At 63.9% G+C, this 57185-nt stretch carries 49 protein-coding genes and 1 tRNA gene (1 of these 50 running past the window's edge); 26 read left to right on the forward strand and 24 right to left on the reverse strand.

Translation table 11 applies throughout. The annotated features are described in order from the left end of the window. Positions 1-93 precede the first annotated feature (93 nt). From I6F09_RS33625 to I6F09_RS33645, 5 genes are all read left to right on the forward strand, one after another. The gene (locus I6F09_RS33625) at positions 94-1350 is read left to right on the forward strand and encodes an aspartate kinase (RefSeq protein WP_036014718.1); all 1257 of its coding nucleotides are present in this window, start codon (positions 94-96) and stop codon (positions 1348-1350) included. A gap of 336 nt (positions 1351-1686) precedes the next feature. After that, positions 1687-3954, forward strand: coding sequence for a phosphoenolpyruvate--protein phosphotransferase (gene ptsP / locus I6F09_RS33630; RefSeq protein ID WP_036014720.1), 2268 nt, complete (start codon positions 1687-1689; stop codon positions 3952-3954). Positions 3955-4013: 59 nt separating this feature from the next. Next, the gene (prfA, locus tag I6F09_RS33635) at positions 4014-5099 is read left to right on the forward strand and encodes a peptide chain release factor 1 (protein ID WP_225113766.1); all 1086 of its coding nucleotides are present in this window, start codon (positions 4014-4016) and stop codon (positions 5097-5099) included. 3 nt (positions 5100-5102) lie between these two features. After that, positions 5103-5984 (forward strand): peptide chain release factor N(5)-glutamine methyltransferase, encoded by an 882-nt coding sequence (prmC, locus tag I6F09_RS33640; protein ID WP_225137158.1) that lies wholly within the window; start codon positions 5103-5105, stop codon positions 5982-5984. A gap of 461 nt (positions 5985-6445) precedes the next feature. Then, a complete protein-coding gene (locus I6F09_RS33645; protein ID WP_036042629.1) occupies positions 6446-7204 on the forward strand; it encodes a DUF4167 domain-containing protein in 759 nt (252 codons plus the stop codon). Between the two features lie 110 nt (positions 7205-7314). Here I6F09_RS33645 and I6F09_RS33650 read toward each other — a convergent pair whose 3' ends face one another. Then, a complete protein-coding gene (locus I6F09_RS33650; protein WP_036014737.1) occupies positions 7315-8061 on the reverse strand; it encodes a methyltransferase domain-containing protein in 747 nt (248 codons plus the stop codon). 108 nt (positions 8062-8169) lie between these two features. Here I6F09_RS33650 and gloB point away from each other — a divergent pair, with 108 nt between their 5' ends. Beyond that, a complete protein-coding gene (gloB, locus tag I6F09_RS33655) occupies positions 8170-8937 on the forward strand; it encodes a hydroxyacylglutathione hydrolase (protein ID WP_225189934.1) in 768 nt (255 codons plus the stop codon). A gap of 36 nt (positions 8938-8973) precedes the next feature. Beyond that, positions 8974-9396 carry a cupin domain-containing protein gene (locus I6F09_RS33660; RefSeq protein WP_225129837.1) on the forward strand — a complete coding sequence of 141 codons (423 nt, stop codon included), beginning with the start codon at positions 8974-8976 and terminating at the stop codon, positions 9394-9396. 11 nt (positions 9397-9407) lie between these two features. Here the strand turns inward: I6F09_RS33660 and I6F09_RS33665 are convergent, their stop codons facing one another. From I6F09_RS33665 to I6F09_RS33675, 3 genes are all read right to left on the reverse strand, one after another. Further along, the gene (locus tag I6F09_RS33665; RefSeq protein WP_225189935.1) at positions 9408-10277 is read right to left on the reverse strand and encodes an EamA family transporter; all 870 of its coding nucleotides are present in this window, start codon (positions 10275-10277) and stop codon (positions 9408-9410) included. Between the two features lie 142 nt (positions 10278-10419). Beyond that, positions 10420-11145 carry an acetoacetyl-CoA reductase gene (gene phbB / locus I6F09_RS33670; RefSeq protein WP_036014745.1) on the reverse strand — a complete coding sequence of 242 codons (726 nt, stop codon included), beginning with the start codon at positions 11143-11145 and terminating at the stop codon, positions 10420-10422. 243 nt (positions 11146-11388) lie between these two features. Beyond that, positions 11389-12567, reverse strand: coding sequence for an acetyl-CoA C-acetyltransferase (locus I6F09_RS33675; protein ID WP_036026194.1), 1179 nt, complete (start codon positions 12565-12567; stop codon positions 11389-11391). Between the two features lie 312 nt (positions 12568-12879). Here I6F09_RS33675 and phaR point away from each other — a divergent pair, with 312 nt between their 5' ends. Beyond that, the gene (gene phaR, locus I6F09_RS33680; RefSeq protein WP_036014750.1) at positions 12880-13470 is read left to right on the forward strand and encodes a polyhydroxyalkanoate synthesis repressor PhaR; all 591 of its coding nucleotides are present in this window, start codon (positions 12880-12882) and stop codon (positions 13468-13470) included. A 137-nt stretch (positions 13471-13607) separates the two neighbouring features. After that, entirely contained in the window at positions 13608-14129 is a 522-nt protein-coding gene (locus tag I6F09_RS33685; RefSeq protein WP_225189936.1) for a class I SAM-dependent methyltransferase, read from the forward strand. Positions 14130-14233: 104 nt separating this feature from the next. Here I6F09_RS33685 and I6F09_RS33690 read toward each other — a convergent pair whose 3' ends face one another. Further along, positions 14234-15121 (reverse strand): branched-chain amino acid aminotransferase, encoded by an 888-nt coding sequence (locus I6F09_RS33690; protein ID WP_225137170.1) that lies wholly within the window; start codon positions 15119-15121, stop codon positions 14234-14236. Between the two features lie 220 nt (positions 15122-15341). Between I6F09_RS33690 and I6F09_RS33695 the strand changes: the two genes are divergently transcribed. After that, positions 15342-16277 carry an alpha/beta hydrolase gene (locus tag I6F09_RS33695; RefSeq protein ID WP_225189937.1) on the forward strand — a complete coding sequence of 312 codons (936 nt, stop codon included), beginning with the start codon at positions 15342-15344 and terminating at the stop codon, positions 16275-16277. 9 nt (positions 16278-16286) lie between these two features. Here I6F09_RS33695 and I6F09_RS33700 read toward each other — a convergent pair whose 3' ends face one another. After that, a complete protein-coding gene (locus I6F09_RS33700) occupies positions 16287-16535 on the reverse strand; it encodes a hypothetical protein (RefSeq protein ID WP_036014770.1) in 249 nt (82 codons plus the stop codon). Between the two features lie 210 nt (positions 16536-16745). On the opposite strand from I6F09_RS33700, the gene I6F09_RS33705 reads away from it, so the two are divergent. Beyond that, the gene (locus I6F09_RS33705; RefSeq protein WP_225189970.1) at positions 16746-17609 is read left to right on the forward strand and encodes a hypothetical protein; all 864 of its coding nucleotides are present in this window, start codon (positions 16746-16748) and stop codon (positions 17607-17609) included. On the opposite strand, the gene I6F09_RS33710 is transcribed toward I6F09_RS33705, so the two are convergent. From I6F09_RS33710 to I6F09_RS33720, 3 genes are all read right to left on the reverse strand, one after another. Continuing rightward, positions 17606-18166 (reverse strand): carboxymuconolactone decarboxylase family protein, encoded by a 561-nt coding sequence (locus I6F09_RS33710; protein ID WP_036014759.1) that lies wholly within the window; start codon positions 18164-18166, stop codon positions 17606-17608. The two genes, I6F09_RS33705 and I6F09_RS33710, sit on opposite strands and share 4 nt — an antisense overlap. Positions 18167-18274: 108 nt before the next feature. Then, positions 18275-19438, reverse strand: a complete 1164-nt coding sequence (locus I6F09_RS33715; protein ID WP_109141754.1) for a PLP-dependent cysteine synthase family protein — start codon at positions 19436-19438, stop codon at positions 18275-18277. Positions 19439-19482: 44 nt separating this feature from the next. After that, a complete protein-coding gene (locus tag I6F09_RS33720; protein ID WP_036014765.1) occupies positions 19483-19947 on the reverse strand; it encodes an Lrp/AsnC family transcriptional regulator in 465 nt (154 codons plus the stop codon). Between the two features lie 158 nt (positions 19948-20105). On the opposite strand from I6F09_RS33720, the gene I6F09_RS33725 reads away from it, so the two are divergent. Continuing rightward, positions 20106-21122 (forward strand): 1-aminocyclopropane-1-carboxylate deaminase, encoded by a 1017-nt coding sequence (locus I6F09_RS33725; protein ID WP_225189938.1) that lies wholly within the window; start codon positions 20106-20108, stop codon positions 21120-21122. Positions 21123-21261: 139 nt separating this feature from the next. On the opposite strand, the gene recQ is transcribed toward I6F09_RS33725, so the two are convergent. From recQ to I6F09_RS33760, 7 genes are all read right to left on the reverse strand, one after another. Then, positions 21262-23127, reverse strand: a complete 1866-nt coding sequence (gene recQ, locus I6F09_RS33730) for a DNA helicase RecQ (protein WP_225189939.1) — start codon at positions 23125-23127, stop codon at positions 21262-21264. Positions 23128-23368: 241 nt separating this feature from the next. Continuing rightward, on the reverse strand, positions 23369-24112 hold the full coding sequence (locus I6F09_RS33735) for a polysaccharide deacetylase family protein (protein ID WP_346730136.1): 744 nt from the start codon (positions 24110-24112) through the stop codon (positions 23369-23371). 106 nt (positions 24113-24218) lie between these two features. Then, positions 24219-25217, reverse strand: coding sequence for a homoserine O-succinyltransferase (locus I6F09_RS33740; RefSeq protein ID WP_225189941.1), 999 nt, complete (start codon positions 25215-25217; stop codon positions 24219-24221). A gap of 12 nt (positions 25218-25229) precedes the next feature. Further along, entirely contained in the window at positions 25230-26531 is a 1302-nt protein-coding gene (locus I6F09_RS33745; protein WP_225189942.1) for an O-acetylhomoserine aminocarboxypropyltransferase/cysteine synthase family protein, read from the reverse strand. Between the two features lie 353 nt (positions 26532-26884). Beyond that, positions 26885-28444: an amidase family protein gene (locus tag I6F09_RS33750; protein ID WP_225189943.1), complete on the reverse strand. Its 1560-nt coding sequence runs from the start codon at positions 28442-28444 to the stop codon at positions 26885-26887. A gap of 123 nt (positions 28445-28567) precedes the next feature. Continuing rightward, positions 28568-29602, reverse strand: a complete 1035-nt coding sequence (locus I6F09_RS33755) for an aldo/keto reductase (RefSeq protein WP_225189944.1) — start codon at positions 29600-29602, stop codon at positions 28568-28570. A gap of 10 nt (positions 29603-29612) precedes the next feature. Next, a complete protein-coding gene (locus tag I6F09_RS33760) occupies positions 29613-30794 on the reverse strand; it encodes an MFS transporter (RefSeq protein WP_225129859.1) in 1182 nt (393 codons plus the stop codon). Between the two features lie 98 nt (positions 30795-30892). Between I6F09_RS33760 and I6F09_RS33765 the strand changes: the two genes are divergently transcribed. The 9 genes from I6F09_RS33765 to I6F09_RS33805 all read left to right on the forward strand — a co-directional run bounded on the left by I6F09_RS33765 (position 30893) and on the right by I6F09_RS33805 (position 41595). Further along, positions 30893-31846, forward strand: coding sequence for a LysR family transcriptional regulator (locus I6F09_RS33765; RefSeq protein ID WP_225189945.1), 954 nt, complete (start codon positions 30893-30895; stop codon positions 31844-31846). 158 nt (positions 31847-32004) lie between these two features. Next, entirely contained in the window at positions 32005-35208 is a 3204-nt protein-coding gene (locus I6F09_RS33770; RefSeq protein ID WP_225189946.1) for a hypothetical protein, read from the forward strand. Next, entirely contained in the window at positions 35189-36124 is a 936-nt protein-coding gene (locus tag I6F09_RS33775) for a hypothetical protein (protein WP_225189947.1), read from the forward strand. Before I6F09_RS33770 ends, I6F09_RS33775 begins: the two co-directional genes overlap by 20 nt. Further along, positions 36121-36504 (forward strand): hypothetical protein, encoded by a 384-nt coding sequence (locus I6F09_RS33780; RefSeq protein WP_225189948.1) that lies wholly within the window; start codon positions 36121-36123, stop codon positions 36502-36504. Before I6F09_RS33775 ends, I6F09_RS33780 begins: the two co-directional genes overlap by 4 nt. 502 nt (positions 36505-37006) lie before the next feature. After that, on the forward strand, positions 37007-37966 hold the full coding sequence (locus tag I6F09_RS33785) for a fatty acid desaturase (RefSeq protein WP_225189949.1): 960 nt from the start codon (positions 37007-37009) through the stop codon (positions 37964-37966). A 203-nt stretch (positions 37967-38169) separates the two neighbouring features. After that, entirely contained in the window at positions 38170-39168 is a 999-nt protein-coding gene (locus I6F09_RS33790; protein WP_225189950.1) for an NrtA/SsuA/CpmA family ABC transporter substrate-binding protein, read from the forward strand. Further along, entirely contained in the window at positions 39165-39938 is a 774-nt protein-coding gene (locus I6F09_RS33795) for an ABC transporter permease (RefSeq protein ID WP_225189951.1), read from the forward strand. Before I6F09_RS33790 ends, I6F09_RS33795 begins: the two co-directional genes overlap by 4 nt. Beyond that, positions 39935-40801 (forward strand): ABC transporter ATP-binding protein, encoded by an 867-nt coding sequence (locus I6F09_RS33800; RefSeq protein WP_109145524.1) that lies wholly within the window; start codon positions 39935-39937, stop codon positions 40799-40801. The genes I6F09_RS33795 and I6F09_RS33800 overlap by 4 nt, the downstream gene beginning before the upstream one ends. Positions 40802-40905: 104 nt before the next feature. Beyond that, positions 40906-41595: a Crp/Fnr family transcriptional regulator gene (locus I6F09_RS33805; RefSeq protein ID WP_225189952.1), complete on the forward strand. Its 690-nt coding sequence runs from the start codon at positions 40906-40908 to the stop codon at positions 41593-41595. Here the strand turns inward: I6F09_RS33805 and atzF are convergent. Next, positions 41592-42974, reverse strand: a complete 1383-nt coding sequence (gene atzF, locus I6F09_RS33810; RefSeq protein ID WP_225189953.1) for an allophanate hydrolase — start codon at positions 42972-42974, stop codon at positions 41592-41594. The genes I6F09_RS33805 and atzF overlap by 4 nt on opposite strands. Positions 42975-43219: 245 nt before the next feature. Between atzF and I6F09_RS33815 the strand changes: the two genes are divergently transcribed. Continuing rightward, positions 43220-44266 (forward strand): SMI1/KNR4 family protein, encoded by a 1047-nt coding sequence (locus I6F09_RS33815; protein ID WP_051057219.1) that lies wholly within the window; start codon positions 43220-43222, stop codon positions 44264-44266. A 24-nt stretch (positions 44267-44290) separates the two neighbouring features. Here the strand turns inward: I6F09_RS33815 and I6F09_RS33820 are convergent. After that, positions 44291-44380, reverse strand: a tRNA-Ser gene (locus tag I6F09_RS33820). 194 nt (positions 44381-44574) lie between these two features. On the opposite strand from I6F09_RS33820, the gene I6F09_RS33825 reads away from it, so the two are divergent. Then, on the forward strand, positions 44575-44916 hold the full coding sequence (locus I6F09_RS33825; RefSeq protein ID WP_036016053.1) for a hypothetical protein: 342 nt from the start codon (positions 44575-44577) through the stop codon (positions 44914-44916). Between the two features lie 238 nt (positions 44917-45154). Here I6F09_RS33825 and I6F09_RS33830 read toward each other — a convergent pair whose 3' ends face one another. From I6F09_RS33830 to I6F09_RS33840, 3 genes are all read right to left on the reverse strand, one after another. Then, complete coding sequence (locus tag I6F09_RS33830; protein ID WP_225189954.1) at positions 45155-46618, reverse strand: trehalose-6-phosphate synthase; 1464 nt, start codon at positions 46616-46618, stop codon at positions 45155-45157. A 242-nt stretch (positions 46619-46860) separates the two neighbouring features. Further along, positions 46861-47682, reverse strand: a complete 822-nt coding sequence (gene otsB / locus I6F09_RS33835; RefSeq protein ID WP_036016048.1) for a trehalose-phosphatase — start codon at positions 47680-47682, stop codon at positions 46861-46863. 4 nt (positions 47683-47686) lie between these two features. Further along, positions 47687-49174, reverse strand: a complete 1488-nt coding sequence (locus tag I6F09_RS33840) for an MFS transporter (protein WP_225189955.1) — start codon at positions 49172-49174, stop codon at positions 47687-47689. 182 nt (positions 49175-49356) lie between these two features. On the opposite strand from I6F09_RS33840, the gene I6F09_RS33845 reads away from it, so the two are divergent. After that, positions 49357-49737, forward strand: coding sequence for a DUF3175 domain-containing protein (locus I6F09_RS33845; RefSeq protein ID WP_128265462.1), 381 nt, complete (start codon positions 49357-49359; stop codon positions 49735-49737). Between the two features lie 83 nt (positions 49738-49820). Here the strand turns inward: I6F09_RS33845 and I6F09_RS33850 are convergent, their stop codons facing one another. Further along, on the reverse strand, positions 49821-51869 hold the full coding sequence (locus tag I6F09_RS33850; RefSeq protein WP_225143303.1) for a HAMP domain-containing methyl-accepting chemotaxis protein: 2049 nt from the start codon (positions 51867-51869) through the stop codon (positions 49821-49823). A 158-nt stretch (positions 51870-52027) separates the two neighbouring features. Next, on the reverse strand, positions 52028-54067 hold the full coding sequence (locus I6F09_RS33855; protein ID WP_225189956.1) for a HAMP domain-containing methyl-accepting chemotaxis protein: 2040 nt from the start codon (positions 54065-54067) through the stop codon (positions 52028-52030). A 205-nt stretch (positions 54068-54272) separates the two neighbouring features. On the opposite strand from I6F09_RS33855, the gene I6F09_RS33860 reads away from it, so the two are divergent. Both I6F09_RS33860 and I6F09_RS33865 read left to right on the forward strand, forming a co-directional pair. Further along, the gene (locus I6F09_RS33860; protein WP_225189957.1) at positions 54273-55439 is read left to right on the forward strand and encodes an FIST N-terminal domain-containing protein; all 1167 of its coding nucleotides are present in this window, start codon (positions 54273-54275) and stop codon (positions 55437-55439) included. 5 nt (positions 55440-55444) lie between these two features. Continuing rightward, positions 55445-56800, forward strand: a complete 1356-nt coding sequence (locus I6F09_RS33865; protein ID WP_225137244.1) for a hybrid sensor histidine kinase/response regulator — start codon at positions 55445-55447, stop codon at positions 56798-56800. Positions 56801-56902: 102 nt separating this feature from the next. On the opposite strand, the gene I6F09_RS33870 is transcribed toward I6F09_RS33865, so the two are convergent. Next, positions 56903-57185 carry the 3' portion of a MarR family transcriptional regulator gene (locus tag I6F09_RS33870; RefSeq protein WP_036016140.1) on the reverse strand. The gene runs 233 nt beyond the window's last position, so only the last 283 of its 516 coding nucleotides appear in the window; its start codon lies off the right edge, out of view — the gene reads right to left on this strand; it ends in the stop codon at positions 56903-56905.

Raw genomic sequence — 57185 nt, forward strand, 5'->3', positions numbered from 1 at the left:
CCGCCGCTCTGTATACGCGCGGTCGGTGTCCCCGAGGCACCCGTCCAGTGCGGGCCACCATACTGATCCTTATGAAGGAATGCACGCGTCGTCATGAGCCGCCTCGTGATGAAATTCGGCGGCACGTCCGTCGCCAACATCGAACGTATCCGCAACGTCGCACGCCATGTGAAGCGTGAGGTCGATGCCGGCCACGAAGTGGCCGTGGTCGTCTCGGCGATGGCCGGCAAGACCAACGAGCTGGTCGCCTGGTGCACCGAGGCCTCGCCGATGCACGACGCGCGCGAATATGACGCCGTGGTCGCCTCGGGCGAACAGGTGACGTCCGGCCTTCTTGCCATCGTGCTCCAGGGCATGGGCATCCAAGCCCGCTCGTGGCAGGGCTGGCAGATCCCGATCAAGACCAGCGACGCCCATGCCTCGGCCCGGATCGAGGACATCGACGGCAGCGAGATCATCAAGCGCTTCAAGGACCGAAAGGAGGTCGCGGTCATCGCCGGCTTCCAGGGCATCAACCCCGAGACGGGTCGCATCACCACGCTCGGCCGTGGCGGCTCCGACACCTCGGCCGTGGCGATCGCCGCCGCCGTCAAGGCCGACCGCTGCGACATCTACACCGACGTCGACGGCGTCTACACCACCGACCCGCGAATCGTGCCGAAGGCCAAGAGGCTCGACAAGATCGCATTCGAAGACATGCTGGAACTGGCCTCGCAGGGCGCCAAGGTGCTCCAGGTCCGCTCGGTGGAACTCGGCATGGTCCACAACATGCCGATCTTCGTCCGCTCGAGCTTCGATAAGCCCGAGGATATCGACCCGCATGCCAACCAGCCGCCCGGCACGCTGATCTGCAGCGAGGAGGAGATCATGGAAAGCCACGTCGTCACCGGTATCGCCTTCTCCAAGGACGAGGCTCAGATCTCGGTGCGCCAGATCGAGGACAAGCCCGGCGTTGCGGCCTCGATCTTCGGCCCGCTGGCTGATGCCAATATCAACGTCGACATGATCGTGCAGAATGTGTCCGAGGACGGCAAGACCACCGACCTCACCTTCACCGTGCCGGCCGCCGACTTCACCCGCGCCAAGGATACGATTACCGCAGCCAAGGCCAAGATCGGCTATGCGCGGCTCGATACCGCCACCGATGTCGCCAAGATCTCGGTGATCGGCAGCGGCATGCGCAGCCATGCCGGCGTCGCCGCCCAGGCGTTCTCGGCGCTCGCCGGGCGGAACATCAACATTCGGGCCATTACAACCTCCGAGATCAAATTTTCGGTCTTGATCGATACCGCCTATACCGAGCTTGCGGTGCGCACCTTGCATACGCTCTACGGTCTCGATCAGACCTGACGGTCTTTCCGGAAAACCGCTTCGCACTTTTCCGGACAGTGCCAAAAGGCTAATTTTCTCTTAGCGGTCGCAGCAAACGCGAAGGTGTACACACCTTCGCGTTTGGCAGGCGTTTTGCTTGGCAAAACAAGCCTCAATTCGCTATACGGCGGACAGGGTGGGCTGCCGCAGACTGTGTCCCAGTTCAGGCGGCGCTGATTCGGTACGAGCACTCAATCTCCCGTGGATTTGGGCTTGTGCCTGCGCCGGACAAACAATTTGATTGTTTTTCTGGAATTTTGGTCCAGCCGCCGGCCGATATCGCCGGGCCCGGCCGATGGAGGAGATTGACGGTTCATGCGGAGCGCGTCGGGAGGTCCCCGCGTCTTGTTGAGACGGCTCCGCGAGACCATGGCGGAGCAGGTCTCGGCCCAGGAGCGGCTGGACAAGATCGTGGTGCTGATCGCCGCCAACATGGTGGCCGAGGTGTGCTCGGTCTATGTGCTGCGCATCGACAATACGCTCGAGCTCTACGCCACCGAAGGTCTCAACCGCGAGGCGGTGCACCACACCGTGCTCAGCGCCCATGAGGGCCTGGTCGGCCTCGTCGCCAGCGAGGCGACGCCGCTCAATTTGAGCGACGCGCAGAGCCACCCGGCGTTCTCGTTCCGGCCCGAGACCGGCGAAGAAATCTACCATTCCTTCCTCGGCGTGCCGATCCTGCGCGCCGGCAACACGCTCGGCGTGCTGGTGGTGCAGAATCGCGCCAAGCGCAATTATGTCGAGGAGGAGCTCGAGGCGCTCCAGACCACCGCGATGGTGCTGGCCGAGCTGATCGCCTCCGGCGAACTCTCCGCGCTGGCGCAGCCGGGCCAGGAGCCGGCGGCGCGCCATTCGGCGCAGAAAGTCGGTGCCATCCTGTCGGAGGGCATCGCGCTCGGCCATGTCGTGCTGCACGAGCCGCGCGTCGTCATCAAGGACTACATCGCCGAAGACCTGCCGAAGGAGATCAAGCGGCTCGATACTGCGCTCGCCAAGCTGCGTGCCGATCTCGACCGCATGCTGGAGCGCGGCGACGTCGCCGAAGGCGGCGAGCACCGTGAGGTGCTTGAAGCCTATCGCATGTTCGCCAACGACCAGGGCTGGTCGCACAAGCTGCACGAGGCGGTCGCGACCGGCCTCACCGCGGAAGCCGCGGTCGAGCGCGTCCAGTCGGACACCCGCGCGCGCATGCTGCGCTCGACCGACCCCTATTTGCGCGACCGGCTGCACGATCTGGAAGACCTCGGCTACCGCCTGATGCGGCAGCTGGTCGGCCAGGATCATGCGCCCTCGCGCGAGCAGCTGCCCGACAACGCCATCGTCATCGCCCGCGCGATGGGCCCGGCGGCGCTGCTCGACTACGACCGCAAGCGCCTGCGCGGCATCGTGCTGGAGGAAGGCACCGCGAACTCGCACGTCTCGATCGTGGCGCGGGCGCTGGGCATCCCTGCGGTCGGCGAGGTGCCGAACGCGCCTGGAATCGCCGATCCCGGCGACGCCATCATCGTCGACGGCACCTCGGGCTCGATCTATGTGCGCCCGTCGCAGGAGATCGAGGCGGCCTTCGCCGAGCGCGTGCGCTTCCGCGCCCGCCGCCAGGCGCAGTACCTGGCGCTGCGCGACCGGCCCTGCGTCACCAGGGACGGCCAGAAGGTCGAGCTGATGATCAACGCAGGTCTTGCGATCGACCTGCCGCATATCGAGGACACCGGCAGTGCCGGCATCGGCCTGTTCCGCACCGAGCTGCAATTCATGGTCGGTCAGAGCCTGCCGCGCACCAGCGACCAGCTCGCGCTCTATCGCACCGTGCTCGATGCCGCCGGACCTAAGCCCGTCACCTTCCGCACGCTCGATATCGGCGGCGACAAGGCGCTGCCCTATATGGAAGCGGTGATCGAGGAAAACCCCGCGCTCGGCTGGCGCGCGATCCGGCTCGGGCTCGATCGTCCCGGCCTGTTGCGCGGCCAAATCCGCGCGCTGCTGCGCGCCGGCGGCGGCCGCGCGCTGCGCATCATGTTCCCGATGATCTCGGAGGTCGCCGAATTCGACTCGGCCAAGGCGCTGGTCGAGCGCGAGCTCACATACCTCCGCCAGCACGGCCACACGCTGCCTGAACGAATCGACATCGGCACCATGGTCGAGGTGCCCGCCCTGCTCTACCAGCTCGACGAGCTATTGAAGAAGGTCGATTTCATCTCGGTCGGCTCCAACGATCTGTTCCAGTTCCTGTTCGCGGTCGACCGCGGCAACGCCAAGGTCTCCGAGCGCTTCGACACCATGTCGGCGCCGATCATGCGCGCCTTGCGTGACATCGCGCGCAAGGCGCACGCGGCGCAGAAGTCGCTCTCGCTGTGCGGCGAGATGGCCTCCAAGCCGATCGGCGCACTGGCGCTGATTGCGCTGGGCTACCGCTCGCTCTCGCTCTCGGCGACCGCGCTCGGCCCGGTCAAGGCGATGGTGCTCGACCTCGACGCCAAGAAGGCCGAAGCGATGCTGGGCCCTCTGCTGGATGCGCCTGCGGGCAGCGTCTCGATCCGGCAGAAGCTGACGGAATTTGCCGAGGCCGAGGGCCTTGCGTTGTAGCGGGCCTGTCGCCAGCTTCCCGCCGCCCTCGCCTCCTTCCGCACTTTGAGACAGAACCGATGTCGTCACTTCCCGAAGCCAAACTGGACGTCCTGCTCGCGCATCACGCTTCGCTCGAGGCCGAGTCGCTCGGACAGCTCGCCTCCGAGCGTTACGTGCAGATCACGCGCGAGCTCGCCGAGCTCACGCCCCTGATCGAGGCGGTGAAGTCCTATCGCGCCGCCGTCAAGGAGCTCGCCGACACCGACGCGTTGATCGCCGATGCCGCCACCGATGCCGAGATGCGCGGCATGGCGGAAGCCGAACGCGACGAGCTCGCGCCGAAAATCGAGGAACTGGTCCAGAAGATCCGCGTCGCGCTCCTGCCCAAGGACGCCATGGACGACCGCAACGTCATGCTGGAAATCCGCGCCGGCACCGGCGGCGACGAGGCTTCGCTGTTCGCCGGCGACCTGTTCCGGATGTACGAGCGCTTCGCCAGCTTGCAGGGCTGGAAGGTCGAGGTGATCTCCGCCAGTGAAGGCACCGTCGGCGGCTACAAGGAAATCATCGCCGAGATCCAGGGCCGCGGCGCATTCTCCAAGCTGAAATTCGAATCCGGCGTGCACCGCGTCCAGCGCGTGCCCGACACCGAGACGCAGGGGCGCATCCACACCTCCGCCGCGACGGTCGCCGTGCTGCCCGAGGTCGAGGACGTCGACGTGGACATCAAGAACGACGACCTGCGCATCGAAACCATGCGCGCAGGGGGCGCCGGTGGCCAGCACGTCAACAAGACGGAATCGGCGATCCGCATCACCCACATCCCGACCGGCATCGTGGTGATGATGCAGGACAGCCGCTCGCAGCACAAGAATCGCGCCTCCGCCATGAACATCCTGCGCTCGCGCATCTATGACGCCGAGCGGCAACGCGTCGAGGCGGCGCGCTCGGCCGAGCGCAAGGAGAAGGTCGGCTCCGGCGACCGCTCCGAGCGCATCCGCACCTACAATTTTCCGCAAGGACGCGTCACCGATCATCGCATCAACCTCACGCTCTACAAGCTGCCGCAGGTGATCGCGGGTGAAGCGCTCGGCGAACTGATCGACGCACTGACGACGGAGCACCAGGCCGCACAGCTCGCTGCGCAAGGCGCGGCGGCCTGAGGCGTGAGCAACCCCTTCACCGGACAATCCATCGAGAGCGCGCGGCGGGCGCTGGCTGCGCAACTGAGATCGGCACGGCTCGACGAAGCCGAGCTCGACGCGCGCATCCTGATCAGTGCGGCACTCGGCCTCGACCTCACCGGCCTGGTCACGCAGGCGGCCCGTCTCCTGACCGCGGCCGAAGCATCGCGGCTCACGCAACATGCACAGCGCCGCATCGCCGGCGAGCCGGTGTCGCGCATTCTCGGGACGCGCGAATTCTGGGGCTTGCCGTTCCGCCTGTCGGAAGCAACCCTGGTGCCGCGCCCCGATACCGAGACCGTGGTCGAGCTTGCGCTCGAGATTCTCCGCGAGCGGCAGGCATCTCACCCGCCGCGGATCGCCGACATCGGCACCGGCTCGGGCGCGATCCTGCTCGCGCTGCTGCACGAAATCCCCGATGCGTTCGGCGTCGGTACCGATCTCAGCCAGAACGCGCTCATAACCGCCAGGGACAATTCCGCGGCGCTGGGACTCGCCGACCGCGCCGCCTTCGTCGCCTGTTCCTACGCCGCGGCGCTCGGTGGCCCGTTCGACCTCATCGTCTCGAATCCGCCCTATATTCCCTCGGCTGAAATTCCGAAATTGAGCATCGAGGTGCGCGAGCACGACCCGCATCTGGCGCTCGACGGCGGCAATGACGGATACGACGCCTATCGCGCCCTGATCCCGCAGGCGAGCGAGCGGCTCGCCCCCGGCGGCGCCCTGGTCGTCGAGGCTGGACAGGGCCAGGCCCAAAATATTGAAACCTTGATGAGGGCCGCCGCGTTATCGCTGGACAGGTCACCCAAGGCCGACTTGGCGGGCATTCCGCGGGCCGTTTCGGCCCGAAAAATGCCCCCATAAAAGCCCGATTGGCCTGCAAAAACCACTTGGAATATCCCGTGGGAACGACTACGTTCCGGTCAACACATCGGTGCCGGCCCCGTAGACCTACGGGCGAAAGCCGGGCTCTCGGGCGAGAGCTTTACTGATTGAAGGTTCCAAGCCGCAGGTCCTGTTGAGCGCGATGGCCCGTGGAGCTGCGCTGCTCTCTCCGACCGCAAGTGAACGAAAGCCTGATATTGCGCTTGAACACTTACGCAAGAAAGCTGGGCTTGTTTCGGCAGGCGAAATGAATGGGTTCGCTGGCAATGGATGCTGGCGGGTGGGGAACGCGTCTTTGTTGAACGCGACGGTCGACGAACATCGGCAGGGTTGGATCCGCTTTTGCGCGGTGCGCGCAAGACATGTGAGCCACTGTCACCAGGTCACTCCTAGCAATCAGTAATGCGTGCAACCTTTAGGGCTGGAATTAAAGGCAGGACATGAGAAACGGTCAGAACAAGCAGCGGATGCGCAACCGCAACAACAATAACAACAACAACCGGCGCGGCCAGAACCCGATGACCCGGGTCTACGAATCCAACGGACCCGACATCAAGATTCGCGGCACTGCTTCGCACATTGCCGAAAAGTATCTCCAGCTTGCACGTGACGCGCGCTCCTCCGGCGATCCCGTTGCAGCCGAGAACTACTACCAGCACGCCGAGCATTATTTCCGCCTGATCGCGGCGGCTCAGGAGCAGTTCCGTCAGAACCAGCAGCCGCGCGGCGATGAGCCCATCGCCAGCAGCGACGAGGGCGAGGACGACGGTGAGAATTTCTCGGCCTTCGGCCAGGAGCCCGGCTTCGTCCCGCAGCCCCAGCCGCAGCCCTTCATGCGCGACCGCGACGGCCAACGCGATCATCACCAGCGTGATCACCAGCCGCGCGACAACCAGCCGCCCTATCAGCGCGACAATCAGCAGCCGCGCGAGCACCGCGAACGCGATCACCGTCCGCAGCCGCAATATCAGCCGCAACCCGCCAACCAGCCGCAGCCGGTCATCGCCGATGGCGGCGTCGACCGCCTACCCTCCTTCATCACCGGCGCGCAGCCGCAGGTGAACGGCAATCAGGGCGGCTTCGAGGGCGGCGGTGGCGGCGAGCGCTATCCGCGCCGGCGGCGCCGGCCGCATGGCCCGCGCCCGGAGCGTGAAGCCGCTCCGGTCGCTTCCAGCGACGAAGTCGCCCCGGGCGAGTAAGCTCTTCTGACTTTCCGACTCGAATCGTCCCGGCCTCGCCGGGACGATTTGCTTTTGATGCTGTGCGTTGGCCGGGCACAGACCCACCTCTCCCGAAGGGAGAGGTGAAGCTAACTGCGCGTCACCGTCGTCGAGGATGGCACCAGCACCGGCTTGGCGAGCGAGGGAATCAGCCGCGCCCGCTCGCGCTTGGCGGGGATCGCGCGGTAGACCTGCTTGGTCGCCTCCACGATGTGGACGCCGGCAAAGGGCAGTGACAGCGCGGCACCGGCACGTTCCCACATCTGGGCCGATTTCAACACCCAACCGCCGGCGTAAGGCGGCATGAACAGCGCCTCGCCCCAAGCGGTCGGCGTGAACCAGGTCTGGCGCAACAGCTCGGTGATCTGCGAGCGCGAATAGGGCCGGCCATGGCCGAACGGCGTGCTGTCGGTGCGGGTCCACACCCCACGCCGGTTCGGGATCACGGCGATGACGCGCCCAGAGGGCGACAGCACGCGCCACACCTCGCGCAGCAATGCGGCCGGATCGTCCGACATCTCCAGCGCGTGCACCAGGAGAATGCGGTCGACCGCGGCGTCGGGAAGCGGCAGCGAGAACTCATCCACCAGCGAGGCCAGCGCGGGCCGTCCCGTCGGCCATTTCAGGACACCCTGCGCCGCCGGCATGAAGGCGAGGCAGCGCTCGGCGTCCTCGCGGAACAACCCCAGATAGGGTGTGGGATAGCCGACGCCGAGCACGCGCTGGCCCTCGGCGCTGGGCCAACGCTCCCTGATGCCGCGATTGATCATTTGCCGCGCCACGATGCCGAGGCGGCGGGAATAGAACTCGCGGAGGTCGACGACGTCGATGGTCATGACCGCAATGTAACATGCGCCAGGGCGCCGCTGCGCGCGGAATATTGCATTGCCTGCGCAACGTTAACGCCATATTTGTCTGGCGGGGCTGAGCGCGATGGAGATGACATGGCCGCCGAAATTCGTACTTTCAACTGTTTAAACGACAATTTCGGTTATCTGATCCACGATGTGGCAACCAAAGCGACGGCCTCGATCGACGCGCCGGAGGCCGGCCCGATCCTCAAGGCCCTGGAGCGCGAGGGCTGGCAGCTCACCGACATTCTGATCACCCATCATCATGGCGATCATGTCGGCGGGGTCGCCGAGCTCAAGCAGAAATACAATTGCCGCGTCGTCGCGCCGCACGACAAGACCACGAAGATCGCCAACGTCGACCAACGCGTCGCCAATGCCGACGTGGTCAAGATCGGCAATCTGCTGGCGCGTGTCGTGGAGACGCCCGGCCACACGCTCGACCACATCTCCTACGTGTTCGACAATGAGAAGACGGTGTTCGCCGCCGACACGCTGTTCTCGATCGGCTGCGGCCGCGTGTTCGAGGGCACCTATCCGATGATGTGGGATTCGCTGCTGAAGCTGCGCGCCCTGCCCGACGACTTCAAGCTCTATTGCGGCCACGAATACACGGCGTCCAACGTCAAGTTCGCGCTCACCATCGAGCCGGACAACGCGGCGCTGCAGGCGCGCGCCGCGGAGGTGACAAAGCTGCGCGCCGAGAACAAGCCGACCATTCCCTCGCTGCTCGGCGAGGAGAAGCGCGCCAACGTGTTCCTGCGCGCCGATGAGCCGGCGGTCGCGGCCAAGCTGCATATGAAGGGCGCGGATCCCGCTGCGGTGTTCGGCGAACTGCGCGAGCGCAAGAATAAATCCTGACGCACAAGTCCTGAAGCACACTCCCGACGAGGATCGATGCCGACCGCAGCCGAGATCATCGCACGCCTCGAGCTCCGCCCGCATCCGGAAGGCGGACATTATCGCGAGACGTTTCGCGACCAGAGCACGGACGCCAACGGGCGTTCGCGCTCGACGCTGATCTACTTCCTGCTCGCGCGCGGCGAGCGTTCGCACTGGCATCGCGTCGATGCGGTGGAGACGTGGCACTATTACGCCGGCAGCCCCTTGACGCTGCGCATCGCCCATGACGGCTGCTCGCAGCACGAGGTGCGGCTCGGCGCCGACCTCGGCGGCGGTGAGCGGCCGCAGGCGATCGTGCCTGCGCGGGCCTGGCAGATGGCGGAAACCACCGGCGAGTGGACGCTGGTCGGCTGCACCGTGGCACCCGCATTCGAGTTCGCAGGCTTCGAGCTCGCGCCGTCCGGCTGGGAGCCGTAGCTCCGCTCCAATCATCGCTTCCGCAGCACCATGTCCTTGGCCGCGATCAGGCCGCCCCCGGCAATGAAGATCGCAGCAAGGGCGATGTTGGCGCTGGCCTTGGCGAAACCGGCAGCGATGAGGAATCCCGTCGAGAGCAATGGCGTCGCGTAGGAGGCGGCGCCGAGCACACGGATGTCGCCGCGCTTCATGCCGATGTCCCAGGCGTAGAACGCAGCACCGACCGGGCCGATGCCGAGTGCGATGACCGAGAGCCATTGCACCGTGGTCTCCGGCCAGACCGTGGTTTCAAGCAGACCATGCATCAGCGCGGCCAATATTGCCGTGGCAAGACAGAAGCCCGCAACCGCATCGGTCGGCACCGCTTTCAACCGGCGCGACAGCACCGAATAGGTCGCCCAGACGAACGCCGCGATGAAGGCCGCGATGAGACCCGGCACAGCTCCAGGCGCAAAACCGCTGGTGTTGCCGGCGAACAGCAGCACCGTGCCGACGAGGCCGAGCACGGCGCCGATGATGTGGTGCGCCGCCAGCCGCTCGCCCGGCAGGAAGGACGAGAACAGCACGATCAAGAGCGGCCACAGGTAATTCAGAAGGCCGGCTTCGGCCGGCGGGGCGAAGCGCAGCGCGAGGAAATACAGCGCGTGATAGCCAAACAGGCCGCCGACGCCGACGATCCAGACGGCGAGCGGTTGCCGCAAGCTTCTCGCCGCCTCGCTCCGACCGATCCAGGTGAGCAGGCCGACGACACCGCCGATCGCGAAGGTCATCGCAGCGAGCTGAAACGCCGGGATCTTTCCGGTCGCCACCGTCATTACCGACAGCAGCGACCACATCAGGATCGCGGTCAGACCGATCAGCGTGGCAGTGCGGGGAGTCATTGGCCCAATGTTTCCGTCATGGCCGGGCTTGTCCCGGCCATCCACGTTCTTCCGTGGCGACGGCTGTTGTAAGGCCGTGGATGCCCGGGACAAGCCCGGGCATGACGATGTGGACAATATCAGCCTGCGTGATGCGATCGCATCACACCATGTACTGGCCGCCGTTGACCGAGAGCGTCGAGCCGGTGATGGCGCCGGCTTCATCCGCGGCGAGGAACACGACGGCACGCGCGATCTCTTCGGGCTCGCCGAGACGGCCGATCGGAATCAGCGGCAGGATCGCCTTCTCCAGCACGTCCTTCGGCACTGCCTGCACCATCTCGGTATTGATGTAGCCGGGACAGATCGCATTCACGGTGATGCCGCCCTTGGCGTTCTCCAGCGCCAGGGCCTTGGTGAAACCGATCTCGCCGGCTTTCGCTGCGGAGTAGTTGACCTGTCCGAACTGCCCCTTCTGGCCGTTGATCGAGGAAATGTTGATGATGCGACCGAACTTGCGCCCGCGCATGCCTTCGATCACCTGGCGCGACATGTTGAATAGCGAGCCGAGATTGGTGTTGATGACGGCGTTCCACTGCTCAAGCGTCATCTTGTGGAAGGCACCGTCCTTGGTGATGCCGGCATTGTTGACCAGCACGTCGACCGGGCCGACCTCGGCCTCGACCTTCTTCACGCCCTCGGCGCAGGCCTCGAAACTGCTGACGTCCCACTTGTAAACCGCAATGCCGGTCTCGGCCTTGAATTTCTCCGCGGCAGCGTCGTTGCCGGCATAGCTCGCCGCAACCTTGTAGCCGGCGGCCTTCAGCGCCTTGCTGATCGCAGCACCGATGCCCCGCGTACCACCCGTCACCAATGCAACACGTGCCATGTCGTATTCCTTCCCTCTTCCTTGGACGCTTCGGACTTTTCTGACGTGATCGCTTTTTAGCTACGGATTATGCGGTTGGTTTGACGGACATCAAGAACAAAACGCCCGGCATCGAGCCGGGCGTTTTTCTTTAGTCGAGGCTTGTCGGGTTGCGAAGAATATTTGATTTGCAACCGCTGCCTTTTTAGTCGCGTGCAACGCACGCGCTGACGTGTGCGGCGCACCCGTCAGCTGCGCGTAAGATCAGTCGCGCGCCACACACATGGCGATGCCCATGCCGCCGCCGATGCACAGCGTGGCCAAGCCCTTCTTCGAATCGCGCTTCTGCATTTCGTGCAGCAGCGTCACCAGCACGCGTGCGCCGGACGCGCCGACCGGATGGCCGATCGCGATCGCACCGCCGTTGACGTTGACCTTGGAGGTATCCCAGCCGAGGTCCTTGTTGACCGCGCAGGCCTGTGCCGCGAAGGCTTCGTTGGCCTCGATCAAATCGAGATCGCCGACGCTCCAGCCGGCCTTCTTCAGCGCGGCGCGCGAGGCCGGGATCGGGCCCGAGCCCATGATCTTCGGATCGACGCCGGCCTGCGCCCAGGACACGATCCGCGCCAGCGGCTTCTTGCCTTCCTTGGCGGCCTGCTTGGCGGTCATCAGCACCACGGCGGCAGCGCCGTCGTTGATGCCCGAGGCCGAGCCCGCGGTCACCGTGCCATCCTTCTCGAAGGCGGGCTTGAGCTTGGCCATCGCGTCGAGCGTGGCGCCATGGCGCGGATATTCGTCGGCGCTGACGACGACGTCGCCCTTGCGGGTCTTGATGGTGACGGGGACGATCTCGTCGTTGAACTTGCCGGCCTTCTGCGCCGCCTCGGCCTTCTGCTGCGAGGCCACGGCGAACTCGTCCTGCTGGGCACGCGTGATCTGCCATTGCCGCGCGACGTTCTCGGCGGTGTTGCCCATGTGGTAGCCGTTGAAGGCATCCCACAGGCCGTCCTTGATCATGGTGTCGACCAGCTCCAGGCCGCCCATCTTCACGCCGCCGCGCAGATGCTGGGCGTGCGGGGCCATGCTCATCGATTCCTGCCCGCCGGCGACCACGATCTCGGAATCGCCGTTGAGCAGCGCCTGGTAGCCGAGCGCAACCGTGCGCAGGCCCGAGCCGCACAGCTGATTGACGCCCCAAGCCGGGCTCTCCACCGGAATGCCGGCGCCGATCGACGCCTGGCGGGCCGGGTTCTGGCCTTGGGCGGCGGTCAGGATCTGCCCCATGATCACTTCGGAGACCCGGCCGGGCTCGATGCCGGCGCGCTCCAGCGCGGCCTTGATGGCGACGGCGCCGAGGTCATGGGCGGGTAGGGTCGCGAAGGCTCCGTTGAAGCTTCCGACCGGGGTGCGGGCGGCGCTGACGATGACGACATCGTCTGACATGGGCATCTCCTGGGGCTTGAGGTTCTTGTGAAGGGGGCAGGCGGGCTGGAAAGCGATCGCCAGTCTCGTCAGCCATCCTGTTAACGTCGTTGAGGCATGTCAATCGGCCGGGGCCCGAATTCATACCGCAGCGCATTCAAAATAGCGTTCTTGGCGTTTTCGCAAGCAGGATTTTGCTCTGCAATTAACCGTGCCGCACAAAACGGTAGCGTGAGCCCTTTGAAAATGCTTATTTTGTTGCGTTGCGTACTCTTCCCGCCCTGCGGCATTGCCCGACAGGTTCCCGTTCTCCGCGTTTGCAAGTGAGAGCCCATGGCGAAATCAGACCAACCCACCACAATCAAGAAATACGCGAACCGCCGGCTCTATAACACCGGAACGAGCACCTATGTGACGCTCGAAGACCTCGCCGCGATGGTCAAGGACGGCGAAGACTTCCTGGTCTATGACGCCAAGACCGGCGACGACATCACCCGCTCCGTGCTCGCCCAGATCATCTTCGAGCAGGAGAACAAGGCCGGCCAGAACCTGTTGCCGACCACCTTCCTTCGCCAGCTGATCCGCTTCTATGGCGACAGCATGCAGATGGTGGTGCCGAAATATCTGGAGCAGTCGATCGCGACCCTGACCCAGGAGCAGGAGAAGTTCCGCAAGCAGATCGCCAATACGCTGTCCGGCACTCCTTTTGCTCCGTTGGAAGAGCAAGTCCGCCGCAACATGGAGCTGTTCCAGCAAACCTTCTCGATGTTCAAGCCGTTCGCTGCGCCCCGTCCGGCGGCCAGCCCCGAGCCGGAGCCCGATGCGAATGCCGAGGCGCCGAAGGACAGCAACATCGACGAGCTGCGCCAGCAGATGAAGGAAATGCAGGAGCGCCTCGAGCGGATGTCGAAGAAGGACGAATAGTCTTTCATTCGCGCCGGCCCCTGTACGCGGGAGGGCGAGCCACGTCTGACCGAAGCAACCATTGGGACCATGTCTACGCCACCAAGGGCGAGGCCGAGGTCAGCTGGTATCAGGATAGCCCCGCGATCTCGCTCGCGATGATTCGCGCAGCCGGCTCCGATCGCGACACGACCATCATCGATGTCGGCGGCGGCGCATCGCGCCTGGTCGATGCGCTGTTGCAGGACGGCTATCGCGACATCGCCGTGCTGGATCTTTCTGCCCATGCGCTCGCGGCGGCGAAGAAGCGCATCGGTCCGGCCGCTTCGACGGTCGACTGGATCGTTGCCGATGCCACGACGTGGCGTCCGACCAGGACCTACGATGTCTGGCACGATCGCGCAGCGTTTCACTTCCTGACTGACCCGCGCGACAGGGTCGCTTACGTGGAGCGCCTGCGGTCGGCGGTCAGACCTGGCGGCCACGTCATCATTGCGACGTTTGCACCCGCTGGTCCCGAGAAATGCAGCGGCCTGCCGGTGCAGCGCCACGACAGCGCGAGCCTTGCGGCGGAGCTCGGGCCGGAATTTAAACTGGTCGAGACGCGCAGCGAGACGCACCACACGCCGTGGCATTCGACGCAGGCGTTTCAGTTCAGCCGGTTTCGGCGGCAGAAATAGTTCTCGTCATGGCCGGGCTTGACCCGGCCATCCACGTCTTGACGCGCGACGCGAAGAACGTGGATCCCCGGGACAAGCCCGGGCATGACGACAGAGACTCCGGATCAAGCCGCCATCTTCACGGCATGCGCAAAGTCCCAGTAGAGCTTGCGCGCCTTGGCGTAGAACGGGCCCGGCTTCAGCTCGCGCTCGTCGATGCGGATCACGGGCGCGACCTTGGCGAAATTGCCGGTCGAAAAGATCTCGTCGGCGGTCAGGAAATCGGCGTAGCGCAGCGTCTTCTCGACCACGGTGACGCCGTCGGCGCGAAGCAGGCTGATGACGCGCTGGCGCGTGATGCCGTTGAGGAAGGTGCCGTTCGGCACCGGCGTGAACACCACGCCGTCCCTGGCCATGAACACGTTGGAATTGCCGAACTCGGCGACGTTGCCGAGCATGTCGAGCATCAGCGCGTTCTGGAAGCCGCGCGAGGCAGCTTCGGCGAGTGCGCGCGAATTGTTCGGGTAGAGGCAGGCGGCCTTGGCTTCGACCGGCGCGCATTCGGCCGTCGGCCTACGAAACGGCGACAAGGTGATCGCGTTGCCGACGGGCTTTGGCATCGGCGCTTCGTAGATGCACAGGCACCAATTGGTGGTCTCGGGGTCGAACAGCACGCCGCCGCCGCTTCCGTTCTGCGCCCAGTACATCGGACGGATATAGAGCTCGGCATTTCCGGCAAAGCGCGCGATGCCTTCGTTCGCGAGCGACAGCCAAGTGTCGGTATCGACCACCGGCTTCAGGCCGAAACTGATCGCGGATTGATTGGCGCGGGCGACGTGACGGTCGAGATCCGGTGCGACGCCCTCGAAAGCGCGAGCGCCGTCGAACACGATCGAGCCGAGCCAGGCCGCATGGGTGCGCGGCCCCATGATCGGCACGTTGCCCTCGTGCCATTTGCCCTCGAAGAAGGTCCAGCTCGGCGAGTAGTCGATGGGCTTCTTGATCTCGGCCATGACCGGCCTCCTTTTCGAACGATCCGGCACTATTGTCCCAATTTCTAAACGATTTGCTGCGAGGAAATGGTGAGTTACCCTCTCCCCTTGTGGGAGAGGGTGGCTCGCCGCGTAGCGGCGAGACGGGTGAGGGGTATCCATCCGCGAACTCACCTGCGGAGAAAACCCCTCATCCGGCGCTGCGCGCCACCTTCTCCCACAAGGGGAGAAGGAAGAATCCATGCCGCTGGATCCGCTCGCAAAGCGTTTGTTGACCATGATGGCTGCGGCTGCGCCGCAGGCGCGGAGCCGCCCGAGTGTGGAGGTGCGGCGGCAATCGCTGGCAAAGCTGATGCAGTTCGCCCGGGCCGAGGCGCCGGATGTGACGACCTCCGACGGCAGGCTGCCCGGTCCCGGCGGCGAGCTGCCCTATCGCCTGTACGCGCCGGCAGGCATTGAAGCGCCCGCACCGGGCTTCGTGTTCTTTCATGGCGGCGGGCTCGTCGCCGGCAGCATTGCGACGCACGAGCGCATCGCCGCGGCGCTGGCGCATGCCACCGGCTGCCGCCTCGTGTCGGTCGATTACCGGCTCGCGCCGGAGCACAGATTCCCCGCCGCGGTCGACGACGCGATCGCCGCCACCGAATGGGTGGCGCGCGAGGCGGCATCGCTCGGCATCGACGCGGACCGCCTTGTGGTCGGCGGCGATTCCGCCGGCGCCACACTCGCGGCGATCGTGTGCCAGAATGCGGCGCAGACCGCTGGCCTCTCCATCGCCGCGCAGTGCCTGATCTGCCCGGTGCTGGATTTCGAGGAAACCTCGCCTTCGCGCGAAGCCTTTGCCCAGGGCCATCTGATCGATCGCGCCACGATCGAAGCCGATCTTTCCGATTATCTGCCTGACGGCATCGATACCGCCGATCCCCGCGTCTCTCCCTTGCGCGCAACACGCCTCACGGGCCTGCCGACCGCAATCATCCACACCGCCGAATATGACCCGATGCGTGACGAGGGCAATGCCTATGCCCGCAAGCTGCTCGCCGCGGGGGTCGCGGTCGAGCATGTCTGCCACGATGGCATGGTTCACAATTTCCACGCCATGGGCGCAATCCTGCCGCAGGCACAGCTCGTGCTGTCGCAAATCGGCGAACAGGTGCGGCGCGCGGTGAAGACCTGACAGCGTCAATCATACGCGCGCGCCGATCACCGCGCGCGCCGCCGCGACATATTCCGGCCAGTGCGCTTCCGCATAATGCTCCGCCTGCCATGCGCAGGTGCGGTCGGGCGCATGCGCCGCCGCAATCGTGCGCGCGAAACGTTCCTCCGCAACAGTCGCCTTGCCGGGCTCGGCTATGGGTGCAGCAGCCACCGCAGCACCGGGAGTAACGGCAAGCCCCGCCAGACCGGTGAGCAGGATGCGGCGTGACGTGTTCATGGCTGTCTCCTCCATTCTTCGGCCTGCACTGTGGCGGGCGAGTGTGTCAGTGCGATCACGCCAGGGTAACCGCGCACATCCGCGCCGTCCATCGCTTGCGGATAGCGCTTGACCAATCGAGCGATCACGTTCCATCTAACAACGGTTCCACCTTCAGATCGCCACGCGTCGGATCGTCACGTGCCTTTTCGCAGCCAATCCCGTCGTGCGTTGCGCGCTGCCGCAGCGGGACTCCTGTGTCTGGCGGTCCCCGCCGGCGGCGCCTTCGCTGCCGACGATGAGGAGGAAAAGCCGGCGGTCCCGAACATCTATCTCGATCTCCGCACCATCTATGCGACGATCCCCGCTGGCACGCTCGCGCTCGGCTTCGGCAACACCTCTCTGTCAGCCGCATTCCAAGCCCTGGCGGCGCAACGAGGCACGTCGCTGCCGAATGGACTGCCGGCCGCGAAATCGATTGCGATCGACCTGCCGCTGACCGTCGACGTCAGCGACCGCGTTTCGCTCTACGGCGGCGTATCCGGCACGACGACGGATATCGGCGGCGGCTGGTCGTCCTTCGACATCACGAGCTGGAACATCGGCGTGCAGGCCGATCTCTACCAGCAGAATGGCGGGAAGATCCCGACCATCACGCTGCAATCGACCCTGACGCAGTCGGTGCCCAACGAGCAGGGCATGACGAACTCCTTCAACAACATCGTGGAATTCGACTACGCGGTCGACGAGGACGAGACACGGGGCTGGCTCGCCGGCCTGCAATACACCACCGTCACCATCGCCAGCCCGTTCGCCACGATCCGGCCGAATACAATCCTCTATGCCGGCGGCTACTATCAATGGCCGAGCAACTGGAAGTTCACCGGGCGCCTCGGCATGCAGTCGTTCGGCGGCGCGCAGCTCGCGGGCCGGACGCTCGCGGAATCCTTCACCCAGCCGGTCCTGCGGCTCGACCTCGATCGCATGGACGACAACGACAACCGCCTGTTCGGCATCACCGCGCAGATCGCCTGGATGCCGAAGCCGTCCTATCAGGTCACGTTGCGCACACCGCTCTACGCCGTGCGCAACTAGTCAGGCACCGGCACGTCGAAGGTGTTGAGCGTGACCGAGACCATGCAGTAGACGCCGACGAGATAGGACAGCTCGGCCGCGCCGTGCTCGCCGAATTCCTTCACCGCCGCACGCCAAGTCAGCTCCGGCAGCACGCCGCCGCTGACCAGTGCCGAAGCCATGTCGTAGGCGACGGCTTCCTGCTTGGTGAGGTCCACCGGCCGCTGGCCGGCAACGATGGTCGCGAGCTTCTCGTCGGAGAGGCCACGCTGCTCGGCCACCAGCACATGAGCGTAGAGCTCGTAACCGGAGCGGAAATGCGAGCCGGTGACGAGGATCGCGACCTCGCGTACGGCCGCGGGCAGCAGCGGGTTCGACGCAATCGCCTTGACCAGCTCCCACACCGGCTTGCCGAAGCGCGGCTCGCGGATCCAGGGATTCCAGGGCCCGAGCAACGCGCCGTCCTCGCGCATGTTCACAAAACCCTTGAAGTGGTCCTTCATGCCGGCCCGCATGTCGTCATAGAGCGGCTTCTGTTCGTCGGTTAGCTCTTTCGGATCGAGAATGGGAAGGCGCACGGTAGGGTCTCCTCGTTGAGAAGACGCAACCGTCACCTGCATGCCTGCGCAAGGCAAGTGAAGTTGCCGTGACGACCGTGCGATTTCGCAAATGCCAGGCAGATCTCGCTATGACGCCGTGGGGTTTTGCAGGCTTTGAGGATTGACCACGTCGTCGACGTCCAGCGCCAGTGGCTCACCTGTGGCGAGGAACGACGACAGCGCCGCCTCGAACGGCGCCGGATCGAGGCCGCGCGCGGCGAGCCAAGCGGGCTCGTAATAGGTCTGCCGGTAGCGCTCGCCGGAATCGCAGATCAGCGTCACCAACGATCCCGTGACGCTCGCCTGGCGCATCTCCGAGGCGAGCCGGCACAGCGCCAGGAAGTTGGTGCCGGTGGAGCCGCCGACCGCACGGCGCAGCCGTCGCGACAGCACGTTCATCGCCGCGACCGTTGCCGCATCCGGGATCTTCATCATGCGATCGACCACGCCGGGCACGAAGGACGGCTCGCAGCGGGGGCGACCGACGCCCTCGATCAGCGACGGGCGGTCGCAAACACGGGAGCGGTCCAGCGTGCGGAAGCAATCGAAGAACGCGGAATGCTCGACATCGGCGACGCACAGCCGGGTCGGATATTGCCGATACCGCAGATAACGTCCGATGGTGGCCGACGTGCCGCCGGTGCCGGCGCCCATCACGATCCAGTCCGGAATCGGCCGCGGCTCGCCCTGCAACTGCGTGAAGATGGACTCGGCGATGTTGTTGTTGCCGCGCCAGTCGGTGGCCCGCTCGGCAAAGGTGAACTGATCCATGTAGTGGCCGTCCAGCCGGGCGGCGAGTGCCGCGGCTTCCGCATAGAGCGCGCGGCCGTCGTCGATCAAATGGCAATTGCCGCCATAATGCTCGATCGCGGCGATCTTCTCCGCCGAGGTCGTGCGCGGCATCACGGCGTAGAAGGGCACGCCGATCATCTCAGCGAAATAGGCCTCCGACACCGCGGTTGATCCCGACGAGGCCTCGACCACGGGCGTGCCTTCGCGGATGTGGCCGTTGCAGAGCGCATAGAGGAACAGCGAGCGCGCGAGGCGATGCTTTAGGCTGCCGGTCGGATGCGTGGACTCATCCTTCAGATAGATGTCGATGCCCGATAGCGCCGGCACGATCAGCCGGATCAGATGCGTGTCGGCGGTGCGGCACTGGTCGGCCTCGATCGCGGCCACGGCCTCGTCGACCCAGCCGCGCCGATAGGCCGGCCCGGCCGGATTGTGCTGGCGGAAGGGGAATGTCTGCATCGGGCGAATCTCTCATGATGCGGATAGCGCATCAATAGCTGCGCCTAAAATTCCAGCGGCGCGTTGTCGACGACTTCCTTCATCACGAAGAAGGTCCGGGTCTGGCGCACGCCGGGGAGCGCGATCAGCTGCTCGCCGTGGATGCGATTGAAATCCTCCATGTCGCCGACGCGGATCTTGAGGAAGTAATCGAAATCGCCGGCGACGAGGTGGCAGTCGAGCACGAACTTCAGCTTTGCAACGGCCTGCTCGAAGGTGGCAAAGCTCTCTGGCGTCGAGCGGTCGAGCACGACGCCGACCATCACCAGCGTGCCCTTGGCCACCTTCTTCGGCGCGACCATGGCGCGGACAGTGGCGATGAAGCCGTCCTCGAACAGGCGCTGGGTGCGACGGTGGCAGGTGGCGGGGCTGATCGCGACCGTTTCGGCCAGCTCGGCGTTGCTGAGCCGACCGTTATTCTGAAGCAATCTCAATATCTTGAGGTCGGTGCGGTCGAGTCGGGCAGCCATGAAAGAAACTTCCGAAAATAGGTGCTGTTCTGGAAGGAATGTTAGCAATTATCACAACTTTCGCAAGAAGCCGTGCAACATGGCCGCAATATTCGAGAGCACATTTTCCCGACGTGATGCTAGGGAAGCCGCAACACCAACGCCAATCGAGATGACCCATGAAGCTGGACAAATTTCCGCGCTATCCTTTGACCTTCGGCCCGACGCCCATCGAGAAGCTGGAGCGCTTGTCAAAACATCTCGGCGGCCAAGTCGAGGTCTATGCCAAGCGCGAGGACTGCAATTCCGGCCTCGCCTATGGCGGCAACAAGCTGCGCAAGCTCGAATACATTATCCCCGATGCGATCGCCTCCAATGCCGATACGCTGGTCTCGATCGGCGGCGTGCAATCCAACCACACCCGCATGATCGCGGCCGTCGCGGCCAAGCTCGGCATGAGATGCCGCCTGGTGCAGGAAGCCTGGGTGCCGCACGAAGACGCAGTCTATGATCGCGTCGGCAACATCATGCTCTCGCGCATCATGGGCGCCGACGTGCGCCTGGTCGACGACGGCTTCGACATCGGCATCCGCAAGAGCTGGGAGCAGGCGATCGAGGAAGTGAAGGCCGCGGGCGGCAAGCCCTACGCCATTCCCGCCGGCGCCTCCGTGCATAAGTTTGGCGGCCTCGGCTATGTCGGCTTTGCCGAGGAGGTGCGCAAGCAGGAAGCCGAGCTCGGCTTCAAGTTCGACTACATCGTCGTCTGCACCGTCACCGGCTCCACCCATGCCGGCATGCTGGTCGGGTTTGCGGCGGACGCCCGTGCGCGAAAGGTGATCGGCATCGATGCCTCCTTCACGCCGGCACAGACCAAGGCCCAGGTGCTCGAGATCGCGCAGAACACGGCAAAGCTCGTCGAGCTCGGCAAGGACCTCGTCACTGAGGACGTCGTGCTGATCGAGGACTACGCCTATCCCGCCTATGGCGTGCCATCGGAGGAGACCAAGGAGGCGATCCGCCTCACCGCGCGCCTCGAAGGCATGATCACCGACCCTGTCTACGAGGGCAAGTCGATGCAGGGCCTGATCGATCTCGCGAAAAAGGGCTATTTCGAGAGGGGCGCGAAGATCCTCTACGCCCATCTCGGCGGCGCGCCCGCGCTGAACGGGTACGCGTATGCGTTTAGGAATGGGTGAGTCATAAGGGAGGCGAGACGACTCTCGCCTCTCTTCGTAGCCCGGATGGAGCGAAGCGTAATCCGGGATTCCCACCATACGAAGTGACTGTCCCGGATTGCGCTTCGCTCCATCCGGGCTACAGCAGCTGCGATCGTGGCTACCGCGTCCTGACGATCTGCAGCAGCTCATCGCCGTAGTGCTCGAGCTTCTTGTCGCCGATCCCCGGCACGTTGCGAAGCTCGTCCAGCGTCGTCGGCCAGGCCCGGACGATGCCGTCGATGGTGGCATCGTGCAGCACCACATAGGCCGGCACGCCGCGTTCGCGCGCGATTTCTGACCGCCAGGCGCGCAGCCGCGCGCGCAATTCGGGATCGACGTCGCCTCGCGGCGCGCTCGCCGCGGGCGCGAGGTCACCGCGGCGTGACGTGGCCCGGCTGGCGCGAACCCGCGTGCCGGGCGCCTCCTCGCGCAGCCAGACCTCGGTCTCGCCGCGCAGCACGCCGCGCGAAGACTCCGTCAGCTTGAGCGCGCCGTAGGCTTCGCTGTCGCTGCGCAAATGGCCCATCGCCACCACTTGCCGCAGCACCGTGCGCCACTGCTTCTCGTTGAGCTCGCGGCCAATGCCGAACACCGACAGCTTGTCGTGACCGAACTGTGTGACCTTCTCGGTCAGGCGTCCGACCAGCACGTCGATCAAATGCATGGCGCCGAAACGCTGCCTGGTGCGATAGACGCAGGACAGCAGCTTCTGCGCCAGCACCTTGCCGTCGCGCATCTTCGGCGGCGTCAGGCAATTGTCGCAATTGCCGCAGCTCTCGCCCATCACGATCTCGCCGAAATAGGCGAGCAGGCGCCGGCGCCGGCAATGCGGCGTCTCGGCGAGGCCGACCAGCGCATCGAGCTTGCCGATCGAGACCCGCTTGAAATCCTCCGATCCGGCCGATTCGTCGATCATGCGGCGCTGCTGCACGATGTCGGAGAGGCCGTAGGTCATCCACGCCGCCGACGGCTTGCCGTCACGGCCGGCGCGTCCGGTCTCCTGGTAATAGGCCTCGATGCTCTTGGGCAGGTCGAGATGGGCGACGAAGCGCACGTCGGGCTTGTCGATGCCCATGCCGAAGGCGATGGTCGCGACGATAACGATGCCGTCCTCGTTGAGGAAGCGATCCTGGTTGCGCGAGCGCACCGCCCCGTCGAGCCCGGCGTGGTAGGGCAGCGCCGCAATGCCGGCCTCGGCAAGCGCGGCGGCGACCTCCTCGACGCGGGTGCGCGACAGGCAATAGACCACGCCGGCATCGCCCATGTGGCGCTCGCGGATGAATTCTTTCAGCTGCGACACCGCATTGCGCTTTTCGACGATCTCATAGCGGATGTTGGGCCGGTCGAAGCTGGAGACGAACTGCGGCGCGCCCGTCAGCTGCAGCCGCTCGACGATCTCCTTGCGCGTCAGCTCGTCGGCGGTCGCGGTCAGCGCGATGCGCGGCACGTCGGGAAAGCGCTCGGCGATGACGGAAAGGCCGACATATTCGGGCCGGAAATCGTGACCCCATTGCGAGACGCAATGCGCCTCGTCGATCGCGAACAGCGCCACCTTCGCCTGAGCCAGCAGCGACAGGCAGCGCGGCGTGACCAGCCGTTCCGGCGCGACATAGAGCAGGTCGAGATCGCCGGCGAGCAGGCGGCGTTCGATGTCGGAGGCCTCCTGCGGCGTCAGCGACGAGTTCAGCGCGGCGGCATTGACGCCGGCCTCGATCAGGCCGGCGACCTGGTCGCGCATCAGGGCGATCAACGGCGAGACCACGATGCCGCAGCCTTCGCGCAGCAAGGATGGAAGCTGATAGCACAGCGACTTGCCGCCGCCGGTCGGCATCAAGACCAGGCAATTGCCGCCACCCGCGACGTGGCGGATGATCTCGCCCTGCGCGCCGCGGAATCCGGGCAGGCCGAATACCGAATGCAGCACCGACAGCACGTCGCGGCTATCGGGCGGCGCAGGCAGTGGGGCGTTGGAGGGAGCGGACATGGGCGGAGCAGATCAGGCCGTGGGATTCGTCACAAGGCCAGTCGCATGCTGGTGTGGCCGTGGCAAGACTGTTTGGAGGCGAGGCACGACTCTTCCCTCTCCCCTTGTGGGAGAGGGTGCCTCGCGAAGCGAGGTGGGTGAGGGGTTCTATCCGCGAACGCAGATATGAGCTTGTGGAGACATACCCCTCATCCGGCGCTTCGCGCCACCTTCTCCCACAAGGGGAGAAGGGAAGAAGAGGCTACGCCCCGATCCGTCGCAGCGCTTCTGCGACGGTCACGATCGGCATGTTGCGTCTGCCGGCCGCCTCAAGCGCATGACGCATCAGATGCGGCGTGCAGCCATAGGGGCTCGGCCTGTCGGTGACGTCGTGGCCGTAGAAGATCAGCCAGCCGCCGCTCGCGACCGCCTCGTCGAAATAGCGATCGACGCCCGCCTCGTCGATCTCGCAATCGACCAAGGGGGAGGCGCGCAGGAATTGGAGGTCGATGACGCCGCTGTTGACGCCGGGAAGAATGCCGCGCGCGGAACGGAAGGCCTTTGTCAGCTGCGGCTTGCGCCACACCGAGGCGATGCCATAGGGATAGGCGAAATTCTCCAGCGTGATCGAGCCATCGATGCCGCGGAGATGGCTGCGGTTTCGTTCGATCTCGCGCGCCATGGCGGCTTCGTCGAGCGTCGCCGAGCTCTGATGCGAGAAGGTGTGGCAGGCGATCTCGTGCCCGGCGCGGTGAAGCCGGACGATCGCATCATCCGAGAGGCCGTGCCAATGCTCCGACGGCCGACCGATCAGGCTGCCGGCGAGGTAATAGGTGCCGCGGCCGCCATGCCGCTCCAGTAGCTCGGCGCCCTCGCCCGCGGCGCTATCGGGGGCATCGTCGAACGTGAAGCTCACCATCGCCGCATGCGCGGCCAGCCGGTGCGGCGCGGCGCGGAAATGCCGAGCCAACCGATTGCTCACGCGTCCCTTGAGTGCCGACCACACGACTGCGTTTCCTGTGATGCCTTCTTGCTCTACTGAAACATTCGTGCCCAGGTCGAGGCAAGCCTAACGCCCGGGTAATCCTAACGCCGAACCAAGAGCGCTTCGGCTAGCGCACCGACATCGACGCGTCGGCGTCCGCGCCGAGATAACGCAACCAATTGCGGAAGAGCACCGCCGCCGCGTCGCCAGCGCCGATATCGGCGCGCAGGTTCAGCGCGGGCAGCTCGTTGCTGAGCGCCGGATGGCGCTGGTGCGCCGCCTTCTTCTCGAACCGAGCCAGCTTCTCTTCAGTCGCTGCGTCAAAATAACTCACCGGCAGGCGCGGATAGGTCTCCCGCTCCCGCGCGAGATAGCGGCCGATGTCACGCAGATATTCGCGCTGCAGCGACAGCGCGTCATATTCGGGGTGACCCTGGAAGAACACGAAGCGGCTGGCATATTGGCGAACGAAGACGTCGACGCCAGCCTCCTGTGAGCGTGTCAGCACCTGATAACCGGCGTGCACGAGGTCGCTCTCGGCGATCTCGTTCAGACGTGAATGCGAGACCTTGAGCGGTGCGGGCGCAGAGCGGGTCAGCAAATCGTCCGTCACGACGCCGCAATCGAAAATGCCGTGACATTTTGCCGGCAGCCGCCGCCGTTCAATATTGTCGAGATGCAGCACCGCGGCATGCGCGGCAAGGCACGACCAGATCGTCGAACGCGTGTTGGCCTTGGCCCAGTCGATCAGGTTGGTGAGGTCGCGCCAGTACGGCTCCCCGTCGAGCTCGGGCGCGATCGGCTCTGCGCCCGTCACGATCAACCCATCGAATTTGCCGTGCTCGAGATCGGAAAGGTTGGAATACTCGCTCTCAACGTGCCACTTGGCTTCCGGCGACCGCTTCACGCCGGGAAGCGAGAAGCAGTGGAAGCGGATACGGCGCGAGCCCGCCGCGGCCAGAAGCAGCTTCATGAACTGCCGCTCGGTCGCCTTCAACGCGGCATCCGGCATGTTGTTGACGAGGCCGATGGTGAGTTCGGCGCCGGCATCGCGCGCGAGATCGTGCGCGGCCGGCACCAGCGTCGGGCCCGCGATGACCTGATCCTTGTCGATCAAGATCGTCATGGCCGGCGCCGCCTACTCCGCGGCCTCGCGGCGCGCCGACGGGCAGGCCTTTTCCAGCGCCTGGTCGATGTCCTCGATGATATCAGAGACATGCTCGATGCCGACCGACAGACGGATCGTCTCCGGCAGCACGCCGGCGGCGCGCTGCTGCTCCGCCGACATCTGGCGATGGGTGGTCGATGCCGGATGGCAGGCGAGCGACTTGGCATCGCCGATATTGACGAGCCGCGTGATCAGCTTCAGCGCATCGTAAAACGCCTTGCCGGCCTCCATGCCGCCCTTGATGCCGAAGGTGAACAGCGAGGAGGCGTTGCCGTTCAGGTACTTCTGCACCAGGGGATAATAGGGGCTGTCCGGGAAGCCGGTGTAATTGATCCAGGCCACGCGCGGATCGCCGCGAAGGATTTCGGCGACCTTGCGGGCGTTCTCGACATGGCGCTCCATGCGCAGCGCCACGGTCTCGATGCCCTGAAGCAGCAGGAAGGCGTTGAACGGCGACAGCACCGAGCCCATGGTGCGCTGATAGACGCTGCGCGCGCGCTCGATATAGGCGGTCTTGCCGAAGCGCTCGGCATAGACCAGTCCGTGATAGGAGGCGTCGGGCTTGTTGTAGGCCGGGAAGCGATCGGCGTGCTCGGCCCAGGGAAAGTTTCCGGAATCGACGATGGCGCCGCCGAGCGTGGTGCCGTGACCGCCCAAGAACTTGGTCAGCGAATGCACCGCGATGTCGGCGCCGTAGTCGAACGGCTTGAAGAGGATCGGGGTGGCGACGGTGTTGTCGACGATCAGCGGCACGCCATGCGCATGGGCGATCTTCGCCAGCGCCTCGATGTCGCAGACATTGCCGGCGGGATTGCCGATGGTCTCGGCGAACACCGCACGGGTGTTCTCGTCGATTAGCTTCTCGACCGCCTCGGGCTTGTCGCTCTCGGCGAAACGGCCGGTAATGCCTTGGCGCGGCAGGATGTGGGAGAGCAGCGTATGCGTGGTGCCGTAGAGTTGCGGCACGGAGACGATGTTGCCGCCGTGATCGGCGACGTTGACGAAGGCGAAATGCAGCGCTGCCTGCCCGGTCGCGACCGCGAGCGCGCCGACGCCGCCTTCGAGCTGGGCGATGCGTTTCTCCAGCACTGCGCTGGTCGGATTGGCGATGCGGCTGTAACGAAAGCCTTCGGTCTCCAGATTGAACAGGGCGGCGCCATGATCGGCGCTGTCGAAGGCGTAGGCCGCGGTCTGGTAGATCGGCACGGCCACTGCGTGCGTGGTGGCTTCAGGCTCGTAGCCGGCGTGAATAGCGATCGTCTCGTTGCGCATCGTGCCACCTCCGCGTGGAGCGGGCCGCACTTATTGGCCTAGAATGAGGCATGTGCGTTGTCCGCCGCTCCTCTGTTAGAGGCGGGTGGTAAAGCGGACAATAATTCGCTTAGAGATCGAGGAAGTAACCCTAATGCTTGCTCGCGGATTGGCTGAAATCCGGGTTAAAGCGGATTAACGAACGCGCTCTCGCCGTGGCGCTCCTACTCCCCTTGTGGGAGAAGGTGGCGCGAAGCGCCGGATGTGGGGTGTCTATCCACACGCGAACTCGTGGAGGGATACCCCTCACCCGTCTCGCCGCTCTGCGGCAAGCCACCCTCTCCCACAAGGGGAGAGCGTGAAATTACCCGCCGCTACGCCATTCTTTCCCACAGCCGGTGCGCGAGCACGCCGACGCGTTTCTCGATGGCGGCTGCGGCATCGAGGGCGAGATCCTCGCGATAGCGGCCGGCAATCAATTGCACGCCGATCGGCTTGCCGTCATGCAGCGCCACCGGCACCACGGCGCCGGGCAGGCCCAGCACGTTGATGGCGGAGATGAAGCGGATCTCGCCCCAGAAGATCTCGCGCACGCGCTCGGAGCTGATGGTGTCCTCGCGCGGGCCCGGCGTCGGCTTCACCGTGGTCGGCGCCAGCACCACCGGATACTCCTCGAAGAACAATTGCCAGGCGCGGATGTGGCCGTTGCGCGCGGCGGTCGCCTGCATCCAGCCCTTGAGATCGAGCACGTTGGCCTTGGCCTTCATGCCGCCCCAGGACTTGTGAAAATCCTCGGATGTGACCTTCAGCATGGCGGCCTCCTGCATCATCACGGTCTCGTTGGTGATGATGTCGCACCAGGTCTGCCAGACCCCGTTGATGTCGGGTACCTCGACCTCGCTGACGCGATAGCCGGACCGCTCGAGATGATCGGCAGCCTGGCGCAGCGCCGCGGCGACAGAGGGATCGACGTCCATGTCCTCGGGGATCTTTGCCAGTGCAACCTTGATCGGCCGCTTCGGCCGCTCGCCGACCAGCGGCGCGGGCACCCACCAGGGATCGCGCGGATCGCGCTGGCTCATCACCTCCAAAGCGAGGCGCACGTCGGCGACATGGCGCGCGAGCGGCCCCTGCGCCGACATCAGATGCGCCAGCATAGGCCGCTCCGACGTTGCGCTTCCGTTGAAGGCGGGGATGCGGCCCTGCGTCGGCTTGATGGTGGCAACGCCGTTGCAATGCGCCGGCCAGCGCAGCGAGCCGCCGATGTCGTTGCCGTGGGCGATAGTGCCGATGCCCGCAGCGACCGCCGAGCCCGCGCCCCCGGAGGAGCCGCCGCAGGTGATGTCGGGATCCCAGGGGTTGAGCGTCAGCCCGTGCAGGGGATTGTCGGTGAAGCCGCGAAAGGAGAATTCGGGCGTGTTGGTGAGACCGATGACGATCGCGCCTGATTTCTTCAGGTTGCGCACCACGGGCGAGTCGGAGGGTGCAATGAGGTCCTTGTTGGCGGGCACGCCGTTGAAATTCGGCCGGCCCTCGTAGTCGACATTTTCCTTGATCGTAATCGGCACGCCGTGCAGGAGACCGAGCTCGCCGCCTTTGGCGCGCTGCTTGTCGGCCGCGTGCGCCGCTTTGAGTGCCTCCTCCGAGAGATCGACGACGACCGCATTCAGCTTCGGATTGACGGTGCGCATTCGTTCGAGATGCGCTTCCACCGCCTCGACCGCGGAGATGGCGCCGGAGCGGATCGCAGCCGCGGTCTCAACCGCCGACCATTGCCAGGCCGGGCCGTTCGGGCGCCGCGGCTTCGCCGATTTGCCGGCAGCGGCCTTTCCGGCCGGCTTGGCGACGGCGCTCTTGCGGCCGGAGCCCTTCTTCGAAGCCTTCGCCGTCGTCTTCAACACACTTTTCTTCTTGGTCGCCGTCTTCTTCGCCACGCCGCATCTCCTAAATTTGCGCGGCGGAGGTTAGGGACGACATGGGACCCTGTACAGGCGCGATTCTGCATGGCGCATTGTCGCGACGCTCTGTCGCAATCGCAGCCTTCCATGAGCAAGCTCCTACACCAACGGTGGATTGAGCCGCGCAAAGCCCTCCTGGACGCGATAGGGATAGTACGGATAAGGCGGCATCACCCCGCTGACCTCATCGAGCCGCTTGATCTGGTCCGCGCTCAGCGACCAGCCGACGGCACCGAGATTGTCGCGCAGCTGCGCTTCGTCGCGCGCCCCGATGATCACGGAAGAGACCGTGGGACGCGACAGCAGCCAGGCAATCGCGACCTGCGGCACGGTCCGAGCGGCCTCCACAGCAATCGCATCGAGCACGTCAATGACGGCGTAGAGGCGCGCATCGTCCACGGGCGGACCGAACTGTGCGGTGGCATGCAGGCGGCTTCCTTGCGGCAGCGGCTGGCCGCGCCGGATCTTTCCGGTGAGCCTGCCCCAGCCCAGTGGGCTCCAGACCAGAGCGCCGACGCCCTGATCGCGCGCGAGCGGCATCAGTTCCCATTCATAGTCGCGCCCCAGCAGGGAGTAATAGACCTGGTGCGCGACATAGCGCGGCCAGCCATGCCGGTCCGCGATCGCGAGCGACTTCATCAGCTGCCAGCCGGCGAAATTCGAGACGCCGACATAGCGCAGCTTACCGGCGCGCACGAGCATATCGAGCGTGGACAGCACCTCCCCGATCGGCGTGAACGCGTCGAAGGCGTGGAGCTGAAGCAGATCGATATGGTCAGTGCCGAGCCGTCCTAGCGCCGCATCGACCGAGGCAAGCAGCCGCTGCCGCGACGAGCCGGCATCGAGCGGACCGTCGCCCATCGGCAGGCTCATCTTGGTCGAGATCAGCACCTTGTCGCGGCGCCCCTTGATCGCGGCACCGAGGATCTCCTCGGAGGCGCCGTTCGAATAGACATCGGCGCTGTCGAACAGATTGACGCCGGCATCGAGGCAGATATCGACGAGCCTGCGGGCCTCATCGATGCCGCTGCGGCCCCAGGCGGAGAACAACGGACCCTGGCCGCCGAACGTGCCGGTGCCGAAGCTGAGGGCGGGAACTTTGAGCCCGGAAGCGCCGAGATTGCGGTATTCCATGATCGCTCTCCTACTCCGCCGGGCACACCGCGACGGTGGCCGGCGCGCGATCGAGCCGGAGACTCCACAGCGCCAGAACGAGGCCAATGGCGGTGATGCCGGCCGCGACCAGCGGCAGCGCCGAAAGGCCGAGCCCGCGGTCGATGGTGAGGCCGCCTGCCCAGGCGCCGAGCGCATTGCCGAGATTGAACGCGGCGATGTTGAGGCTGGAGGCGAGCGTCCGGCCACTGGGACCTGCGGCTTCCAGCACGCGAAGCTGAAGCGGGGCGACGGTCGCGAAGGCGGCGGTGCCGAGTAGCAGGATCAGCGCGACGGACAGGATCTTGATCGACAGCACGGCCGCCAGGCCGAGCAGCACGATCGCAAGCGCGGCAAGCGTGCCGGTCAAGGCCCGTGCGAGGCCGCGGTCCGCAAGCTTGCCGCCGGCGATATTGCCGATCCCAAGGCCGACGCCGAACACCAGCAGGATCGGCGAGACGGCAGCCTCCGAAAAGCCGGTGAAGCGCGTCAGGATCGGCTGGATATAGGTGAAGACGACGAACAGTCCGGCGAAGCCGAACACGGTCATGGCAAGACCGAGCAGCACCTGCGGACGGCCGAGCACGGCCACTTCCTCGGCAAGCGAGATCGGCTTGTCGCCATCGCCGACATGGCCGGGGACGAGCCCGGCGACGACCGCAAACGCGATCACGCCGATGACAGTCACCGCCCAGAACGCCGCGCGCCAGCCGAGCATCAGGCCGAGCCAGGCACCGAAGGGCACGCCCAGGAGCGTCGCGACCGTCAGGCCGATGAACATGGTGGCGATCGCAGACGCACGCTTGTCCTCGGCGACGAGGCTGGTGGCCACCACCGAGCCGACGCCGAAGAACGTGCCGTGGGCGAGGGAGGTCAGCACCCGCGCGGCCATCAGCAATTCGTAAGTGGGTGCGAGCGCGCAAGCCGCATTGCCGAGCGTGAAGATCGCCATCAACGCCAGCAGCACGGTTTTCCGCGGCAGCCGCCGCGTCGCCAGCGTCAGCACCGGCGCGCCGACGAACACGCCGAGCGCATAGCCTGATATCAGCAGGCCCGCGACCGGGACCGAGACGTGCATGTCGGCGGCGACCTGCAGCAGCAGGCCCATGATGATGAATTCGGTGGTGCCGATGCCGAAGGCACCGGCGGTGAGCGCGAGGACGGCAGGAGGCATGCGTTGCTCCAAGGGATGAGACGAGCCACGCAGATAGCGGCGCTGCCGCCAAACCATTAGAATGTCCGCAATCCAATCATTTGTGACGTGAATTCAACATGGCCCGTTTCGATACCAACCGCTCGGCCGAGATGGAGGTCTTCGTCCGCGTCGTGGACCTCGGCGGCTTCACCCAGGCCGCGCGAAAGCTGCGTCTGACGCCATCGGGCGTCAGTAAGCTGATCTCGCGTCTGGAGGCGCGCCTCGGCGCGCGGCTCGTCAACCGCACCACGCGCAAGCTGACGCTGACAGCGGAAGGCCAGGCCTTCTACGAGCGATCGTTGCGCATCCTCGCCGAGATGGAGGAGGCCGAGCGCGAGGCGGCCTCGGGCGCGGCGCCGCGCGGCCGCCTCACGGTCAACTGCAACATCCCCTTCGGCATGCTGCATGTGATGCCTTTGATCCCGCGGTTTCTGGCGCAGCATCCCGACGTCACGCTCGATCTCGTGCTGACCGATACGGTGATCGACCTGATGCAGGAGCGCGCGGACGTCGCCATCCGCGTCGGTCCGCTGCGCGCCTCGCGGCTGGTCGCGCGAAAGCTCGGCACCAGCCGCATGGTCGTGGTCGGCGCGCCGGATTATCTCGCCCGTTGCGGCATGCCGAAGATTCCGGCCGATCTCGCCGACCACCGCGGCATCGGCTGGACCTTTCCACGCAGCATCCGCGGCTGGCCGTTCAGGCGTGGCGACCACGCCGAGGAGGCCCTGCCCCCGCCGGTCGCGCGCGCCAGCGACGGCGAAGCCGCCCGCCGCCTCTGCCTCGGCAGTGTCGGTCTCGCGCGCCTCGCGCTCTTCCACATCGGCCCCGACATCGAATCCGGCCGCCTCGTCCCGGTGCTGCAAGGATACAATCCCGGCGACCGCGAAGACATCCACGCCGTCTATGTCGGCCACACCGCCCCACTCCCGGCACGCGTGCGCGCGTTCATCGATTTCCTCGCCGAGCACGTGCGGGTGAGCGACCCCGCGTTGAAGCGGACCGGGGATGGGAAGTGGAGGGTCGAGAAATGAATTGGGATGCTCAATTGACGCGCCTCTTATAATCATCGCCATTGAATCCCTCAACCAAAAGATGTAGTCTACCATTATTTGGCGGAGAATGCTCCCGTAGTTTTTGGAGCTCATTTGCAATTCAGAACGAGACTAGCTGCGCCCGGAGGGACAGCAAAATGCATTTCCACAGAATGCGGCATTCATTCCTCACACGCATTTCATTGAGAAAGCTCACTTTCGTAGTCGCACTCGATGCTGTGCTGCTAATTGCATTCGGCGCTAACACGCCGCTAAGTGCCTCGACCGAAGAATGCACAATCGACAGCGCCTGGAAGCGCGTGCGAAAGACTTTCCCGATTCATGATCAGGGATTGGCGCGCTGCGAAAATCAGAGAACAGGACGTACGGTAGTGGTTCTTACCGAGCCACCGCCGCACATTCCTGCCGATCGAGCCAATGAAATTATCAGGGCTCTGTTTACGGTATCGTCCGACAAGATCGAATTGATTCAGAAACGAAGAAACCCTTTGGGATTCGACGGCTGGGCTGAAGACCTCGTTATTCTAGTTGATACGCGGGACGCAGCTACGAAAGAACAACTTTATCACAGCCTCGCTATGCTGGCTGCCCTTGCCTTTGGCAGCACCTACAAAGCGGAAGTGAGAAACATTGACCGGATGTTTCCTACCAGCGGGATGGCACCCCCTCCCCTCGAGGTCAGCAAAGAAGAACTGTCGAGTTGGTTTTTCGGACCGAACGCGCAGAAGTTGTTAGGCGTTACGGGAGCGTCATCGGCTACGCTACAGGAACGCGCGGCTCGAAATGAGACTGGAACATTTTATAGCGAGACGCCGGGGCTGGTAGTTGCGATACTACCTCGAGGTAGTGGCGACGTGCTCAACAACTATATTGCGGATGTCCGCAGATTTGTCGTCGATAGCGACGCATTCATTGGCGCAATAAAGCTGAATGATCGCAGAGTAGCCCTAATTGGGCGTGAGCGCACCACGTCGCAAGCTAACATGGCGCCGCTCAGGCTGGAGACGATCTTTCTTTTGGCCTCTGAACGATCATTTCAACTTTCACAGAGCTACGAGCGCCGACGGCCTTTTGCGGGAAAATTGCTGGCCACGTCGGAAGAATTGCTCGGCTGGGACTGGGCTCCTATTCTGCTTAGCGACAGCATCATAGATACCGAGTTCGGTAGCCTCCTTAATTTTACGGACAACATGCTGAAGAGCTGGTCCGAAGGTGGACAAATTTCTTACAAGGGCTTCCTACATCCACAACCTCCAAACTTTCCATTCGGATTGAGCGGAGCCTTTAGGAGTCTGAAGACAAGTCGCCTAACATACAACTGGAACACGGCTGGTGTCGGCTTAGTATCGTCGATCAATGGCCTAGATATATTCGTGCTAAGAAACACCGGCAGTCTTCCCGTGTCGTACTTTCCGGAAGGCTCAATTGATGATGACGAAGTCGCAAAGGCGAAGCTTTCGAAGGCCGAGGACGATGCCTATTTTTATTTTCGATCATTGCGCAATCCGCTCCTTGAGCGGGCGGTGCAGTACGCCGCTCTATTTCAGGTTTTTCTTGCTTTCGACATGCGAGCCAATCGGCCGCACGATCTCGCTCCAGCTTCAGCCACAATGAGCCATCTGGAGGATATACTCTCCAGAAATGTCAAAGAGTCACTTGGTGCCCTCCAATACGGCGCAGGCCCCACGATCAACGAACTGTGGCTAAGAGACGAGTTTATCGTTCGGGGAACGGAGGCCGCCAAGCGTCTTTTGAGTCAAATGCCACCGCCCGACGTACGGCAGGAACTCGATAAAAGGCGCGCTAATTTCAAGACGACCTCCGCCGTGTTGGAAGCAATCGGTGGGCCGACGTGGAAAGAAGAGGTAGCGAAAGTCGCGGCCCAGGGTGAAAGCTTCTCTCCAAAAGTAAGCAATCTGTTGGACCCCATGATTGCGAGCGGAATTCGGTTAGTACGCTCGCCTGACGCGGTGCGACAACAGGTCGTGAAAGAACTGGACCACAATCCGACGGGATGGATCAGAACGCCTTCTATTGTCGTTTCGCGAGGCGACGAGAATTCGCGGCAACTTACCGGAGGCCATAACATCGGTGGCCGAGCGACGCGGGTTGTTATTGATCCGACGGTCCCAAAAGGCCATGTCAAAGCCAGTGGCGACTATGCTGAAGGAAGAGTCTTGCGACTTAATCCAGCCGACAAGGATGCGGAGCAAGAGGTCGTAAGGCTGTTCGACAGAGAGGTCGGGCTACTCGATGAAAATGCAGCGAAGGGGATTCGAGCTATTGAGACGCGCCTGGCGACCACCCCTATAACGGCGCGCCCAATTCGCGTGATCGACGACGCCTTGCAGTTTAAGCCCGGCCGCACTACTCGTGGTGCAAGTCCCGACCTGCAATCGATACAAATAGGGTATGATTTGGAGTCGACTGCAGTCAGGGCGCGACCCCAATTTGATGGAATTATCCAAGGCACAGGTGCTGACGTGCTGGTCGCACCATCGCCCCCGGCCGGATACCTTGTGATAAGGCCACGGCCAGCACCACCAAAGACGATCGCGACGCCAAACGCCACCAGCATGTACGAAGCGGTGGAGAATACCATTAGAGATGTTTCTTTGGGCCCTCCAGCGTTAGCAAAGCCAAAGATTGTTTTCAGCTCGACTGACAAGGCCGACGTCGTCCGTCACGTCGATTCTCTCTATCAGCGTGGCGCAGCCGTTGCAGGCGCTGGCGGAAAGCCGCCGTTTGGCGGGAATCGCGGGCTATTTGGCTTTGCCGATGGACCCGACCCACAGCGACCGTTCATGTATTCCGCGATGAAACGCACTGGACCATCTCCTAAGCATGAGGGGTCTACCTTTGAGAATGCTTGGGACCGGATGAAAGGGTGGGTCGGAAGGAGGTCAGAACGACTGCACGTCGAGCCCGCGAGCGCAGCAAATTATCTGAAGGCAAGACCCCGCTGGTCAGATGCTGAAATCCGCTTTCCGAAGGAAGACGAGACACTGCTCATTAGCACTTCGTCAAATTCAGGCCACATGCATATCGTCGAGGTGACCGTGCCTATCACGATAGAAACCAGGTCCCAGTCATTGCTCATTCGAGCAATGGCTTGGTTTAAGGATAAGCCAGAGATCGCAAAACTATCAAAACTAGAAGCGGACAGTTTGAAGGTTTTCAAGAACTCGGCGGATAGCGCACTTGAAGATGCATTTGCGCGATACAAAGAACTTATGCTCCGTGAAAACGGGGCAACAAATATCGAAATCAATTTATCGAACGAAGGCCGCGATATAGTTATTGTCCAGACAATTCCTTCGCATGACAGGAACCACACATAAAGAACAGCGCGCCAGCCCTTCAGATTGCATTCTGTTGCTGGCCCTTCCACGCAGCTTCGATGCAATCCAGAGTGCGCTTGGAGGGGGACCTTATGCCGATTATGTGAGCCGAGGACTTCTCTGGGGCAACGTTCTCGAGCTGTGGGAATCCACTTTCAAAGGTGTTGCGAGTGCCGCTAACGCGTTGGCTGTCGAGGCGAGAAATATTGGTATCTCAGTGACGGAAGACGCCACGTTGGCCGATCTTCATGCAAGCTTCGAGGGGTTTCGCATTATTACAATCGTCGCTCATTGGCGCGGCCCGACGCTATCCAAAGAAGACATTGCCCTGCCTCCGTCGCTCATAGCAAACCGGCTGTGCGAGGATCAAGATGAGTTCTCAGCACTTTTCCGAATCGGAATGGCACCTGACTGGACAACGAGACTCGCAACTTCGGGGAGCGAGGATATCCGACGCTCGCGTCTCGCCGAGTTGCTAAATACACGATTGAGCAGACCTCCCCCTTTAGCGCCTTCTCCTCAGGCGACGCAATGGCATATGGATTTCACTACCCTATATCACTTTAACCGCGCAGCACTTGATCATTGGTGGCCCGACGCCATCAGAGCGGGCAATCGCCTTGAGTTATTCGATGGGCTCCACTCGGCTGAGGATATTGGTGGCACCGTTCCAAACTCGTGGGCCGGAGTTGCGGATCTTTCAAATTGCCAATCCGCACAACTCATATCGATCGTCAAATGCTATCGTCATGACCGAGTTGTGATCGCTAATGAACTTGAGACCGATCCGGTTAGTAGAATGGCGGCGCTCCAAGGCGTGTACAGGCTAGTAGCCCAAGGTTGGGACTACGTCGAAGCGCGAAGGCGCCTTGCAGAACTTATTCGGAGCAACGGGCGAGGTGGAGAGAAATCATGAATACACTGAAAGCAACGCTCCCCGATGCATTTCCCAACCTCAGAAACCTTAGTGGGGCAGGACGTACGATTGACCGAGATCGACTTGCGCTAGTGCTTGACGGACTGGCTGCGAATCTAAAGAGAGCCTATTGGATTAGGCTGCTGGTAGGAACAGCAATCTTTCTCGTTCTATTTATCGTTATGATTCGATACTCCAGCGAACCGACAGTGCTGGCCGCAACAGTTGCAGCGACGGGGGCAACTGTCGGAGGAACGATCAGAGCGCTTAAGCAGGTAACAGAGGAGATGGCTCGCGTCGGCCTTTTACTAGCGATCACACCGGAGGTAAGCATCGAAGCGCTGACCGAAATTGCAAAAACAGTCGTGGCGAAACTCTAGGTGACCCTCGTCGCGAACAGCCAATCGGTCTGAGGCTAATTGGCGGAGAGAATGTCGGTCTTCCTAGGCCAAGATCCACCGTTCAAGCTACCGCAAAAACCGGCGCTTCACGTCCGATACTTTCATCGAAACTCCGGTGACACATCGAGTGACTGGTCCGCCCCCCAATTTTCACCGGCGACATGAGCCGCCGCGACGAACTCTCGCTTCAGCGCCACCTGGTCTTCGATGCAATCCTGACTCGCATTCACGCACCGCGCGAAGGGAAAAACGGCGTGAGCGTACCCCTTACCGCGCACGTCGATATGCCGCACGCAGCGCCCGCGGAGTAGGATTTAGGCCTGACCGTCCATAACGGCGCTAGCGACAGGCCCAACGCCGGCGAAATAAATTGCTTCTGCATTGCGGCCGCGCTTCCTAGGGTCGGCCTGTGCTTGACCAATTCCAGCGTCCGCATGAGCACGGTCAAATGTGCGATTCCGAAAAAGAGGCGACCACGATCATGAGCAATGCCATCACCGCCACCGGGGAGAAGCCGCTGACTCCGGCCATGCTGCGCGAGTTGTCGGTGCGGTCCGATTGGCAGGGCCTGATCCGCGCGGCCAGCCATTACGGCGTCATCGTCGTTGTCGGCGTGCTGATCTGGCTGGTCTCATCGCAATACGGAATCGTCTGGGCGTTGCCGCTGGTGGTCGTCCAAGGCTACTTTGTCGCATTCCTGTTCATGGTGGTCCACGAGACCGCCCACAAGACGGCGTTTCGCAGCCGGGCGCTTAATCTCGCCTTCGGTCATCTCTCCTCGTTCGCGGTCGGCTTGCCTTACGAATATTACTGCTTATTCCACTGGGATCATCATCGGTACACGCAGGATCCAGAGAGGGATCCGGAACTGCTGTCGGTTCCAATCCCGAACTCGGACGCGCAACTGGTGATCGTGTACAGCGGCTTGCGGCAGGTTGCCTTCCGGGTGGGGCTGATGCTTCGCCATGCGTTGACCGGCAACGCCACGTCACCCTGGATTCCCGAAAGCAAACGCCACATTGTCGTGACAGAAGCGCGTCTCCATCTGGCAGGCTACGTCGCGCTGTTGCTGGCCTCGATCGCGTTGCACACCTTGATCCTGTTGTGGGTCTGGGTGGTCCCCGTGATCGTCGGTCAATTGTTTCTGCGTCCGTATCTGCTTGCCGAACACACCGGCTGCGATCGCACGCGCAGCGCCTTCCAGAACACCCGCACCACCTATACCGCCAGGTTCGTGCGCTGGTTCGCATGGAACATGCCCTATCATGTCGAACACCATGCCTATCCTTCGATTCCTTTCCATGCGCTGCCGAAACTGAACCGGATCGTCGCCGATCGGATCGTCTACCCAGGCCCGGGCTACATCGCAGTGACGCGTCAGACGTGGGCCTGGTTTCGCCGCGCACGCAACGGCATCGAAAGCCCGATCGGTTCTGATTGAACCGGGATCAGGGCTTGGCGAAAGCCAGCAGAGTGCTATTGCCGCAGGCTATGATGCGTCCAAGTCGTGAGCAGCTTGCTGTTTGCTTGCGCAAAAAGTGGATAGCGGACCTTGTCGATTAATTGCTTCATGGTTTCCCATCTTCAGACGATCCTGTCGTCAAGGTCGATCACCTCCGATCGCCGGCATCACAGGGGTTTGGCATGCGATCAACAACTGCTCTTCGCTTCGCCGTGTTCGTGCTATCTGCGTCCTTCCTGTTTGCGCCGTCCGAGCCCGCGACGGCCGAGGAATTGCTGAAGGCGCGGCTCGCCCAGAATCTTGGGCCGATCTCGGGACTGGCGATCGTTGCCAATGCGAAGGGCCTTTTCGCCAAGCACGGGCTCGACATCTCGGTCTCCAATTTCACCAGCGGGAAGCAGTGCCTCGATACGGTGCTTGGGGGAGGGGCGGATTTCGCGACAACAGCCGAGGCGCCGGTCACGGCGGCCGCGATGGCGCAACAGCCCATCGCCTTCGTGGCGGGGATGGAATATTCGGATCTGAAGACCATGACCGCAGCTTCTGCCGGGATCAAGACGAAGGCCGATCTGCGTGGAAAGCGAATCGCCTTCACGGCCGGAACCGGCAGCGAAGTCTACACCTCGGTTCTGTTGAAAGCGGCGGGCCTGACCTCGAAGGACGTGACGCTCGTCAACCTGCGACCGCAGGAGATGCTCCCTGCCATGGCGGCCGGCAGCATCGACGCATTCGACACCTGGGAGCCGCACGTCGCGAATGCGAAGAAGGCTCTCGGCGAAGGCGCGATCCCGCTTGATACCAAAGGTCTCTACTCGGAGACCTTCAATATCGTCGTGACGCAGTCTTACCTCGCCGCCAACCCGGCGATCGTCAGCAAGTTCCTGGCGTCCCTCATCGAAGCCGAGGGCTGGCTCAAGGCGAATCCAGGTGAAGCAATCGACGTCATCGCAGCGGCGACGGGGATGAAACGCGTTGAATTGGCGTCGATCTGGACGGACTACGTCTACCATGTGCGCCTCGACGACAGGATTCTCACGACGCTGAAAACCCATGCCGCCTGGCGGCTCGAGACCGGCAATCATCCCCCTGGAGCGAGCATGCCCGATTTCACGAAAGTCCTGGTGACGGCGCCGCTGAAGGCGCTCGATCCAGCTCGCGTCACGCTGGGGGCACGCCCGTGAGCGTCGGCAGACGCAGCAGCGCGACCGAACGGCTGAGCGTACTGGTCGCCGTCCTCTCCGTGCCCGCCTTCACAGGCATGTGGGAACTGGTTGCGCGCTCCGGCATCGTGAACACCGTGCTGTTTCCGCCGCCATCGACCGTCGCCGTCGCCGTTCTCGAATGGATTCGCAGCGGACAATTCTTCGCCGACCTGATGGCGAGCCTCGCGCGCGTGGCCGCGGGATTTGCCATCGGGGCCGCGGGCGGAATCGTGCTCGGCATCCTGACCGGCCGGTTTCGGCTGGTGTCCAGCCTGCTTTCGCCCTTGTTTCACATCCTTCGCCCAATTCCTCCCATAGCCTTCGTGCCGATCGTCATCCTTTGGTTTGGCCTCTCGGAAACAGGCAAGCTTTTCCTGGTCGTTTGGGGCGTGTTCTTCACGGTATGGCTGGCGACCCACATCGGGGTGCAGAAAGTCGACCGCGGACTTATCCGTGCCGCCCAGATGCTCGGCACGCCGCAACCGCAGATGCTGTGGGAAATCGTCCTTCTTGGCGCGCTGCCCTATATCACGGTCGGTCTTCGAACCGCGGTGAGCATCTCCTTCTACACGCTGGTCGCCGCCGAGTTGGCAGGAGCGTTCGCCGGTATCGTTTATCGTATCGAAATAGCGCAACAGAACATGCAAACGGGTCAGGTCATGGGCGGGCTGGCGGCTCTCGGGCTGCTTTCCTTCGTCGCCGACCGTTCCTTCGCAATTCTTGCCGAACGTGCCGTGTGGTGGCGATGATCCCGAGCCTGCTTCGTCCAGACCAGCCGCTCAGGCTCGTGGATACGCACTCGCCGTCCGCCGCGGCGCGTCAGGCGATCATCCGGGTCGAGGATTTGAGCATCGTCTTCGATGCGCCGAGCGGGCAGGTCATCGCGGTCGACCGCGTATCCCTGGCAGTAGCCCAGGGGGAATTCGTCTCGATCGTCGGTCCATCCGGCTGCGGCAAGTCCACGCTGCTGAATGCAATGGCCGGGCTCGAGCGGCCGTTCGGAGGACAGGTGCTCATCGCCGGCGAGGCAATGCGCAAGCCACGGCCCGAGATCGGAATGGTCTTCCAGCAGCCACATCTGTTTCCGTGGAAATCGGTGCGCCGGAATATCGCGCACGGGCCCCGCGCCCTCGGCAAGCCGAAAGCGGAGGCGCTGCGGATTGCCGACGGCCTCATCGAGATGATCGGCCTGACCAGATTTGCGTCGGCATATCCGCACACGCTATCGGGGGGCATGCAGCAGCGGGTTGCGATTGCCCGTGCCCTCGCCAATCAACCACGTGTCCTGTTGATGGACGAGCCGTTCGGAGCGCTGGATGCGCAGACCCGGGCGGTCATGCAGGACAATCTGCTCGAGCTCCGCGAGCGGATCAATGCAACAATCGTCTTCGTCACACACGACATCGATGAAGCGATCCTTCTCTCTGACCGTGTGCTGATCATGAGCGCCGGACCTGGCCGCATCCTCAGGGATCTTCAGGTGAGCCTGCCGCGGCCGCGCTCCAGCGCCATCGTCGCGGAGGCCGCCTATCTCGCCCTCAAGCGGGATTGCCTTGACCTGATCCGCTCGGAAGGCCGCAGGGCCTTCGAGCAGATGGAAATCAAGACGTAGGCGCCTGACGATATGTTCTGGCATGGCTCTTGAATGGCTTTCCCCCGCGGCGGCAGGGGAGCGAGCAGATGTCAGCGGCAAGTCTCAGGAATGCGACCGGCATCATGCTGGCGGGATCGGATGCTCTGGTCGGGTCGCTGCCGAGCTTGTTGGATCCGTTGTGTGAGGCTGACCGGCGTCGTGTCCTCGCCATCGGCCGCGAGGAGGTCCTGCCGGCAGGCAAGCATGTCTGGCGTCAGGGCGATCTGCAGAACGGCATATATCTGATCGAAGAGGGGCGTATTCGCAGCTACTACGCGGCACCTTCCGGACGCGAGGTGACGCTGGCCTACTGGTTTGCCGGCAACTTCGTCGGCGGCCCCGATCTGTTCGGTGCTGGTGCCCACGTATGGTCTTCGGTTGCAGTGGAACGAAGCCGAGTGACGTTCTTGCCCGGCCCAGCCCTGCGTGCGCTGGCGCTTCAATCGGCAAGTATCGCAGTCGCGCTGCTGGATGCGCTCGCCTTCAAGGCACGGTGCTACTCGGCCATGGCGCAAATGCTGGGGACCCGCTCGGTGACCGAGCGGCTGCATCGTCTGTTGGTCTTCCTCTCGAAGATCTACGGTTCGCAGCAGGGCCGCGAGATCGTGATCGGGATCCCGTTCACGCATGGCGATCTCGCCAATCTGATCGGCTCAACCCGCCAATGGGTGACGGTGCAGCTTTCCCGCATGCAGGCAAGAGGCGTCATCCGTTATCACCGGGGCCTGATTGTGATCCTCAATCTGCGCGCCCTCGATCTCGAAGTGGTCTAGGAGGCGGCCTTCGGATATTCCTTTAGATCGAACAGTCTGGCCTTCGCATCGGGCAGCCATCGTTCGGCAAGGTCGAGAACAACATGGTCGCGCCACGCAGGCGCCAGCAAAGTGATACCCATCGGCATGCCGTTGCCGAGCGTTGCATTGGGAACCGACACCGCGCACAAGTCCACGAGATTGGCAAAATAGGAGTAGTAACCGAGGCGGTTGTTGAGCGTGATGGGATCTTCCATCATCTCCGCAATCGTGAAGGGGCGTGGCGCGGTCGGTACCACCAGAACATCGATCTCCTCGAAAAGCGTTTGGATCTGGCGTCGCAGCTTCCAAAGTCGATGTTGCGCGGCGAATGCATCTGTTGCGGAAAACCGGGCAGCTCCGCTCAGCACGTTGCGGATGACGTCAAGCAGGTCTCCCTGATCGATGTTCATGAGCTTGCTGATCGCCGCATGACGTTCGGCAATCCAAGGCCCTGAAAAGAGCATTTCACCGGCTTCGGCGAAAGGCGCGAAGTCAATGTTCCTGGCTTGACCTCCCAATCCCGAAAGCCTCGTGCAGGCCTGCCTGTAGAGGTCATCGCATTCCGGCATGCCGAATGAATTGAGATGACCGACAGGGACCTGGCCGAACCGGAATTTGCGAGGAGGTGGGAAGGACGAGGCAATCCGTTGGCGGCTAAAGGGATCACTGTCGTCGAATCCTTCGATCAACCCGAGCAGAATTCGACCTTCGGCAATGGAATTGCAGAAGATCGAGGGACAATCGAGCGTCGGACAGTTCGGCACAAGTCCCCGGGACGAGACGAGGCCGACGGTTGGCTTGATCCCGATGATTCCGTTGAAACCTGCGGGAATCCGGCCTGAGCCGCCGGTATCTGTGCCGAGAGCGAAGGCAACATGGCCGGATGCTACGGCAGCAGCCGAGCCGGAGCTCGAACCGCCGGAGACATACAGATCGTCCGCCGCACTGGAACAGGCGCCGTAGGGGGAGCGGGCGCCGGACAGTCCGGTTGCGAACTGATCCAGGTTGGTTTTGCCAAGACAGATCGCACCCGCGGCCGCCAATTTCTCGACGCATCTAGCCGATTGCGCAGCCCTATATTCGAATGACGGGCAGGCTGCTGTCGTTGGCATGGCCTCAACGTCAATATTGTCCTTGACGCCGAATGGCACGCCAAGGAGCGGCAGGACTTCACCCTCTTCCGCTCGTTGCACAAGGGCATCAACCTCAGCCAGCGCTTCTTCCATGGGCCGCACATAGATCCAGCAATTGCGGTGCCGGTCCCGCTCGATGCGCTCATAGGCGCTTATGATGATGGAGGCTAACTCGGCACGGGAACGGAGGGGTCGGCTCTGCGCGGATAGGATCGCTTGCGGCACGGAATAAGCTCCTGAGGGCATGACCCCACGAATATGAAGCCGCTGCCCAGCAATGAAAGCAACTAAGCGCCTCAACCGCACCGGCGGGACTCGAGTCTGCAACCAAATCGTTATGAGCGGCAGCAAATGGCGGAGAGAGTGTCAGTCAATCCTGATTGACGTATAAGCTGTTTTCATTCCGAAGGGCGGCAGTCAACGGTCCTGGCTACTGGGCGCTTAGACACGCCTCGTAACATGACGAGGTAATGAAGATGGCGACGAAACGGCTCTTTGACGACTTCGACTTCGAAGGCTTCTGGAATGACTGTCCGTATTCCCTGGAGAACTATGTCGAGCCTCCGCCGACCGACGAGCTGATCGCCTCCATTGAGCATGAAATCGGAGGGTATCGGCTGCCGGCGGCCTATGTCGACCTCGCACGGCGCCACAATGGCGGAATGGTCAAGCGCAACTGCCATCCAATGAAGGAGCGTACAGGCTGGGCGGAGGACCACGTGGCTATCGAGGGGCTCTTCGCTCTTGGCCGTACGTCCACCTATTCACTCGCCGGGAAGTTTGGCGCCAAGTTCATGATCGAGGAATGGGGCTACCCGCCGATTGGCGTCGGAATCGCCGACACGCCGGCCGGCGGCCACGAACTGATCATGCTGGACTACCGGAGCTGCGGAAAGCGGGGCGAGCCGCAGGTCGTGTACGTCGACCAGGAGGATGACTGCCGTATCGTCGTCGTCGCGCCGGACTTCGAGACCTTCATTCGCGGCTTGGTCGAGGAGTCCGAGTACGACACTGCTGAGGAGGATCGGGCCGCTGCGATCGCGACCGTCGAGCGGGGAACGTTATCGCCAATCGTGGTGCGAGCCTTGGCCGCCGTCGGCGACCGTCTGCCGCACGGCGAGCGAATGTTGCGCACCTTGGCCCGGCAGATCGTGGACGAGAAAGGCTTCTTTGCCCTGCACGACGACGAGCGCTCACATCTGATGTATGGACTGATGTTCTGGCTTTATTCGAGCCTCCGTACGGCCAGATCCTTCGAAGCTTTCGTAGGCCGTCCCGAGACCGGCGCCTCCTACGACTCGCCTTGTTACGAGCTGATGATCGCTTTCGACCTTGTCACCGAACCTTACGGCTTCAACACGCGCGGGTACGCCGAGGGCTTTGTGAGGGACTGGTGGGACGCGTGCGTCGCCCGCGGCGACATGGCCGAGATGGCGGAAGGCTACCGTCTGACTTCCAGGGCCGAGGCGGCCCTGCTCGGACGCTTGGCGACGATTGCTGGCCCCGAAGGCAAATAAGCCGGCGCCATTGATTTGAGCGGGTGGCGGAGAGAGTGGGATTCGAACCCACGGTACGGTTTCCCGCACACACGCTTTCCAAGCGTGCGCCTTAAGCCACTCGGCCATCTCTCCGGAGCGCCCTCTCTTGAAGGGGCGCCGACGATTTTGCAAGGGATCGCGGAGATATCGGGCGATTTTTCCGCAACTTACTGTATTTGCAGCACAATATCCGGCTCCGCGGGCACCCGAAGCGGCCGCGGGGCTGAACCGCGGGCGGCCCTGGCGCGACGATTCACGGCAAGCCGCCACACACGACCGGGGACGCCATGACCATCCGCAAGACCATCGCCGCCCTGAGCCTGATTTCGACCCTCGGCTCCGCCCTTGCCGCGCCGGCCCTGGCCCAGGTCTGCACCCGGCAGGGGGTCGACGTCAGCTGCGACGACGGACGGCGCGGGGTGCTTTCAGGCGATGCCATCCTCTGGCCGGACGGCACGCGCTCCAGCTCGGCGCCGCATCAGAGCGTGATCATCGGCAACAAGAGCTCGGTGCATGTCGGGCCCGGCGTGTTCGTCGGCCAGGGCAAGGGCGTGGTGCCGCTGGATAATCCGAACGCGCCGAACAAGCGGCAATGCGCGATCCTGGACGGCGTGTCGTATTGCTATTGAGGGGCGCTCTTGCCTTCTCCCCCTTGCGGGAGAAGGTGGCGCGAAGCGCCGGATGAGGGGTTGCATCCACGAATCTTGCTGCGAGACGTTCACGCGTGGAGAGACACCCCTCACCCGTCTCGCCGCTGTCGCCATAGCAGATGCAAAGCATCGGCGTTCTTAAGAACGGCGGCCAGAGGCCCCCTATGCCACCCTCTCCCACAACAAGGGGAGAGGGTGAGATCGAGCCAAGCTGAGATTAGATCAACCGCACGCCTGAGATCGCCGACTTCAACCAGCGCAGCGCCTGCGGCGGCTGGGCCGCGAGCGGCGCCACGGCGGCCTTCTCGGTGCGGCACTTCTCGAGCTCGGCGACGAAATCGGCGGACCATTGCTGGATGGTGTGGCCGCGCAGCTTCTTCATCATCGCGTCCCAGCGCATCTTGCGCTCGGTGAGCGGCATCGAGGCCGCGACCGCAATCGCGCGGGCCATGCCGTCGAGGTCGTGCGGATTGACCAGCAGCGCGGCATCGAGCTCGTTGGCGGCGCCGGCGAACTTCGACAGCACCAGCACGCCGGGATCGGCGGGGTTTTGCGCGGCGACGTATTCCTTGGCGACGAGGTTCATGCCGTCGTGCAGCGGCGTCACCACGCCGACCTGCGCGGTGCGGTAGAGACCGGCGAGCACGGCCTGGCTGAAGCCTTTGTTCAAATAGCGGATCGGCGTCCAGTCGACCTCGCCGTGGCGGCCGTTGACGTCGGTGACGAGGCGCGCGACCTCGTTCTGGAGATTGCCATAGGCCTCGATGCCGCCGCGCGAGGGATTGGCGATCTGGAGCAGCGAGATGCTGCGCGCAAACTGCGGCTGCTCGGTCCAGAGCCGGTCGAATGCGCTGATTCGGTTGACGAGACCCTTGGAATAGTCGAGCCGGTCGACGCCGATCGCGAGGCGCTCGCCGTTGAGGCTGCGGCGCAGGCGCGACACATCCGGATGCGCGGCCGACTTCGCGGCATAGGCGGCGAACTTCTCCGCATCGATGCCGATCGGGAAAACTTCACAGCGCGTGCGCCCATGCTGCGAGACCACGACCCCGTCCTCGATGGTGAGGCCGAGCTCGGCGCCGACATAGCCGAGGAAGTTCTGCCGATCTTCCTCGGTCTGGAAGCCGAGCAGATCATAGGCCAGCATCGCGGTGATCAGCTCGCGATGGTTGGGTACGCCCTGCATCACAGCAGTGACGGGCCACGGCGTATGCAGGAAGAAGCCGATGGGATCATCGACGCCGAGCTCGCGCAGCTCGGCACCAAGCGCGAGGAAATGATAGTCCTGAACCCAGAACGCAGTCCGGGCTTTGCGGAAACGCATCAAGGCGCGCGCCATGAAGGCGTTGACCTCGCGATAGCTGACATAGTCCTCGCGCGAGACGCGGATCAGGTCGCTGCGCGAATGCAGCGCCGGCCACAGCGCCGAATTGGCAAAGCCTTCGTAGTATCCGCCGTAATGGGCCGCCGGCAGATCCAACGTCGCAATCGCGCCTGTCCCGAGCGCCTCGATCTCGGCGAACGGCTCCTTCTGGTGGCCATCACGCACCCGGCCGGAGGAACCGACCCAGATCGCACCAGAATGTTCCACAACGGGAAGCAATGCCGCCGCAAGGCCGCCCGTCATGGGCTCGTTGGGTTTGCCGCGGGCGACGCGATTTGAAACGACGATCAAGTTCACAGGTCGTCCCCTCCTGTTCATTCCGCCCCATTTAACTGCCGTTCATCAATATGGTTCCTGATCATCGTTTCAACCAATTGAAACCAAAATCGGGCGTGCGCGTTGGAACTGGTTTCGCTCGTGGAACCCAGTCATTTCGCTGCAAAGACAGCGTTTCCGGTCCTGTTGCGCAGCATGCATTGCAGCGCGCAATGGCGCTGCGATGGAAGCCTTTGTGTCTGCGAGATGACGCTGCCTTGGTTTCACCTGGGATCGAGCAGATGTGCAAGGAACGCACGCACATCCGCCGGCGCATCGAAGTGGCCATTCACGCCCATGGCGCGGCGGCCGACCGAGAACGCCAGCCCGTCCATGTCGGGCATGATCGCGAACACGGTCTCATCGGTGACGTCGTCACCGATGAACAGCGGACGACGTCCTTTGAACGGCGCGCGCTTCATCAACTCGCGCACGCCGCTCGCCTTGGTGAATCCGGAATGCTTGATCTCGCAGACGAACTTGCCCGGCAGCACCTCGATCGGCGCATTGGGCAGATCGGCGCGGATCAGTGAGACGGATTCGTAGATCGCCTTCTCCGCATGCGGCGCCAGGCGGTAATGCAGCGCGAGCGAATAGCCCTTGTCCTCGAGCAGGATACCAGGGCTGAGCTTGGCGATGGCGGCGAGGCGCCGCTTCAGCTCCTTGTCGAGCGGCGGCGCGTGCAGGGCATCCGCTTCACTGTCCACCGCCAGCCGCATCTCCGCGCCATGACCGGCGACGGCGCGGAACACGTCGGGCGCGAAGATCAGGTCGATGTCGTTGAGCGAGCGGCCGCTGACCAGCGCCAGCGCCCCCGAGGTGCGCTCGGTCAAAGCTTTCAGCGTTTCCGACAGGCCCGGCGGCACCCACACCTCGCGCGGCGTCGGCATCAGCTCAAGCAGCGTGCCATCGATGTCGAGCAGAATGGCGATTTCATCGAGATGCGGCACCAACGCATGCGGCACCGGCACCGTTTCCGGCGTCTCGTCGTCATCAGGTATGGTGAGCTTCTGGTCCAACGCCATTTCCGCAAGTTCCGATTTCATTAGTCTACTCCATAAAGGCGAGCGGCCGCGCGATGTGTTCGAGCGATTTGCGCTCGGCGGCGACGGCATAGCGCCACGCCACGATCGCAGCCGCGATCATCAGGACGGCCCCCAGCAGATAGCCGGCGAATACGCTAGTGCGCGATCCCGTGTCGATCAGCGCGCCGAACAACGCCGGCCCGATCACGCCGCCGATGCCGGTGCCGACCGCATAGAACACCGCGATCGCCAGCGCGCGAACCTCGAGGGGAAAGGTCTCGCTGACGGTGAGATAGGCCGCGCTCGCGGCGGGCGAGGCGAAGAAGAAGATCACCATCCAGGCGATGGTCTGCCCCTGCGCGCTCAGGACACCGATCGAGAACAGATAGCCTGATAGCGCCAGCAACAGGCCCGATGCGCCATAGGTGAACGTGATCATGGTGCGGCGTCCCAGCGTATCGAACAGGCGGCCGAGCAGCAGCGGCCCGAGGAAATTGCCGGCCGCGAACGGCAGCAAGTACCAGCCGACGTGGTCGGCCTTGATGCCATAGAAATCAGTCAGCACCAGCGCGAAGGTGAAGAAGATGGCGTTGTAGAAGAATGCCTGCGCGCTCATCAGCACGAGGCCGACCAATGCGCGCCGGCGATAGACCGAAAACAAGGTGTGGACCACCTCGGCGATCGGCGTGTGATCGCGCATCTTCAGGCGGATCTTGGTGAAGCGTCCGTCGCTGGTATCCTGGTCGTGCCCGATCACCGACCGCTCGATCCCGTCGACGATGGCATGGGCCTCGTCGGGACGACCATGAATCATCAGCCAGCGCGGACTTTCCGGGATCCACATCCGCATCAAGAGCACGACGAGGCCGAGGGCGGCGCCGATCAGATAGGCCAGGCGCCAGCCGAGATCGGGAGCGAATACTGCGGGATCGAGCAGCACGATGGCCGCCACTGCGCCCATCGCAGCCCCGATCCAGAAGCTGCCGTTGATCACAAGATCGGTCCAGCCGCGATAGCGTGCGGGCACCAACTCCTGGATCGTCGAGTTGATCGCTGTGTACTCGCCGCCGATTCCGGCGCCGGTGAGAAAGCGGAACAGCGCGTAGCTCGCGACGTCCCATGACAGCGCGGTTGCGGCCGTTGCCGAGAGATAGAGCGCGAGCGTGATGAAGAACAGCTTCTTGCGGCCGATACGGTCGGTCAGCCAGCCGAAGCCGAGCGCACCGAGCACGGCGCCCGCGAGATAGGCGGAGTTGGCGATGCCGAGATCGAGATTGGAGAACTGCATCGATGGGCTTTGCTTCAGCGCACCGGAGAGCGCACCCGCAAGCGTCACCTCGAGGCCGTCGAGAATCCAGGTGATGCCCAGCGCGAGCACGACGCGGGTGTGAAAACCGCTCCACGGCAGCGCATCGAGCCGCGAGGGAATGCTGGTCTCGACGATGCGGTCGGTCACGGCCGCCGCCGGGACTACGGGTGCATAGTTCAGCGCTGGGCTCTGCTGCAGTTCCATCGGATTGTTGCGTCTGATCAATGGAAGCGGCCCCGGCTCACATGACGTCGACGGGGTCGATCCGATCATCGGGGTGCGGCATTCTGCCTGCCACCTGCGACAACGTTTGCGAGGGGGCCGGGTTCCCGCGGGAACGCCAGCGAGCACCGCTCGTTTCCGCTGGACCCGCAAGGAGTTGGCGCATGGCTCAGGTCAGAAAGACGACACATTCTCGAAACAGCAGCCCGCGCAAGACGGCACGCAAGGCAAACACCCGGCGGAGCGGGACCGCGCACAAGAGCACCAAACGCGCCACAAGGCGCTGGTCGCAGCGCGTGACGGAGGAGAGCGATGCGCTCGACCTCAAGCAAGGGGTGTTCAAGCTGACCAGCGCGAAGAGGATTGCGGCCTCGCTGAAGCGCTCGGCCGAGCACAGCTCGCGACGCAAGACCGGCGCCTATCGGTCGGCGCTGTCGATGCTGACCTTCTACATCAACCGCGCCGGCAAGACGCTGCCCAAGACGCAGCGCACGCGACTGGAGCGCGCGAAGGTCGAGCTGAAGCGGGCGTTCGGAAGGGAATGAACTCACTCCGCTGTCGTTCCGGACAGCGGAGTGTAAGGCGATAGCGCGGCCCTTCGGGACCGCGAGCTACAGGAGCAGCGAACCTACGCCGCGCGGATATTCTCCATGAAGCGGTCGAGCTCGGCGCGAAGGCGGGTGCTTTCGCTCGATAGTGTCTTGGCCGAGTTCAGCACCTCTTCCGAGGCCGAGCCGGTCTCGGCGGCGCCGCGGTTGACCTCGCCGATATCGGTGGCCGCGGTCTGGGTGCCCTGCGCCACGGTCTGGACGCTGCGGGCGATCTCCTGGGTGGCGGCGCCCTGCTGCTCCACCGCGCTCGCGATCGAGGTCGAGATCGACGAGATCTGGCCGATCGTCGCGCCGATCTCCTTGATCGCCGCAACCGATTCGGCGGTGGCGCCCTGCATGCCCGTGATGTGCGAGGAGATCTCGTCGGTCGCCTTCGCGGTCTGGCTTGCCAGCGATTTCACCTCGCTCGCAACCACCGCGAAGCCGCGGCCGGCTTCACCGGCGCGGGCGGCCTCGATGGTGGCGTTCAGCGCGAGCAGATTGGTCTGCTCGGCGATCGCGGTGATCAGCTTGACCACCTCGCCGATCTGCTGGGCGGCATGCGAGAGCTTGCCGATGCGGCCGTCGGTCTCCTTGGCCTGCATCACAGCAGCCTCCGCGATGCGGCTGGAATCGCGCACCTGGCGGCCGATCTCCTCGACCGAGGCCGACAACTCTTCGGTCGCGGTCGCGACCGACTGCATGTTGGAGGAGGCCTGCTCGGAGACGCCAGCGACCTGGCTCGACAGGCTCTGCGTGGTCTCGGCGGTGCGGGTCAGCGTGGAGGCGGCCGATTCCAGTTGCACGGCCGAGGCCGAGACGTTGGAGACGATGGCGCCGACCGCGCTCTCGAAATCGTCGGCAAAGCGAATCAGCTCGGCGCGGCGGCTTGCGGCCTGCTCGCGGTTCTGCACTTCGCTGGCGGCGGCATCGCGCTCGGCCTTCGCGACGGCCTGGATCTTGAACTCCTCGACCGCGCCGGCCATCTCGCCGATCTCGTCCTTGCGGCCAAGACCCGGCAGCACGACGTCGAAATTGCCGGAGGCCAGCTCGCGCATCGCCTTGCACATCGCGATCATCGGCCGCGAAATGCCGTTGCCGAGCCACAAGGCCAGCACGATGCCGATGGCCAGCCCGCCGAGCGCCATCATCAGCATCAGCTGCTGGGTCTCTACGATCGTCGCATTGGCGCTCGCCTCGATGCGTTGCTGGTCCGCGGTGAGATCCGAACGCAGCTCGGCCGAGAGCTTGAGGATGGTCGCCGCCGTCTTGGTCATCTCGCCGTTCAGCTTGACGATGACCTTCACGTTCTCGGTCAGCTTTGCGAACGAGGTGCGGTACTGCTTCAAGAGATCGCCGATCTCCTTGACGCGATCGGTGATCTTCTGGTCGTTCGCGTAGACAGAGACCAGCAGCGTCTCGAGGAACTTGATGCGGGCGATCACGCCGTCGGCGGTCTTCGGCTCCGGCTTGGCGACGAAAGCGCTGACCGAGGTCGAGACCGCCAGATATTGCGAGGTGATGTCCTTGGCCGTGGTCTGCACCGAGGAGAGACCCGCCAGCGCCGCGGTGTCGGCGAGATCGTCGAATTTGAAGCGGATCTTGTTGCCGACACTGTTGAGCTCGTCGGCCGCGATCTTGTTGTTCTCGCGCGTCAGCGTGATGATCTCGCTGAAGACTTTCGTAAAGCTCTGGAACTCGGCCTCGAGCTTGCCGACCTGCTCGCGGCGAGCCGCGCCCGTGGTGGCGGCCATCGATTTGGCGATCGCGCTCTTCAGATTTCCTTCAGCGGCCTTGGCCGCGGTCTCGTCATCAGCCGCGCCGGTCAGGGTATAGGCCCGTGCCAGCCCCTGATAGGCGATCAGCTCGCGATCGACCGTCCGCGCCAGATCGGCTTCCGCTACGCTGGTGCGGTAGGAGGCCACAGCGCCTGCGATCCGCTCGAAGCCGAAATAGGCGAACGCCATGCTGACGGCGAGGATGGCGAGCACCGCCACGAAGCCGAGGATGATTTTTGCGCGAAAACGCAGCGTTGGCAGCTTCGATTGGCGCGACTTCGATTGGCTCGATTTGGACGTGACCGACATTCCCCCACCCCATTCCATTCGCGGAAAACCAGGCGCAGCCGGGAAGCAGCCCGCTTCCGACTCGTGTGCACGGTAACCGGCAAAGGATAAGCTGCGGTAAACTTGTGGCGCCGCAACTGGCGGTTAGGTGACGTAGGGATTTGTTAAGGTGCGCTTTACTACGCCGCCCTGATGTTCGCCATGAAGCGGTCGAGCTCGGCGCGAAGACGGGTGCTTTCGCTCGACAGCGTCTTGGCCGAGTTCAGCACCTCTTCCGAGGCCGAGCCGGTCTCGGCGGCGCCGCGGTTGACCTCGCCGATATCGGTGGCCGCGGTCTGGGTGCCCTGCGCGACGGTCTGGACGCTGCGGGCGATCTCCTGGGTGGCGGCGCCCTGCTGCTCCACCGCGCTCGCGATCGAGGTCGAGATCGACGAGATCTGGCCGATCGTCGCGCCGATCTCCTTGATCGCCGCAACCGATTCGGCGGTGGCGCCCTGCATGCCCGTGATGTGCGAGGAGATCTCGTCGGTCGCCTTCGCGGTCTGGCTTGCCAGCGATTTCACCTCGCTCGCAACCACCGCGAAGCCGCGGCCGGCTTCACCGGCGCGGGCGGCCTCGATGGTGGCGTTCAGCGCGAGCAGATTGGTCTGCTCGGCGATCGCGGTGATCAGCTTGACCACCTCGCCGATCTGCTGGGCGGCATGCGAGAGCTTGCCGATGCGGCCGTCGGTCTCCTTGGCCTGCATCACAGCAGCCTCCGCGATGCGGCTGGAATCGCGCACCTGGCGGCCGATCTCCTCGACCGAGGCCGACAACTCTTCGGTCGCGGTCGCGACCGACTGCATGTTGGAGGAGGCCTGCTCGGAGACGCCAGCGACCTGGCTCGACAGGCTCTGCGTGGTCTCGGCGGTGCGGGTCAGCGTGGAGGCGGCCGATTCCAGTTGCACGGCCGAGGCCGAGACGTTGGAGACGATGGCGCCGACCGCGCTCTCGAAATCGTCGGCAAAGCGAATCAGTTCGGCGCGGCGGCTTGCGGCCTGCTCGCGGTTCTGCACTTCGCTGGCGGCGGCGTCGCGCTCGGCCTTTGCAACGGCCTGGATCTTGAACTCCTCGACCGCGCTGGCCATCTCGCCGATCTCGTCCTTGCGGCCAAGACCCGGCAGCACGACGTCGAAATTGCCCGAGGCGAGCTCGCGCATCGCCTTGCACATCGCAATCATCGGCCGCGAGATGCCGGTGCCGAGCAGGAAGGCGAGGACCGCGCCTAACAGCGTGCCGCCGACGGCCAGCATCAGCACCAGCTGCTCGGTCTGCCCGATGGTCGCCGCCGACTCCGAATCCAGCCGCTGCTGCTCGGCGACGAGGTCCGCCTTCATGGCGGTGGCGCCTTGCTGGATCGCGCCGGCCGAGCCGCTCATCTCCGTGACGAGGCCATCGACCAGCTTGGCGTTGGCGATCAACTTCTCCAGCGCCTCGCGATAGGCGCCGAGGATGGACTTGGCCTCCTTGAGGCCAGCGACAATCTTGTCGTCCATGGAATAGACCGCACCCAGCGAGTTCTCGACGAATTTCAGCCGCGCGAGGGCGCTGTTCGCGATCGCCTGATCGGACGTCAGCACGAACTGGGTGGCTGCAGCGCTTGCGGTCTGGAATTGGGCGTTGACCTGCTTGGTGCCGAACTCGATCGCCTGCGCTTCGGCGTCGGAGGCGTTGTTGCCGATGTCGTCGAGCTTGTACTTCAGAAGATTGGCTTGGCGCTGGAGCTGGTTCTGCACCAGCAGCGCGCTGTCGCGCTTGGCCTGGAGCACCTTGGCGAAGGTGGCGGAGAAGTTGGAGAACTCCTTGGCGAGCTTGCCGAGGCTTTCCTGCCGCGGCGGCTGCTTGGCGCTCTTGACGGCCTGGTCGATGGCGTTCTTCAGGCTGGCCTCGGCATCGAGCGCCGCCTTGGCGTCGTCTTCCTTACCGGTGACGACGAAATATTTGGCGGCCGAACGATAGGCGAGCAGCTCACGGTCGATGTTACGCGCGAGATCGGCCTCCGACACGCTGCTGCGGTACGATCCGACCCCGGCGGCGACCCGCTCGAAGCCGAAATAGGAAAACGCCATGCTGCCGGCGGAGATCACCAGCACGGCGGCGAAGCCGAGTATGATCTTTGCGCGGAACTTGAGGGTCGGAAATAGTGCACGCTTCGACGGCGACGCGGTACGCCCGGACATTCCCAACCCCCAGCTCATGTGATTCTGCGGCCCGGAAGCAGCCCTTTCCGAACGTTGCGGAAAATTAGGGCAGAATCCTCAAGGGGTGGTAAATCCGTCCGGGCTTGCGGGGAGCGGCTGCCGTGTTGCGGCTCACCGGAAAACGCCCTACTCTCGATAATTATCAGGCACTTGGCATCAGACCGAGCCTTAAGGGAGAAACGGAGTGGGGCAAACCGATTTTCGGTTTGGCGGTGCGTCTGGCGTTGCCGTGGCCAAGTCGAAGGCCGCGAGCGTCGATGACGCCGTGGCCGAGCTGGCGGCCCAGCTCCCGTCCGACGGGCTGGCGCTGATCCTGGTGTTCGTCTCCCCCAGCTACGACCCCGATCGCTTCATCGCGGAGATCAGCCGCCAATTCGACGACACCCAAGTCTGCGGCTGTACCACCGCGGGCGAGCTTGCTCCTGACGGCTGGGACGAGAACAGCGTCGTGGCGCTGGCGTTCAGCCGCGCGGACTTTTCCGCGGTGGTGCGGCCGATCTTCAATCTCGACAGCTTCCGCGTCGAGGACGGCCGCAGGATCGGCGGCGAGCTCCGGCAAGAGCTGTTGCGGGCCGCGCCGCAGGTCGAGCACGGCAGTCCCTTCGGCCTGGTCCTGATCGATGGCCTGTGCCGCCGCGAAGAAGCGGTGATGTCCGCGATCTATGCATCGCTGGACGATATTCCGGTCGTCGGCGGGTCGGCAGGCGACGGGCTGCGCTTCGAGAAGACATTCGTGTTCTTCGACGGCAAGGCACACAGCAATGCCGCCCTCTTGATCCTGCTGAACACCTCGTTGCCGTTCCGCGTCTTCAAGTGCGACAATTTCGAGCCGCAGGCGCAGAAGATGGTGGTGACCGAGGCCGACATCGAAAACCGCATGGTCCGGGAGCTGAACGCAGAGCCTGCTGCGCAAGAATATTCGCGCGTGGTCGGCATCATCGATGCCAAGCTCGATCCGTTCTCCTTCGCCTCGCATCCGGTCCTCGTGCGCGTCGGCGGCGCCTATTACGCACGCTCGATCCAGCGGGTCGAGCCGGACGGCTCCTTGCATTTCTTCTGCGCCATCGACGAGGGCATGGTGCTGACCGCCGCGACCTCGCGAAGCCTAGTCGGCGCGGCCCGCGAGACGTTCGCCGACATCCGCGACCAGATCGGAGACGTCTCGCTCTATATCGGCTTCGAATGCCTGCTCCGCCGGCTCGATGCCGAGCAGCATCAGCTCGCCCGCGACATGTCAGAACTGTACCGGCAGAACCGTGTGGTCGGCTTTCACACTTACGGCGAGCAGTTCGGCTCCATGCATGTGAACCAGACCTTCACGGGAGTTGCGATCGGAAGGCGCCCGTCGTGACGGACATGTGGCAGGGCCCCGATGCGGTCGACCAGCTCAGGCGCGAGGCCGCCAAGCTGAGGAAGATCAATGCCGCGCTGATGTCGCGCGTCGAGCGCTCGATGGACCAGCAGCTCAACGCCTTTTCATTGTTCGAAACCGCCATCGCGCTCGACCACAAGGTTCGCGACCGGACGCACCAATTGCGCGAGGCGCTGCATTCGGTCGAGCGTGCCAATGAGGGACTCTACCGCGCCAAGCAGCAGGCAGAGGCGGCAAGCTCGCTGAAATCCTCCGTGCTGATCTCGGTCACCCACGATCTGTTGCAGCCGCTCAACGCGGCGCGCCTGACCCTGTCCGCACTGACGGAGATGATGGAGTCGCAGGAAGCGGGCGTGCTGATCGACCAGGCGAGCCGCTCGCTGGTGATGCTGGAGGACCTGCTGCGCTCGCTGCTGGAGATCGCCAAGCTCGATTCCGGCGCGCTCAAGCCCGACGTGCGCGCGATCGCGCTGGCCCCCCTGTTCGAGCAGCTCCGCAACGAGTTCGAGCCGATCGCCGCGCGGCAAGGCCTGTCCTTGCGCATCCGCCCCTCTCAGCTCGCGGTGATGTCGGATGCGATGATGCTGCGGCGGATCCTGCAGAACCTGCTCGCCAATGCCATTCGCTATACCCGCAGCGGCGGCGTCGTGATCGGATGCCGGCCGCGCAGCGGGCAGATCTGCGTCCAGGTCTCCGACACCGGACCCGGGATCGCGCAGGCGCAGCAGGAGGCGATCTTCCGCGAATTCCAGCGCGGCGATGCCAATGCGGCCGACCAGGCCGGCTTCGGACTCGGCCTCTCCATCGTCCGCCGCTTCGCCAGCGAGCTCGGGCACGAGGTGCGGCTTTCGTCACAGCTCGGCAAGGGATCGACCTTCACCCTGGAGCTGGAGCCGGCCGACCTCACTGAAGTCGCCGACGAGGCGCAGGAGATCGCGCCCGCCGCGCGGCACTACGATTACAGCGGGCTCGAAGGCGCCAAGATCCTGCTGATCGAGAACGATCCGAACGGCTCGGAGGCGATGGCCGCGCTGCTGGAGGGATGGGGCTGCGACGTCGCGACCACGCGATCGGGTGCGGACGCGCTCGTGCGCCTCAGCGAGCTCGGCGGCGCGCCCGATGTCGTGATCGCCGACCTCCATCTCGACCACGGCGAAAGCGGCCTGTCGGCCATCACCGACGTGCGGGAGCATTTGAAGCTCGACACGCCCGCCATGATCATCACCGCCGACTATTCCGAACAGGCGGCGAAGCAGGCGAGCCTGCAGGGCCTCGAAGTGCTGAAGAAGCCGATCAAGCCGGCCGAGATGCGGGCGCTGCTGTCGTTCCTGCTGAGCTGAAGCGCGGATGATCTTCGCCTCGTCTTCCTTGCGGCGGGGCTATCGGACGTAGCCAAGACAAAAATGTCGAAAACAACCCCATGCAAAGTAGACAGGGGCCTGTCACTCCTCCTCCATCGCCTTGATTAGATTGTCGCGGAGCTTGACGACGCTTTTCTGCAGCCGCGCGAACTCATCGGGCTTTAGTCCGCTCGACTTCACGAGATTCATGTGCATGCCTTTCTCGCGGAGGCGTCGGCCGGCGTCGGTGAGACTGACGCGCACCTGCCGCTCGTCGGCGGGATCGCGCTGGCGGCGCAAATAGCCCGCCGCCTCGAGCTTTTTGAGGATCGGCGTCAGGGTGTTGGATTCCAGGAACATCTTGTCGCCGAGTTCGCTGACGGTT

Origin of the sequence: Bradyrhizobium sp. IC3195 (assembly GCF_020193585.1) — a bacterium.
In the GTDB taxonomy this organism is placed as follows: domain Bacteria; phylum Pseudomonadota; class Alphaproteobacteria; order Rhizobiales; family Xanthobacteraceae; genus Bradyrhizobium; species Bradyrhizobium yuanmingense.

What these genes read in the sequence shown, in the direction of transcription:
- otsB (WP_036016048.1), bottom strand. Translation starts at nt 47,682, where the DNA reads ATGAAATCGGAACTTGCGGAAATGGCGTTGGACCAGAAGCTCACCATA.
- I6F09_RS33720 (WP_036014765.1), bottom strand. Translation starts at nt 19,947, where the DNA reads ATGGCTGCCCGACTCGACCGCACCGACCTCAAGATATTGAGATTGCTT.
- I6F09_RS33770 (WP_225189946.1), top strand. Translation starts at nt 32,005, where the DNA reads ATGCATTTCCACAGAATGCGGCATTCATTCCTCACACGCATTTCATTG.
- I6F09_RS33825 (WP_036016053.1), top strand. Translation starts at nt 44,575, where the DNA reads ATGACCATCCGCAAGACCATCGCCGCCCTGAGCCTGATTTCGACCCTC.
- phbB (WP_036014745.1), bottom strand. Translation starts at nt 11,145, where the DNA reads ATGGCACGTGTTGCATTGGTGACGGGTGGTACGCGGGGCATCGGTGCT.
- I6F09_RS33690 (WP_225137170.1), bottom strand. Translation starts at nt 15,121, where the DNA reads ATGGCCGAGATCAAGAAGCCCATCGACTACTCGCCGAGCTGGACCTTC.
- I6F09_RS33740 (WP_225189941.1), bottom strand. Translation starts at nt 25,217, where the DNA reads ATGACGATCTTGATCGACAAGGATCAGGTCATCGCGGGCCCGACGCTG.
- I6F09_RS33780 (WP_225189948.1), top strand. Translation starts at nt 36,121, where the DNA reads ATGAATACACTGAAAGCAACGCTCCCCGATGCATTTCCCAACCTCAGA.
- I6F09_RS33775 (WP_225189947.1), top strand. Translation starts at nt 35,189, where the DNA reads ATGACAGGAACCACACATAAAGAACAGCGCGCCAGCCCTTCAGATTGC.
- I6F09_RS33745 (WP_225189942.1), bottom strand. Translation starts at nt 26,531, where the DNA reads ATGCGCAACGAGACGATCGCTATTCACGCCGGCTACGAGCCTGAAGCC.
- I6F09_RS33650 (WP_036014737.1), bottom strand. Translation starts at nt 8,061, where the DNA reads ATGACCATCGACGTCGTCGACCTCCGCGAGTTCTATTCCCGCCGCCTC.
- I6F09_RS33625 (WP_036014718.1), top strand. Translation starts at nt 94, where the DNA reads ATGAGCCGCCTCGTGATGAAATTCGGCGGCACGTCCGTCGCCAACATC.
- I6F09_RS33865 (WP_225137244.1), top strand. Translation starts at nt 55,445, where the DNA reads ATGTGGCAGGGCCCCGATGCGGTCGACCAGCTCAGGCGCGAGGCCGCC.
- I6F09_RS33695 (WP_225189937.1), top strand. Translation starts at nt 15,342, where the DNA reads ATGCCGCTGGATCCGCTCGCAAAGCGTTTGTTGACCATGATGGCTGCG.
- I6F09_RS33755 (WP_225189944.1), bottom strand. Translation starts at nt 29,602, where the DNA reads ATGGAATACCGCAATCTCGGCGCTTCCGGGCTCAAAGTTCCCGCCCTC.
- I6F09_RS33800 (WP_109145524.1), top strand. Translation starts at nt 39,935, where the DNA reads ATGATCCCGAGCCTGCTTCGTCCAGACCAGCCGCTCAGGCTCGTGGAT.
- I6F09_RS33785 (WP_225189949.1), top strand. Translation starts at nt 37,007, where the DNA reads ATGAGCAATGCCATCACCGCCACCGGGGAGAAGCCGCTGACTCCGGCC.
- I6F09_RS33850 (WP_225143303.1), bottom strand. Translation starts at nt 51,869, where the DNA reads ATGTCGGTCACGTCCAAATCGAGCCAATCGAAGTCGCGCCAATCGAAG.
- I6F09_RS33840 (WP_225189955.1), bottom strand. Translation starts at nt 49,174, where the DNA reads ATGGAACTGCAGCAGAGCCCAGCGCTGAACTATGCACCCGTAGTCCCG.
- I6F09_RS33845 (WP_128265462.1), top strand. Translation starts at nt 49,357, where the DNA reads ATGGCTCAGGTCAGAAAGACGACACATTCTCGAAACAGCAGCCCGCGC.
- I6F09_RS33660 (WP_225129837.1), top strand. Translation starts at nt 8,974, where the DNA reads ATGCCGACCGCAGCCGAGATCATCGCACGCCTCGAGCTCCGCCCGCAT.
- I6F09_RS33715 (WP_109141754.1), bottom strand. Translation starts at nt 19,438, where the DNA reads ATGCAGACATTCCCCTTCCGCCAGCACAATCCGGCCGGGCCGGCCTAT.
- prfA (WP_225113766.1), top strand. Translation starts at nt 4,014, where the DNA reads ATGTCGTCACTTCCCGAAGCCAAACTGGACGTCCTGCTCGCGCATCAC.
- I6F09_RS33855 (WP_225189956.1), bottom strand. Translation starts at nt 54,067, where the DNA reads ATGTCCGGGCGTACCGCGTCGCCGTCGAAGCGTGCACTATTTCCGACC.
- I6F09_RS33725 (WP_225189938.1), top strand. Translation starts at nt 20,106, where the DNA reads ATGAAGCTGGACAAATTTCCGCGCTATCCTTTGACCTTCGGCCCGACG.
- I6F09_RS33675 (WP_036026194.1), bottom strand. Translation starts at nt 12,567, where the DNA reads ATGTCAGACGATGTCGTCATCGTCAGCGCCGCCCGCACCCCGGTCGGA.
- I6F09_RS33665 (WP_225189935.1), bottom strand. Translation starts at nt 10,277, where the DNA reads ATGACTCCCCGCACTGCCACGCTGATCGGTCTGACCGCGATCCTGATG.
- I6F09_RS33685 (WP_225189936.1), top strand. Translation starts at nt 13,608, where the DNA reads ATGATTCGCGCAGCCGGCTCCGATCGCGACACGACCATCATCGATGTC.
- ptsP (WP_036014720.1), top strand. Translation starts at nt 1,687, where the DNA reads ATGCGGAGCGCGTCGGGAGGTCCCCGCGTCTTGTTGAGACGGCTCCGC.
- I6F09_RS33700 (WP_036014770.1), bottom strand. Translation starts at nt 16,535, where the DNA reads ATGAACACGTCACGCCGCATCCTGCTCACCGGTCTGGCGGGGCTTGCC.
- I6F09_RS33805 (WP_225189952.1), top strand. Translation starts at nt 40,906, where the DNA reads ATGCTGGCGGGATCGGATGCTCTGGTCGGGTCGCTGCCGAGCTTGTTG.
- gloB (WP_225189934.1), top strand. Translation starts at nt 8,170, where the DNA reads ATGGCCGCCGAAATTCGTACTTTCAACTGTTTAAACGACAATTTCGGT.
- I6F09_RS33765 (WP_225189945.1), top strand. Translation starts at nt 30,893, where the DNA reads ATGGCCCGTTTCGATACCAACCGCTCGGCCGAGATGGAGGTCTTCGTC.
- I6F09_RS33760 (WP_225129859.1), bottom strand. Translation starts at nt 30,794, where the DNA reads ATGCCTCCTGCCGTCCTCGCGCTCACCGCCGGTGCCTTCGGCATCGGC.
- recQ (WP_225189939.1), bottom strand. Translation starts at nt 23,127, where the DNA reads ATGTCCGCTCCCTCCAACGCCCCACTGCCTGCGCCGCCCGATAGCCGC.
- I6F09_RS33815 (WP_051057219.1), top strand. Translation starts at nt 43,220, where the DNA reads ATGAAGATGGCGACGAAACGGCTCTTTGACGACTTCGACTTCGAAGGC.
- I6F09_RS33790 (WP_225189950.1), top strand. Translation starts at nt 38,170, where the DNA reads ATGCGATCAACAACTGCTCTTCGCTTCGCCGTGTTCGTGCTATCTGCG.
- I6F09_RS33645 (WP_036042629.1), top strand. Translation starts at nt 6,446, where the DNA reads ATGAGAAACGGTCAGAACAAGCAGCGGATGCGCAACCGCAACAACAAT.
- phaR (WP_036014750.1), top strand. Translation starts at nt 12,880, where the DNA reads ATGGCGAAATCAGACCAACCCACCACAATCAAGAAATACGCGAACCGC.